The 56321-nt window shown below is 66.4% G+C and carries 52 protein-coding genes and 1 pseudogene (1 of these 53 running past the window's edge); 34 read left to right on the forward strand and 19 right to left on the reverse strand.

The genetic code is table 11. The annotated features are described in order from the left end of the window. Positions 1–217 (forward strand): annotated as a pseudogene (locus MKK51_RS05335) (porin); the annotation flags it as partial. Between the two features lie 149 nt (positions 218–366). Here MKK51_RS05335 and panB read toward each other — a convergent pair. From panB to MKK51_RS05365, 6 genes are all read right to left on the reverse strand, one after another. Further along, positions 367–1191: a 3-methyl-2-oxobutanoate hydroxymethyltransferase gene (gene panB, locus MKK51_RS05340; protein ID WP_243975474.1), complete on the reverse strand. Its 825-nt coding sequence runs from the start codon at positions 1189–1191 to the stop codon at positions 367–369. A gap of 355 nt (positions 1192–1546) precedes the next feature. Then, a complete protein-coding gene (locus MKK51_RS05345) occupies positions 1547–2266 on the reverse strand; it encodes a cytochrome c biogenesis CcdA family protein (RefSeq protein WP_243975476.1) in 720 nt (239 codons plus the stop codon). Between the two features lie 33 nt (positions 2267–2299). Beyond that, on the reverse strand, positions 2300–2683 hold the full coding sequence (locus MKK51_RS05350; RefSeq protein WP_243975478.1) for a thioredoxin family protein: 384 nt from the start codon (positions 2681–2683) through the stop codon (positions 2300–2302). A 131-nt stretch (positions 2684–2814) separates the two neighbouring features. Continuing rightward, on the reverse strand, positions 2815–3426 hold the full coding sequence (locus MKK51_RS05355) for a rhodanese-like domain-containing protein (RefSeq protein WP_409565623.1): 612 nt from the start codon (positions 3424–3426) through the stop codon (positions 2815–2817). Between the two features lie 8 nt (positions 3427–3434). Then, complete coding sequence (locus MKK51_RS05360; RefSeq protein ID WP_243975482.1) at positions 3435–4280, reverse strand: quinoprotein dehydrogenase-associated SoxYZ-like carrier; 846 nt, start codon at positions 4278–4280, stop codon at positions 3435–3437. A 35-nt stretch (positions 4281–4315) separates the two neighbouring features. After that, complete coding sequence (locus MKK51_RS05365; protein ID WP_243975484.1) at positions 4316–5263, reverse strand: quinoprotein relay system zinc metallohydrolase 2; 948 nt, start codon at positions 5261–5263, stop codon at positions 4316–4318. A gap of 189 nt (positions 5264–5452) precedes the next feature. Between MKK51_RS05365 and MKK51_RS05370 the strand changes: the two genes are divergently transcribed. The 4 genes from MKK51_RS05370 to MKK51_RS05385 all read left to right on the forward strand — a co-directional run bounded on the left by MKK51_RS05370 (position 5453) and on the right by MKK51_RS05385 (position 7737). Then, the gene (locus MKK51_RS05370; RefSeq protein WP_243975485.1) at positions 5453–6028 is read left to right on the forward strand and encodes a TetR/AcrR family transcriptional regulator; all 576 of its coding nucleotides are present in this window, start codon (positions 5453–5455) and stop codon (positions 6026–6028) included. Positions 6029–6120: 92 nt separating this feature from the next. After that, positions 6121–7107, forward strand: coding sequence for a CobW family GTP-binding protein (locus tag MKK51_RS05375; protein WP_243975486.1), 987 nt, complete (start codon positions 6121–6123; stop codon positions 7105–7107). A 77-nt stretch (positions 7108–7184) separates the two neighbouring features. Further along, on the forward strand, positions 7185–7421 hold the full coding sequence (locus MKK51_RS05380) for a hypothetical protein (RefSeq protein WP_243975487.1): 237 nt from the start codon (positions 7185–7187) through the stop codon (positions 7419–7421). 88 nt (positions 7422–7509) lie between these two features. Then, positions 7510–7737 (forward strand): hypothetical protein, encoded by a 228-nt coding sequence (locus tag MKK51_RS05385; RefSeq protein WP_243975549.1) that lies wholly within the window; start codon positions 7510–7512, stop codon positions 7735–7737. Between the two features lie 216 nt (positions 7738–7953). Here the strand turns inward: MKK51_RS05385 and MKK51_RS05390 are convergent, their stop codons facing one another. Next, positions 7954–9642: a methyl-accepting chemotaxis protein gene (locus tag MKK51_RS05390; protein WP_243975488.1), complete on the reverse strand. Its 1689-nt coding sequence runs from the start codon at positions 9640–9642 to the stop codon at positions 7954–7956. 510 nt (positions 9643–10152) lie between these two features. Here MKK51_RS05390 and MKK51_RS05395 point away from each other — a divergent pair. Genes MKK51_RS05395 through murC form a run of 3 tightly spaced genes read left to right on the forward strand, consistent with a single transcriptional unit; the run spans position 10153 to position 13887 of the window. Continuing rightward, the gene (locus tag MKK51_RS05395) at positions 10153–11319 is read left to right on the forward strand and encodes an FtsW/RodA/SpoVE family cell cycle protein (protein ID WP_027170936.1); all 1167 of its coding nucleotides are present in this window, start codon (positions 10153–10155) and stop codon (positions 11317–11319) included. Further along, a complete protein-coding gene (gene murG, locus MKK51_RS05400) occupies positions 11316–12425 on the forward strand; it encodes an undecaprenyldiphospho-muramoylpentapeptide beta-N-acetylglucosaminyltransferase (RefSeq protein WP_243975489.1) in 1110 nt (369 codons plus the stop codon). The genes MKK51_RS05395 and murG overlap by 4 nt, the downstream gene beginning before the upstream one ends. Positions 12426–12480: 55 nt before the next feature. Next, the gene (murC, locus tag MKK51_RS05405; RefSeq protein ID WP_243975490.1) at positions 12481–13887 is read left to right on the forward strand and encodes a UDP-N-acetylmuramate--L-alanine ligase; all 1407 of its coding nucleotides are present in this window, start codon (positions 12481–12483) and stop codon (positions 13885–13887) included. Positions 13888–13894: 7 nt separating this feature from the next. Here the strand turns inward: murC and MKK51_RS05410 are convergent, their stop codons facing one another. Further along, complete coding sequence (locus tag MKK51_RS05410; protein ID WP_243975491.1) at positions 13895–14284, reverse strand: helix-turn-helix domain-containing protein; 390 nt, start codon at positions 14282–14284, stop codon at positions 13895–13897. An 11-nt stretch (positions 14285–14295) separates the two neighbouring features. Then, positions 14296–14550 (reverse strand): type II toxin-antitoxin system RelE family toxin, encoded by a 255-nt coding sequence (locus MKK51_RS05415; protein WP_279600991.1) that lies wholly within the window; start codon positions 14548–14550, stop codon positions 14296–14298. 62 nt (positions 14551–14612) lie between these two features. Between MKK51_RS05415 and murB the strand changes: the two genes are divergently transcribed. The 9 genes from murB (at position 14613) to MKK51_RS05460 (ending at position 25355) form a co-directional block, all read left to right on the forward strand. After that, positions 14613–15548: a UDP-N-acetylmuramate dehydrogenase gene (gene murB, locus MKK51_RS05420; protein ID WP_243975494.1), complete on the forward strand. Its 936-nt coding sequence runs from the start codon at positions 14613–14615 to the stop codon at positions 15546–15548. A gap of 216 nt (positions 15549–15764) precedes the next feature. Then, on the forward strand, positions 15765–16688 hold the full coding sequence (locus tag MKK51_RS05425) for a D-alanine--D-alanine ligase (protein WP_243975495.1): 924 nt from the start codon (positions 15765–15767) through the stop codon (positions 16686–16688). Beyond that, on the forward strand, positions 16655–17629 hold the full coding sequence (locus MKK51_RS05430; protein ID WP_243975497.1) for a cell division protein FtsQ/DivIB: 975 nt from the start codon (positions 16655–16657) through the stop codon (positions 17627–17629). Before MKK51_RS05425 ends, MKK51_RS05430 begins: the two co-directional genes overlap by 34 nt. A 72-nt stretch (positions 17630–17701) precedes the next feature. Further along, entirely contained in the window at positions 17702–19024 is a 1323-nt protein-coding gene (gene ftsA / locus MKK51_RS05435; RefSeq protein ID WP_243975499.1) for a cell division protein FtsA, read from the forward strand. A 102-nt stretch (positions 19025–19126) separates the two neighbouring features. Beyond that, positions 19127–20890, forward strand: a complete 1764-nt coding sequence (ftsZ, locus tag MKK51_RS05440; RefSeq protein ID WP_243975500.1) for a cell division protein FtsZ — start codon at positions 19127–19129, stop codon at positions 20888–20890. 315 nt (positions 20891–21205) lie between these two features. Then, positions 21206–22153: a UDP-3-O-acyl-N-acetylglucosamine deacetylase gene (gene lpxC, locus MKK51_RS05445; protein WP_243975501.1), complete on the forward strand. Its 948-nt coding sequence runs from the start codon at positions 21206–21208 to the stop codon at positions 22151–22153. A 222-nt stretch (positions 22154–22375) separates the two neighbouring features. Then, positions 22376–23254, forward strand: coding sequence for an outer membrane protein assembly factor BamD (locus MKK51_RS05450; protein ID WP_243975502.1), 879 nt, complete (start codon positions 22376–22378; stop codon positions 23252–23254). Between the two features lie 119 nt (positions 23255–23373). After that, on the forward strand, positions 23374–25047 hold the full coding sequence (recN, locus tag MKK51_RS05455) for a DNA repair protein RecN (RefSeq protein WP_243975503.1): 1674 nt from the start codon (positions 23374–23376) through the stop codon (positions 25045–25047). Positions 25048–25145: 98 nt separating this feature from the next. Continuing rightward, entirely contained in the window at positions 25146–25355 is a 210-nt protein-coding gene (locus tag MKK51_RS05460; RefSeq protein WP_243975504.1) for a hypothetical protein, read from the forward strand. 37 nt (positions 25356–25392) lie between these two features. Here MKK51_RS05460 and MKK51_RS05465 read toward each other — a convergent pair whose 3' ends face one another. After that, entirely contained in the window at positions 25393–25626 is a 234-nt protein-coding gene (locus MKK51_RS05465; RefSeq protein ID WP_409565624.1) for a hypothetical protein, read from the reverse strand. A 307-nt stretch (positions 25627–25933) separates the two neighbouring features. Between MKK51_RS05465 and pstS the strand changes: the two genes are divergently transcribed. The 8 genes from pstS to MKK51_RS05505 all read left to right on the forward strand — a co-directional run bounded on the left by pstS (position 25934) and on the right by MKK51_RS05505 (position 34226). Beyond that, positions 25934–26968, forward strand: coding sequence for a phosphate ABC transporter substrate-binding protein PstS (pstS, locus tag MKK51_RS05470; protein ID WP_243975506.1), 1035 nt, complete (start codon positions 25934–25936; stop codon positions 26966–26968). A gap of 159 nt (positions 26969–27127) precedes the next feature. After that, the gene (gene pstC / locus MKK51_RS05475; protein ID WP_243975507.1) at positions 27128–28102 is read left to right on the forward strand and encodes a phosphate ABC transporter permease subunit PstC; all 975 of its coding nucleotides are present in this window, start codon (positions 27128–27130) and stop codon (positions 28100–28102) included. Positions 28103–28121: 19 nt separating this feature from the next. Beyond that, positions 28122–29018 (forward strand): phosphate ABC transporter permease PstA, encoded by an 897-nt coding sequence (gene pstA / locus MKK51_RS05480; protein ID WP_243975508.1) that lies wholly within the window; start codon positions 28122–28124, stop codon positions 29016–29018. A gap of 46 nt (positions 29019–29064) precedes the next feature. Next, positions 29065–29883 (forward strand): phosphate ABC transporter ATP-binding protein PstB, encoded by an 819-nt coding sequence (gene pstB / locus MKK51_RS05485; RefSeq protein WP_243975509.1) that lies wholly within the window; start codon positions 29065–29067, stop codon positions 29881–29883. An 85-nt stretch (positions 29884–29968) separates the two neighbouring features. After that, entirely contained in the window at positions 29969–30694 is a 726-nt protein-coding gene (phoU, locus tag MKK51_RS05490) for a phosphate signaling complex protein PhoU (protein ID WP_243975511.1), read from the forward strand. Positions 30695–30784: 90 nt separating this feature from the next. Next, a complete protein-coding gene (gene phoB / locus MKK51_RS05495) occupies positions 30785–31486 on the forward strand; it encodes a phosphate regulon transcriptional regulator PhoB (protein WP_243975513.1) in 702 nt (233 codons plus the stop codon). 687 nt (positions 31487–32173) lie between these two features. Further along, positions 32174–32833 (forward strand): alpha/beta hydrolase, encoded by a 660-nt coding sequence (locus MKK51_RS05500; RefSeq protein ID WP_243975515.1) that lies wholly within the window; start codon positions 32174–32176, stop codon positions 32831–32833. A gap of 70 nt (positions 32834–32903) precedes the next feature. Continuing rightward, on the forward strand, positions 32904–34226 hold the full coding sequence (locus MKK51_RS05505; RefSeq protein WP_313898795.1) for a hypothetical protein: 1323 nt from the start codon (positions 32904–32906) through the stop codon (positions 34224–34226). Between the two features lie 78 nt (positions 34227–34304). Here the strand turns inward: MKK51_RS05505 and MKK51_RS27525 are convergent, their stop codons facing one another. Continuing rightward, positions 34305–35069, reverse strand: coding sequence for a TetR/AcrR family transcriptional regulator (locus MKK51_RS27525; protein WP_409565625.1), 765 nt, complete (start codon positions 35067–35069; stop codon positions 34305–34307). Positions 35070–35230: 161 nt separating this feature from the next. Here MKK51_RS27525 and MKK51_RS05515 point away from each other — a divergent pair, with 161 nt between their 5' ends. Next, positions 35231–36082, forward strand: coding sequence for a GIY-YIG nuclease family protein (locus MKK51_RS05515; protein ID WP_243975518.1), 852 nt, complete (start codon positions 35231–35233; stop codon positions 36080–36082). On the opposite strand, the gene MKK51_RS05520 is transcribed toward MKK51_RS05515, so the two are convergent. The 4 genes from MKK51_RS05520 to MKK51_RS05535 are packed head-to-tail and all read right to left on the reverse strand — an operon-like array spanning position 36057 to position 38474. Next, complete coding sequence (locus tag MKK51_RS05520) at positions 36057–36272, reverse strand: hypothetical protein (RefSeq protein WP_243975520.1); 216 nt, start codon at positions 36270–36272, stop codon at positions 36057–36059. The two genes, MKK51_RS05515 and MKK51_RS05520, sit on opposite strands and share 26 nt — an antisense overlap. Then, a complete protein-coding gene (locus tag MKK51_RS05525) occupies positions 36269–37012 on the reverse strand; it encodes a hypothetical protein (protein ID WP_243975522.1) in 744 nt (247 codons plus the stop codon). Before MKK51_RS05525 ends, MKK51_RS05520 begins: the two co-directional genes overlap by 4 nt. Beyond that, positions 37009–37518: a hypothetical protein gene (locus MKK51_RS05530; RefSeq protein ID WP_243975524.1), complete on the reverse strand. Its 510-nt coding sequence runs from the start codon at positions 37516–37518 to the stop codon at positions 37009–37011. Before MKK51_RS05530 ends, MKK51_RS05525 begins: the two co-directional genes overlap by 4 nt. Positions 37519–37541: 23 nt before the next feature. Further along, positions 37542–38474 carry an IS1595 family transposase gene (locus tag MKK51_RS05535; RefSeq protein WP_243975526.1) on the reverse strand — a complete coding sequence of 311 codons (933 nt, stop codon included), beginning with the start codon at positions 38472–38474 and terminating at the stop codon, positions 37542–37544. A 625-nt stretch (positions 38475–39099) separates the two neighbouring features. Between MKK51_RS05535 and MKK51_RS05540 the strand changes: the two genes are divergently transcribed. Continuing rightward, on the forward strand, positions 39100–40419 hold the full coding sequence (locus tag MKK51_RS05540; RefSeq protein ID WP_243975528.1) for an MFS transporter: 1320 nt from the start codon (positions 39100–39102) through the stop codon (positions 40417–40419). 778 nt (positions 40420–41197) lie between these two features. Next, entirely contained in the window at positions 41198–41653 is a 456-nt protein-coding gene (locus MKK51_RS05545) for a hypothetical protein (RefSeq protein WP_243975530.1), read from the forward strand. A 653-nt stretch (positions 41654–42306) separates the two neighbouring features. Here the strand turns inward: MKK51_RS05545 and MKK51_RS05550 are convergent. After that, positions 42307–42870 carry a TetR/AcrR family transcriptional regulator gene (locus MKK51_RS05550; protein ID WP_243975532.1) on the reverse strand — a complete coding sequence of 188 codons (564 nt, stop codon included), beginning with the start codon at positions 42868–42870 and terminating at the stop codon, positions 42307–42309. Between the two features lie 109 nt (positions 42871–42979). Between MKK51_RS05550 and MKK51_RS05555 the strand changes: the two genes are divergently transcribed. After that, the gene (locus tag MKK51_RS05555; protein ID WP_243975534.1) at positions 42980–43690 is read left to right on the forward strand and encodes a glutathione S-transferase family protein; all 711 of its coding nucleotides are present in this window, start codon (positions 42980–42982) and stop codon (positions 43688–43690) included. A gap of 264 nt (positions 43691–43954) precedes the next feature. Here MKK51_RS05555 and MKK51_RS05560 read toward each other — a convergent pair whose 3' ends face one another. Next, positions 43955–45643, reverse strand: coding sequence for a methyl-accepting chemotaxis protein (locus MKK51_RS05560; protein WP_243975536.1), 1689 nt, complete (start codon positions 45641–45643; stop codon positions 43955–43957). Between the two features lie 348 nt (positions 45644–45991). Then, positions 45992–46252: a hypothetical protein gene (locus tag MKK51_RS05565; RefSeq protein ID WP_243975537.1), complete on the reverse strand. Its 261-nt coding sequence runs from the start codon at positions 46250–46252 to the stop codon at positions 45992–45994. A 205-nt stretch (positions 46253–46457) separates the two neighbouring features. On the opposite strand from MKK51_RS05565, the gene MKK51_RS05570 reads away from it, so the two are divergent. Then, positions 46458–46628: a hypothetical protein gene (locus MKK51_RS05570; protein ID WP_243975538.1), complete on the forward strand. Its 171-nt coding sequence runs from the start codon at positions 46458–46460 to the stop codon at positions 46626–46628. Between the two features lie 137 nt (positions 46629–46765). Here MKK51_RS05570 and MKK51_RS05575 read toward each other — a convergent pair whose 3' ends face one another. Continuing rightward, positions 46766–52540: a DUF3320 domain-containing protein gene (locus MKK51_RS05575; RefSeq protein ID WP_243975539.1), complete on the reverse strand. Its 5775-nt coding sequence runs from the start codon at positions 52538–52540 to the stop codon at positions 46766–46768. Between the two features lie 306 nt (positions 52541–52846). Here MKK51_RS05575 and MKK51_RS05580 point away from each other — a divergent pair, with 306 nt between their 5' ends. The 4 genes from MKK51_RS05580 to MKK51_RS05595 form a co-directional block, all read left to right on the forward strand. Next, a complete protein-coding gene (locus tag MKK51_RS05580; protein ID WP_243975540.1) occupies positions 52847–53170 on the forward strand; it encodes an iron transporter in 324 nt (107 codons plus the stop codon). After that, positions 53167–54687, forward strand: coding sequence for a PepSY-associated TM helix domain-containing protein (locus MKK51_RS05585; protein WP_243975541.1), 1521 nt, complete (start codon positions 53167–53169; stop codon positions 54685–54687). The genes MKK51_RS05580 and MKK51_RS05585 overlap by 4 nt, the downstream gene beginning before the upstream one ends. Continuing rightward, complete coding sequence (locus tag MKK51_RS05590; protein ID WP_243975542.1) at positions 54684–55022, forward strand: DUF3325 domain-containing protein; 339 nt, start codon at positions 54684–54686, stop codon at positions 55020–55022. The genes MKK51_RS05585 and MKK51_RS05590 overlap by 4 nt, the downstream gene beginning before the upstream one ends. A 75-nt stretch (positions 55023–55097) precedes the next feature. Next, a protein-coding gene (locus MKK51_RS05595) for an ArgE/DapE family deacylase (RefSeq protein ID WP_243975543.1) crosses the window boundary here: on the forward strand, positions 55098–56321 show its 5' portion. Its footprint extends 69 nt past the window's final position; 1224 of the gene's 1293 nt are visible here — the first part of the coding sequence; it begins with the start codon at positions 55098–55100; its stop codon lies beyond the right edge, outside the window.

The raw sequence follows: 56321 nt of genomic DNA on the forward strand, positions 1-56321 counted from the left end.
GACCGGCGCACCGTATTCCCGCGACAAGTTCGTCTTCGAGGCCAACGCACATCTGGCCGTCGGCAAGGGCATCTTCTTCGAGCCGGTCGTCCAGTACCTCGTCAACGGCAATTCCTACTGGAACCCCTACACGGCCAACCGCAGCAAGGACGGCTTCTACGTCGGCGCGACCCTGATCGTGCCGCTGGGAGCGATCGTCGGCCTCTCTCCGGGCTGAGCTTTCACGCGAGACCTTGCGGTTACCCTGGCCGGCGGACGACTTGGTCGGCTCGACTCGACCGCCGACGCCTTCGTGACGGCGGGATGCGGCGGCGGTCGCCCGCCGGACCTCACCGACCCCGACCTCTGGGTCCGTGAGACGTGGCGTCAGAGGGGATCGTAGGTGTGCTCCTCCGCCGGGAAGCGGCCGGCGCGGACCTCTTCGGCGTAGGCCTCCACGGCGCCCTCGATCTGCCCGCGCAGGGAGCCGAAGCGCTTGACGAATTTCGGCACCCGGTCGCTCAGGCCCAGCATGTCCTCGAGGACGAGGATCTGGCCGTCGCAGGCGGTGGAGGCGCCGATGCCGATGGTCACCGTGGTGATGGAGGGGTTCGTGGCGATGGCGCGGGCCACCGGCTCGACGATGCCTTCCAGCACGATGGCGAAGGCGCCCGCGTCGCTGATCGCCTGGGCGTCCTGCATCAGCTTGCGCTCGCCGTCCTCGCCGCGTCCCTGCACGCGGAACCCGCCCATCGTGTTCACGGATTGGGGGGTGAGGCCGATATGGCCCATGACCGGGATGCCCCGCTCCACCAGGAAGCCGACCGTCTCGGCGAACCGTGCGCCGCCCTCCATCTTGATCGCGCCGGCGCCGGTCTCCTTCAGCACGCGGGCGGCGCTCATGAAGGCCTGCTGCGGGCTCGCCTCGTAGGAGCCGAACGGCATGTCGACGACGATGAGGGCCTTCGAGGTACCCCGGATCACGGCCTGCGCCTGGACGATCATCATCTCCAGGGTCACCGGCAGGGTCGTTTCCATCCCGTGCATGACCATGCCGAGGGAATCGCCCACCAGGATGAAATCGCAATGGGGATCGAGGATGCTGGCGGTGTGGGCGTGGTAGGCCGTCAGCGCGATGATCTTGGCGCCTTCGGCCTTGCGCTTGGCGAGGTCTACAGCTCGGATGCGGCGTGACTGAACGACTTGCGACATCGATCTCAACCCGGTTCGGCCGGCGGCGCGAAGGCCGCAGGCATGCCGGGGATGTCTATACGCTCAGGGTTCCGAAATCACGCGCCGTAATGACGGTCGCGGTCGCCTGTATGCAGGTCGCGTGTGGACGATGAGCCGGAGAGGCTGACGGATATCATGCTGACGATCCGGCGATGGCGTCGCCTGTCGTCGCAACCCTTGCCGGGCGTTTCCTCCCTAGACGTCGGGCCGTCTCCGGCGCCTTTATTCTGCCACAACCCGAGCCGTGTCAACGGGGACGTCGGTCCATAAGCCCCTGATGGTGCTGATTTCGTCGGCTGTCTTCGTCCTCCGGCTTCACGTCGCGTGGTATACCTTAGAAACGGGTGGTCAGGGCCGTCAGCCAGTCCGGCGAGGCGGCCACGAGCGCCGTCTCGAGGCGCTTGTCGACCCCCGCCAGGATCGCCAATCCGGTGAGGACGAGGACGAGGCCCAGGGCGGCCTTGAGGCCCTTGCCCGCCTGCATCATCCGCGTCCGCCACGCCATCAGCACCTGCCGCGACAGCAGGCCGAGGACGAGCAGGGGCAGGGCGGCGCCGAGGCCGAAGACCAGCATGGTGAGCGCGACCGCGGCGAGATCCCTGCCCTGCGCGGCGAGGAGGGAGGCCGCGCCGAGGGTCGGCCCCACGCAGGGGCTCCATACCGCGCCCAGCAGAAGGCCGACGGTGAACTGGCCGGCAAGGCCGGTGGTCGCGATGCCCCCGAAGCGCCGCTCCACCCGGTCGCTCAGCGGCCCGGCGGCGGCGGCGAGGCGGGTCTGGAGGGCGGGCAGGACGAGGACCGCGCCGACGATGACGAGGAGGAGCGCCGCCACCGGGCGGAAGACGTCCCCGTCGAGGCCGAGGCCGAACCCGATCGTCGCCACGAACAGGCCGAGCGCCACGAAGGACAGGGCGAGACCGCCCGCCAGGGCCGCCGGCCCGAAACGGTGCTCGGAGGCCGCCGCACCGAGGACGATGGGAAGCAGCGGCAGCACGCAGGGAGAGAGAATGGTGAGCAGGCCGGCCAGGAAGGCGAGGCCGAGGGAAACGTTCATGACGTCATCGGCCGCCCGAGTCCCGCCACCCTTCTACAGCGCCTTCTCCACCAGCGCCTCGATCCATTCGCCCTGCGTCTCGCCCACCGAGCGGCCGACCTCGTCGCGTCCCTTGAAGGCGATGAGCGTGCTCTGCATCCGGGCGTCGAACCGGCGCATCAGGGCCTTCTGCGTATCGAAGTCGATCTCGTAGATCGCCAGATCCTTGAAGCGCGGCTGTTCGGACAGGGCCTTCAGGATCGGCCGCTGGGTCTTGCAGATCGGGCACCAGGGTGCGGTCACCTCCACGATGATCGGCCGGCCGGCGCCTTGAGCGGCGGCGAAGGCCGCCTCGTCGAACGGCTCGGCCGCCGATGCACCACAGGGGGCGGCGGCGAGGAGGGCCGTCGTGAGGAGGAGGGCGCGACGGCTGATCATCGGGGCTGTCTCGATCGGGGATCGTGTCCGGGGCGGAACCGGCGGCGATCCCGCACGCCGGTTCCTCTCGTGCGTCTTTATCGCTGTGGCTCGCCGGCAGGCGTCTATCTCTGTGCCTCGCCGGCAGGCATCTAGCGCTGAGCTTCGCCGGCAGGCTTGGCGGCCCAGGCGGCGTCGACCTTGAGAATCGTCGTCTCGTGGCTGTCCTGCCAGCCCTCGACCCCGTCGGCGAACCAGTAGACGCGGGAATAGCCGTTCTGGATCAGGCGCTTTCCGGCATTCCAGCTGCCCCAGCATTCGGGGTGGCAGAAGGTCACCACCGGCTTCGTCTTGTCGCCGCCGGTGAGGTCGGCGACGCGGGAGAGGAACTGCGCCTCCCGCGCCGGGTCCATGGGCGCCGCGCCCGCGCCGGGCATCCAGACGCTGCCGGGGATCGAGCGGTGGGCCGGCAGCCAGGGCCGGTCCTCCGGAAAGCCCGCCGGCTTCCGGTCGGCCAGGGCCACGTCGATCATCACCGGCTTCTCGGCGGCCACGAGGCGGTCGAGGGCGCCGATATCCACCACGGTGGCGCCCGTCAGGGTCTTGGGGGGGTAGCCCTTCGGCGGCCCGGTCCAGAACCCTTCGGGTTCCGGCACGTTCACCGGCGAATCGGCGGGGCTCGCCGCCCGGGCCGGGGCGGGCGCGCCCGACAGGGCGGCGAGGGCGATGGAGGCGGCTCCGATCAGTCGGATCATGCTCGGCATCGTCATCCTCAATTGCTCGGGCCGGGCGGGTTGAAGCTGTGCTCCCAGCGGCCCTGCTGGTTGTCCGAGGCGACCACCTTGATCGGCCCCTTGGCGTCGGGGGCGAGGCCGAAATTGATCACCGGGTTCGAGGCGATGGAGATGTCGCCGTTCATCGAGAAGACGAGCTTGCCGTTGGCGGTGACGTCGAGCTTGTTGATGTAGCGGGCCGGCGTGTAGTCGCGGGTGATCTGGTTCATCTGCATCCCGCTAAAATTCGGGTGCCGGATCATCAGCGTCGCCTCCGACGGCTTGCCCTGGCCACCTTCCGCGAACTTCATCCGCATGTCGCCGGCGCCCTTCAGGGCCTCCTCGTCGCTCATCCCCATGGGGGCGGAGCAGCCGCCCGACGCTTTGACGAACTTCACGGCCTCGTAGAGCTTGCCGTCCTTGGTCTCGGCCACGGCGTGGACGTTGGTGTAGTTGTTGATCCGCACCCGGAGCTTGACCTCGCTCGGGTCGGCGGCGGGGCCGAAGGTGATGTGCGCGGCATAGGGCGACGGGTTGTCGTCGATGACGAGATGGATGGCGGCGATGCGGTCCTTCTCCGGCATCATCAGGGTGATCGGCACCAGGGCGGCGTCGAGGGCGCGCGGCGGCGCGTCGACCTTGATCAGCGTGTCGGTGGCCTCGATCGCGCGGTCGCCGAAGATCGATTTGGCGATGTCCTTCCAGCGTTCCACCCGCTCCGCATCGCTGTCGCTGGAGCCGGCGGCCAGGGCGGAGCCGCCCGTCAGCAGGACGGCGGACAGGCACAGGGCGGCGGAAAACGACCGCCGGGTCCGGGAGGCTCGTGTCGGCTCGTGGGTAATCATGGCGTCTCTCCTCGTCGTGATGATGTGGCGCTGGCTCATTCCCACTCAAGCTCCTTGTAGGCCTGAGTGACATTGCGGCCGTTATAGGTGTCGAACAGGACCCATTTCTCGCGCTCCGACCGGCCGATACTGTCCACGGCCTTGTCGATGGGCTGGTCGGCGGCGATGGCCTTGCGGGTCTCGTCGCGCAGCGCGGTGAGGTAGCGCGTGAGATCCGCGAAGGCGGGGGCGGCGTCGACCAGGGTCGGGCCATGGCCGGGGACGGCCTTGGACGCTCCCAGTCCCGCCAGCGTCTCGACCTCCTTGAGCCAGCCGAGCAGGCTGCCGTCGAGGGAGGGGACCCGGGTGACGAACAGGAGATCGGCCGGGAACAGGATGCCCGTCCGGGTATCGACCATGGAGAGGTCGCAATTGGTGTGGGCGACGCCGTGCGCTCTGAAGCGCAGAACCCGCCCGCCGAGGTCGATCTCCGCGGTGTCGGCCACCTCCATCGTCGGGTAGACCACCGACCCGGCCTTGTCGGCGCCGAGGATCTCCACGAGGCGCGTCCTGTAGAAGTCGCCCCGCGAATCGAGGGCCGAGCGCAGGACGTGGTGGCCGATGAAGACCGGCTTGTCCTGCGCGAAGGCTTGCGCGCCGAAGCAATGGTCGGGATGGACATGGGTCAGCACCACGTGGCTGACGGGCTTCGACGTGCGTTTCCCGATCTCGGCGCGGAGCCATTCCCCGTCCGTGAGGCTGCCGCCGGATTCCGTTACGAGCACGGATTTCTCGCCGACGATGAAGCCTATATTGGCGATGGCGTCGCCGTTCTCTGGCGTCGCCTCGGCGTCGAGGCCGCGCCGCATGAAGATGCCCGGACCGACCTCGTCCAGGGTGAAGGACTCGGCCGCCCGGCCGAGGCTCGGCAGGCAGCACAGGCACAGCCCGCCGAACAGGGCGGCGCGGCGCGTGGCCATGGTCCGCTCGGAATACGGAATCATGGCATATCCTGCGACGATCGCCCGACGAAGCGACCCTTCATGAATTATCCTCCCGTTTTTGTGGCTACCATCTAGTAGGTAGATTTTTGCTGCCGTCAACGGTAGAAGTGCCCGGGACCGGAGCGGGCGCATCACGCCTTCGTGGCCGCCTCACCCGTTCCGCGAAGCCAGAACCATGATCGACCGGCCATGAGAGACACGAGAGCGGAACTGCTGGCCCAGGCCGAGATCCTGGTGCGTGGCCGGGGCTATTCCGGCTTCAGCTACGGCGACCTCGCCGAGGCGGTGAGCATCCGCAAGGCGAGCATCCACCATCATTTCCGCACGAAGACCGACCTCGCCCTCGCGCTGGTGGCGGCCTACGACGCCCGCTACGATGTGGCGCTCGCCGGCATCATGGCGGCGCAGCCGGACGCGGCGTCGCGGATCGAGGCCTATGGCCGGCTCTATCTCACCGGGGTCGAGGACGGCCTCGGCTGCCTCTGCGCCGTGCTCGCCATCGAGATGGACACCCTGCCGGACGTCCTGCGCGCCGACCTCGCCCGGTTCTTCGACAAGCACATCGCCTGGCTGGAGCGGGTGCTGACCGAGGGATGCGCCGACGGGAGCCTGCGTCCCGGTCTCGACCCCGCCGCCACGGCCCGGATGGTGGTGGCGACCCTGGAGGGTGCGCTCCTGCTGGAACGGCTGCTTGCCGGATCGGCCGGCTTCCGCTCCACCCTCGCCGCCCTCAGCGACGGTCTCCGGCCCCCTCGGATCGCGTGACGGAACGCCCTTTCATCGGGGAGGGGTGATACAATATAACAGCCACCACACAGCCGACGCGGGGGCGACCCCGCGAACCCGAAGAGCCTCGCATGTCCGACAGCCCGTCCCCCGCCTCCTCGAAGATCCCCGTGACCGTGCTCACCGGCTATCTCGGAGCCGGCAAGACCACGCTCCTCAACCGCATCCTCACCGAGAACCACGGCAAGCGCTACGCGGTCATCGTCAACGAGTTCGGCGAGATCGGCATCGACAACGACCTCGTCATCGGCGCCGACGAGGAAGTGTTCGAGATGAACAACGGCTGCGTCTGCTGCACCGTGCGGGGCGACCTCATCCGCATCATGGACGGCCTCGTGAAAAGGCGCGGCAAGTTCGACGCGATCATCGTGGAGACCACCGGGCTGGCCGACCCGGCCCCCGTGGCCCAGACCTTCTTCATCGACGAGGATGTGGGCGGGGCCGCCCGCCTCGATGCGGTGGTGACGGTGGCCGACGCCAAATGGCTGACCGAGCGCCTGAAGGACGCGCCGGAGGCCAAGAACCAGATCGCCTTCGCCGACGTGATCCTCCTCAACAAGGCCGACCTCGTGGAGCCGGCCGATCTCGACCGCGTCGAGGGTCTGATCCGCGCGATCAACCCCTACGCCAAGGTCCACCGCACCAGTCGCTGCGACGTCCCCCTCGATCAGGTGCTCGACCGCAACGCCTTCGACCTGTCGCGCATCCTCGACATCGAGCCCGACTTCCTCGAGGAGGGCCACCATCACCACCACGACGACGAGATGCAGTCGGTTTCGGCGAAGATCGACGGCCCGGTGGACCCCGAAAAGTTCATGCCGTGGATCTCGACCCTGACCCAGGTCCAGGGACCGGACATCCTGCGCTGCAAGGGCATCGTCGCCTTCCCCGACGAGCCGCAGCGCTTCGTCTTCCAGGGCGTCCACCAGATCCTCGACGGCGATCTCCAGGGGCCGTGGAAGGAGGACGAGGCCCGCGTCTCCCGCGTCGTCTTCATCGGCCGCAAGCTCGACCCGCAGGCGATCCGCGAAGGGTTCTACGACTGCAAGGCGGCCTGACGGGCTTCATCCGGAATCGAACCGATCGGGGATGGGCGCATTGTCCGTCCGTCCCCCGATTTCGTCCGGATATCACGATGACCCTGCGCGTCGCCTTCGCTTCCCTCCTCGCCCTGACGGTGGCGGTTCCCTTGGGAAGCGTCGCGCTCTCCACGCCGGCGGCGGCGAAGTATGCGATGGATCGCGAGAAGCGCTTCGGCCGCATGTGCAAGCCGCCGCTGAAATTCGCGGCCGGCGCCTGCGTCCAGCGCTGCCCCGCGGGGTATCGCGATACCGGTCGGGGCTATTGCCGTTTCCGGAACATGAACCGGTGACATCCGCCCGCCCGGGGGCAGGGCGACCTTGACGGGATCGTCGGGGTCGCGGCGGGATGCGGGGATGTCCCGTCCATCGGAAGCCGCCATGATCCCCCGTCTCGCTCGTCGCGCCGCCCTGCTCCTTGCCGCCTCCCTGACCTTCGGCGGGGAGGCGATGGCCGGTCCGGCGCAGGATTACGAGTTCCGGCCGCCGAGCGTGCGCAAGGCCTGCCGCCCGCCGCTGAAATTCGCGGCCGGCGCCTGCGTCCGCCGCTGCCCCGCCGGCTACCGCGACAACGGCTCCACCTGCGGGTTCAAGTCGATGCGACGCTAGGAGCGCCCGACCACGTCGGGTCGGGGCACACCTCCAGATCTTTGTTGTGTCGCACTCTTTTTCGCCGAACCGGCATCCACTTCGGCGGAGAGCGCTCCAGGAGCGCCTCACTAAACTCCCGATCACGATCGGCTCCCGCCCGGAGCACGGCGGTGTCCGCGGGAGCCGCCCCCGGCTCTGCGACCGGGGCCGGCTCGGGCCGCCGACGGAAAGCGGTCAGGCGGCCTTCACTCCGGCCAGGAACGCCGTCACCTCGTGGCCGAGGTTTTCGGAGTACCGCGACAGCTCTTTCGCTGCGCCGAGCACCTGGGTCGCGGCGGCCCCGGTCGAATTCGCCCCCGTCCGCACGGTCGCGATGCTGCTCGTCACCTCCTGGGTCCCCTGTGCGGCCGCCTGCACGTTGCGGGCGATCTCGCGGGTGGCGGCACCCTGCTGCTCCATGGCGGCGGCGATGCCGTCGGAATAGGTCGACATGTCGGCGATGGACCGGCCGATGCGGGTGATGTCGGACACGACCTCGTCGGTCGCACCCTGGATCTCGCCGATCTTGATCCGGATGTCCTCGGTGGCCCGGGCCGTCTGCCCGGCGAGTTCCTTGACCTCCGTGGCCACCACCGCGAAGCCGCGTCCCGCCTCGCCGGCACGCGCCGCCTCGATGGTGGCGTTGAGCGCCAGCAGGTTGGTCTGGCTCGCGATGGTCGAGATCATCGACACGACATCGGTGATGCTGTCGGCGACCTCCGTCAACCGCTTCACGTTGGCCTCGGTCCGGCAGGTGTCCGCCACGGCCTGCTGGGCCATGCCGGAGGATTGGGTCGCCTGGGTCACGATCTCCTGGATCGACGCGGACATCTCTTCGCTGGCGGCGGCGACGGTATGGACGTTGCCGGAGGTCTCCTCCGCCGCGCTCGCCACCGTGGAGGCCTGGCGGATCGACTGGTCGGCGGTCGTGGACAGGGACTGGGCGGTGGCCTCCATCTCGGTGGCGGCGCCCGCCAGCCCCTGGGTCAGGGCCGAGACGTTGGCCTCGAACCGGGCGGTCAGGTCGCTGAGGGCGTCGGCCCGGCGCATCTTGGCCTGGTTCTCCGCCTCCTGCGCCTGTGTCAGTCGACGTGCGTCGATGGCGTTGCGCTTGAACACCTCCAGGGCGCGCGCGAGCAGGCCGATCTCGTCTTTGCGCTCCGTGCCCTCGACGGACACGTCGAGATCACCCGCGGCGAGGCGGCTCATGGATGCCGTCATCCCGTTCACCGGGCGGGAGATCCCCAGGATGACGATGGCGGCGGCGAGCGCCATCGCCGACACAAGACCGATCACGGCAGCCGAGATCATCAGGAGGGACGTCGACGCGGCGATCTGCTCCGCGCGGTCTGCGCTCTGATGCAGTTCCTGGCCGATCACCTGGATTCGCCGCAGGACCTGCTCGCGCAGTTTCGCACTGAGCGGCGAAGCCTCCTGCGCGAGGGCTAGTCCGGTCTCGAGGTCGTTCTTCATTCCCGCAGCCGTCGAGCGGGTCAGGACGGCGAAGAAGGCGTCCATGTCGTTCCGCATGGCCTCGTTCATGGCGATGCGCTGGGGCGAATCGGCCAGTTTCGAAAGCCTGGCCAGCGCGTCCCGCGCTGACGTCATGGCCGCCTCCTCCCTCGCCTTGTAGGCTTCCATGTCCTTGGCATCCTTCTTCAGCAGGATGTTCCGGTTCTCGAGCGTCGCTTCGACGACGCCGAGTTCCAGGGTGAGGGAATGGCGCTGTCGCGCGGTATGGACCGTCACGATCTCCTGCGTCTGCGCGGCGATCAGGGCCATGGAATAGCGCGCGTAGGCCAAGAGTCCGGCAGAAATCGCCGCCGTCAAAACCAGCGGGATGATGATCTTGACCAGCAGACTGAGATTATTGAACGACTTCATCGAACCGATGCTTCCGCATGGAGTGATCTGAATAGATGAGGCCATTCTGCTGCAGTAGGGCATAAGATATTATTAACAACGGCTATTTTGCATCAAAATTTATGGTTATCCTCTTTGATTGGTGGCTTTGAGTATTGATGCGATTGCTCAGCGTTGATCGCGATTACTGAATTACGGTGGATTGCCGCCGGGGACGTGTTTCGGAGGTGAATCCGAGTGCAGGCCCGCGCAGCCGTCGATGTTTTTTTTGACTCGCCACGATATTCGCTTCCCGTGACCTGCCGCATCGGTCCGAAGACGACGGTCCCCGACGCGTGATCTGATCGTCGAAGCGGACGATCTTGCGAACGCTGTTCCGGCACTGCCGGCCGTGCCGGCGAACGAACGGGGCGAGCGCAAGGATTGGTTTACCATTCCGGCACAGGATCGCATCCGAGCCGGTCCGATGCTGCCGGCGGCTGTCGGCTGCTCGTTCCGGGCGCCGGAAGGCTCACGGAGAGCGCCGATCCCATGATGTCCCGCGCGGAACGCACGCCCCTGACCGATTGGTGGTGGACCGTCGATCGCGGCCTTCTCGCCGGCCTCACCGCCCTGATGGTGGCCGGCCTCGTCTTCCTCATGGGCGGCGGACCGCCCGTGGCGGAGAAGATCGGCCTGCCGACCTTCCACTTCCTCAACCGACAGGCGATGTACCTCGCCCCGACGATCCTCATCATCGTCGCGGTGTCGTTCCTGTCCCTGCGCCACATCCGGCGGGTGGCTCTGGCCACCTGGATCGTCGGCGTCACCCTCTGCATCCTCGCCGGCAAGTTCGGGCCGGAGATCAAGGGCGCGCATCGCTGGATCCAGTTCGGCCCCTTCGGCCTCCAGCCGTCGGAATTCGTCAAGCCCGCCTTCGTGGTCGTGGCCGCCTGGGCCTTCTCGGAGGGCGCGCAGCGTCGCGACATGCCCGGCGGGCTGCTGGCGATCCTGCTCCTGCCCGTCACCATCGTGCCGCTGATCCTGCAGCCGGATTTCGGCCAGACCATGCTGATCACCATCGTCTGGTGCGCGCTGTTCTTCGTGGCCGGCCTGCACTGGTTCTGGGTCGCGGGCCTCGGCGTCGCCGGCCTCCTGGGCGTCGGCGTCGCCTACCAGTTCCTGCACCACGTGCGCGAGCGCATCACCCGCTTCCTCGACAAGGATTCCGGCGACAGCTTCCAGGAATACTGGGCGCGGGAATCGTTCAATTCCGGCGGCTGGTTCGGCACCGGCCCGGGGGAGGGCGTCGCCAAGCGCCACCTGCCCGACGCCCATACCGACTTCATCTTCTCGGTGACCGGCGAGGAATTCGGCGTCCTCGTCTGCCTCGGCCTCGTCTGCCTCTTCGCCTATATCGTCATGCGCGGACTGAAACTGGCGCGGCGCACCGATGACACCTTCACCCGTCTGGCGATTACCGGCCTCACCACCCTGTTCGGCCTCCAGGCCTGCATCAACATGGCGGTGAACGTGCGGCTGATGCCGGCCAAAGGCATGACCCTGCCCTTCGTCTCCTATGGCGGCTCCTCGCTGATCTCCCTGGCGCTGGGCATGGGCTTCCTCGTGGCGCTCACCCGCAAACGGCCGCGCATGTCGACCCTGAGCCAGAAGCCTCCGGGCACCGCGCCGGCCACCGTCGCCGGAGTGATGCGGTGACCGTGCGGACAGCGACCATCCTGCTCTGTGCCGGCGGCACGGGCGGGCACCTCTTCCCGGCCGAGAGCCTCGCCCATGCCCTGCGCAAGCGCGGCGTGCGCGTGGTGCTGGCCACCGACGCCCGGGTCGATTCCATCGCCGGCGAGTTCCCGGCCTCGGAGATCGTCACCATCGCCTCGGCGACGCCGTCGGGCCGCTCCATCGTCAAGCGGGCGGGCGCGCTCCTCACCCTCGGGCGCGGCTTCGGCGTGGCGGCCAGGGAGATCAGGCGCATCGACCCGGCGGCCATCGTCGGCTTTGGCGGTTACCCCACCGTGCCCCCGGTGCTCGCCGGTCAGATCCTGCGCGTGCCGACGGTCCTGCACGAGCAGAACGCGGTGATGGGGCGCGCCAACGCCTTCCTCGCGCGCGGCGCCCGTGCCATCGCCACCGGCTTCAGGCACGTGCGCGGCATCCCCGCGAAGGCGACCGCACCGCGCACCCATACCGGCAATCCCCTGCGGCCCGCCGTGCTGGCCGCGGCCGAGAGCCCCTATCCCTCGCTCGGCGAGGCGGACGGCCTGCATCTCCTCGTCTTCGGCGGCAGCCAGGGGGCGGCGGTGATGGGGCAGGTGGTGCCGAAAGCCATCGCTCAGCTGCCCGCCGACCTCCGCGCCCGGCTGACGCTGGTGCAGCAGGTGCGGGCGGAAGACCTCACCGAGGTGCAGAACCTCTACCTGTCGCTGGGCCTCGCCGGGCTCGAGACGGCGCCGTTCTTCAAGGACTTGCCCGCCCGCATGGCGCGCAGCCACCTCGTGATCGGGCGCTCGGGCGCCTCCACCGTGTCGGAGCTCGCCGCCATGGGCCGGCCGTCGATCCTGGTGCCGTTGCCCGGCGCCCTCGATCAGGACCAGGCCGCCAACGCCGCGACCCTCGCGAGCATCGGCGCCGCGCTCGCCATCCAGCAGAGCGCCTTCACCCCCGACCGCCTCACGGCCGAGCTCCTCGACCTGTTCACCCATCCGGCAAAATTGACCGCGGCGGCCGCAGCCGCCAAAAGCGCGGGCATCCACGATGCCGCCGAGCGGTTGGCCGATGTCGTCCTCGCGACGGCAGCCCGCACCTGATTCCGAGCCGGGGCGCCCTCACGCGCTCCGCGACACGACGAGACTGGTTCCCACCATGAAGCTGCCCGACAAGCTCGGCCCCATCCATTTCATCGGCATCGGCGGCATCGGCATGTCCGGCATCGCCGAGGTGATGTCGAACCTCGGCTATACCGTCCAGGGGTCGGACGCCAACGACAACGCCAACGTCCGGCGCCTGGCCGAGAAGGGCATGAAGACCTTCATCGGTCACGCCGCGCAGAACGTTGAGGAGGCCGCCCTCGTGGTGGTCTCCACCGCGATCCGTCGCGACAACCCGGAGCTCATCGCCGCCCGCGAGCGCCGCCTGCCGGTGGTGCGCCGGGCCGAGATGCTGGCCGAGCTGATGCGCTTCAAATCCTGCGTCGCCATCGCCGGCACGCATGGCAAGACCACCACCACCTCCCTGGTGGCGACCCTGCTCGACGCCGGCAACATGGACCCCACCGTCATCAACGGCGGCATCATCAACGCCTACGGCACCAATGCCCGCATGGGCGAGGGCGAGTGGATGGTGGTGGAGGCCGACGAATCCGACGGCACCTTCCTGAAGCTGCCGGCGGATGTCGCCATTGTCACCAATATCGACCCCGAACACCTCGACCATTTCGGCTCGTTCGAGGCGGTGAAGGACGCGTTCCGGCGCTTCATCGACAACATCCCGTTCTACGGCTTCGCCGTGATGTGCATCGACCATCCCGTGGTGCAGGACCTCGTGGGCCATATCGAGGACCGCCGCATCATCACCTACGGCGAGAACCCGCAGGCCGATGTCCGCCTCATCGACGTGGACCTGCGCGGCGGTCAGAGCCGCTTCCGCGTCATGATCCGCGACCGCCGCCCCGGTTTCCGCATGGAGATGGAGGACCTCGTCCTTCCCATGCCCGGCAAGCACAACGCGCTCAACGCCACCGCGGCGCTCGCCGTCGCCCACGAACTCGGCGTCGAGCCCGAGGCGATCCGCAAGGCGCTCGCCGGGTTCGGCGGCGTCAAGCGCCGCTTCACCAAGACCGGCGAATGGAACGGCGCCCTGATCTTCGACGATTACGGACACCATCCGGTGGAGATCAAGGCGGTGCTGAAGGCCGCCCGCGCTTCCACCGAGGGCAACGTCGTGGCCATCATCCAGCCTCACCGCTACACCCGGCTCGCCTCGCTGTTCGACGATTTCTGCACCTGCTTCAACGATGCCGACACGGTCATCGTCGCCCCCGTCTACGCCGCCGGGGAGCCCCCGATCGAGGGCATGGACCGCGACGGTCTCGTCTCGGGCCTGAAGTCGCGCGGCCACCGCGACGCCATCGCGCTCCAGCGCTCCGAAGATCTCGCCGGTCTCGTGGCGACGCGGGCCAAGCCCGGCGACTACGTCGTGTGCCTGGGCGCCGGCAACATCACGCAATGGGCCTATGCCCTGCCGGGCGAATTGGCGGCGTTGCAGGGGTGAGCCCCGCTCAGATCACCGGTGCTGCCGGAACGAGGTCTTCCACGTCGACGCCGAGGGCGTCGGCCAGCGCCCGAAGGACGACGATGTCGCTCATCTCGGTGCCGTCCTCGGTGGCCGTCAGATCCGCGCATGAAATGCCGCTGCGCGCCGCCAGCTCGGCCGTCGACAGGCCGCGTCGTCCGCGCCAGAAGGCGAGCGGAGAGGGTGCCTGGCGCAACGCATCGAGATCGGCTTCACTGAGCATCTCGTCCTCGCCGGAGGCGAGCCGGGCCTGCGACGTGGCAAATGTCTGCAGGTCCGACGCATCCTCGGCCAAGGCGGCCAGCCGCTCGAACTCGGCCTCGGGCATGATGACGATGGATTCGCCGGACGGCGTCTGCGTGCGCACGATGGTCATGATGCTGGATCCTACCCGTAGATCGAGCCGCGGGGACCGACGGCATGCACAATGACCCGATCCGCCTCGATCGTGAAGATCACCCGCCAATCGCCGATTCGCAGGCGAAAACCCTCGGCCCCTTTGAGGGCCTTGACGTTGTTGGACAGAGCCGCGGGGTCGTCGGCAAGCGTTCTCAGTTTCTCGCGTATCAGCGCTTCGGTGTTGACCGGCATACGGGCGAGCGCCCGAGCCGCGGGACGGGTGTAGACAATCGTACGGCCCATACCACCACCTGTCGCGGACGCCGACAACTTTCCGTTGAATGCGCCGGAAGGCAAGAGATTCGATGACCGCGTTCCCCGACATCACGCCCGCCATCCGCGCCGCCGCCCCCTCCCTGCGCGGGCGGCTCCTGGCCAATCCGTCGCTCGCCGACCTCACCTGGTTCCGCGTCGGCGGGCCGGCGCAGGTGCTGTTCACGCCGGCCGACGAGGAGGATCTGGCCCATCTCCTCGCAGGCCTCGACCCCGAGCTTCCGGTGACCGTGATCGGCCTCGGCTCGAACCTCATCGTCCGCGACGGCGGCATTCCCGGACTCACCATCCGCCTCGGCGGCAAGGCCTTCGGTTCGGTGGAGATCGACGGCGAGACCCTGCGCGCCGGGACCGCCGTGCCCGACATGCGCCTCGCCAAGGCGGCGGCCGAGGCGTCGCTGGACGGACTGGCCTTCTTCCGGGGCATTCCCGGCTCCATCGGCGGCGCGCTGCGCATGAATGCCGGGGCCCATGGCGGCGAGACCACCGACGTGCTGGTGGAGGCGCGGGGCATCGACCGCACGGGGGCGCCGCGGCGCTTCACCCATGCCGAGATGGGCTTCACCTACCGCCACAGCGAGGCGCCGGAGGACGTGATCTTCACGAGCGCCCTGTTCCGGGGCCGTCCCGGCGACCGGGCCGGGATCGAAGCCGAGATGGACCGCGTCACCGCCGCCCGCGAGGCGGCCCAGCCGATTCGCGAGCGCACCGGCGGCTCGACCTTCAAGAACCCGCCGGGCGGCAAGGCGTGGCAGCTCGTCGACGCCGCCGGCTGCCGTGGTCTGACGATGGGCGGCGCGCAGGTCTCGGAGATGCACTGCAACTTCCTGATCAACCGCGACGGCGCCACCGCCGCCGATATCGAGGGGCTCGGCGAGGAGGTCCGCCGCCGAGTGCGCGAGACGTCGGGCGTGGAGCTGCATTGGGAGATCAAGCGGATCGGCGTCCCGGCCTCGACGGACGGCTAGAGCGCTCTCCGCCGAAGTGGATGCCGGTTCGGCGAAAGAGAGCGCGACACAACAAGGATCTGGAGGTGTGCCCCGACCCGACGTGGTCGGGCGCAGCTCTAGAGGCGGCCCCGAATCGATTACGACGCTCGGAACGGCGGCCGACGCCACCGGGCGGAGTCTAGCACGAGCGTGCTCCGGCCACGGCCGGCGGCACGACATCGGAAGGAACCGGAAATGTCCAAGCACGTCGCCGTCCTCATGGGCGGATGGTCCTCCGAGCGTCAGGTCTCCCTGAATTCGGGCCGCGCCTGCGCGGACGCCCTCGAAGGGGAGGGGTTCCGGGTCACGCAGGTGGATGTCGGGCCCGACATCGCCACGGTGCTCACGGAGCTGCGTCCCGACGTGGCCCTCAACGCCCTGCACGGCCCGGCCGGCGAGGACGGCACGATCCAGGGGCTGCTCGAGATCCTGCGCATCCCCTACACCCATTCGGGCGTCCTGGCCTCGGCCCTGGCGATGCATAAGGAACGTGCCAAAACGATCATGAAGGCCGCCGGGGTGAGCGTTCCGGAGGGGCGGGTCGTTAACCGTCATGATGCCGCGAAGGCACACCCGTTAACTCCGCCCTACGTGATCAAACCGATCGCCGAAGGCTCTTCCATGGGCGTCATCATCGTCCGGGACGGGCGCTCCCATCCGCCCCAGATTCTCTCCTCGGACGAGTGGGTCTACGGCGAGCAAGTCCTTGCGGAGACTTACGTTGCGGGCCGCGAGCTCACCTGCGCGGTGATGGGGGACAAGGCGCTCGGGGTCATCGAGATCAAGCCCGCCTCGGGGGAGTGGTACGACTTCGATGCGAAGTACGCCGAGGGGGGGTCGATCCACGTCCTCCCGGCAGAAATTAAACCAAAAATTTACCAGCGTGTCCAAGAGTTGTCGTTAACGGCGCATCAAGCACTTGGATGCCGGGGCATCAGCCGTGCGGACCTTCGTTACGACGACACACCGGGTGGAACCGGTGCCCTCGTCGTCCTGGAGGTCAACACGCAGCCCGGGATGACCAAGACGAGCCTTGTGCCGGAGATCGCAGCCTACGCTGGCTTGAGTTTCGGTGAGCTCGTCCGATGGATGGTGGAGGACGCTACTCTGGGTCGTTGAACGCCGCCGGTCAGGCCGGCGTCGACGGACCCCCCGCGCCCGGATCGGGCTTGCTCGTCGCCGGCCTGGCGGCGCGCCTGCCGCGACTGGTGCGCCCCTTCATGCGCGCGCGCCGTTCGCGGCCCGGGCAGCCGATCGAGCGGCGCATCCCCCGGCATGCGGGCACGCTGACCCTCGCCGTCACCTTCGCCGCCCTGTCGGTGACCGGCTTCGTCGCCAGCGGCCGCTACGACCGCTTCGTGCTGGAAAACGGCCACGTCTCCGACGTCCTGGCGCGGCTGGCCGGTTTCGGCGTGGAGCGCGTCACCATTTCGGGCATCGCCCGTCTCTACGAGCGGGAAGTGCTGCAGGCGGCCGGCATCGACGGCCACTCCTCCGTGGTCTTCCTCGACGTCGCCGAAGCGCGCCAGCGCCTCCTCGACGTGCCGCTGATCGCCAGCGTCTCGGTGCGCAAGGTCTATCCGAACGAGATCGTCATCAACCAGGTCGAGCGCGAGCCCGCCGCCCTGTGGCAGCGCAACGGCGAGATCTCGGTCATCGCCGCCGACGGCACCGTCATCGACGAGATGCGCGACGACCGCTATGCCGCGCTCCCCCTCGTGGTGGGCGAGGAGGCCAACGAGCGCCTCAAGGATTACCTCGCCCTCATCGAGGCGGCGGGCGAGCTCGGCGAGCGGGTCAAGGCCGGCACCTACGTGTCCGGCCGGCGCTGGACCCTGAAGCTCGACGGCGTCGACATCCGCCTTCCCGAGACCGGGGCCGCCGAGGCCCTGGCCCGCCTCGTCAAGCTCGAGCGCGACAGCCGCATCCTCGAGAAGGACATCATCGCCGTGGACCTGCGGCTGCCCGACCGGGTGGTGGTGCGGCTCACGGAGGAGGCGGCCGCCACGCGGGCCGAATCCCAGAAGAAGAAGCCGAAGGGCAAGGGGACCGAGACATGAGCCGTACGATCCGTCCGGCGCCTCTCGCGTCCCGCCACCCCGCCCTTCCCGCCTCCTTTGCCCGGTAACCCGATGCACGCGCAACACGGCCTCACGCCGCGTATGAAACCGCTCTCCGCGCGCCGGAGCACCATCCTCTCGGTGCTCGACATCGGCACGAGCAAGGTGGTCTGCCTCATCGCCGAGCTCCAGCCGGCCGAGGCCCTCACCACCCTGCGCGGACGGACCCATTTCGCCCGCATCATCGGCATCGGGCATCAGCGCTCGCACGGCCTCAAGGGCGGTGCCATCGTCGATCTCGAAGCCGCCGAGGGCGCGATCCGCCAGGCGGTCCACGCCGCCGAGCGGATGGCCAAGGTCGAGGTCCAGTCGGTCATCGTCAACATCTCCGGCGGCCGCCTCGGCTCGCAGCATTTCGAGGCGCAGGTCGGCGTCCGCTCCGGCACCGTCATGGGTGCCGACGTGGAACGCGCCCTGGAGACGGCGAGCGCCCATGGCGTCAGCCCCGGCCGCACCGTGCTCCACGCCCTTCCCACCGGCTACGCCATCGACGGCCAGGGCGCGGTCATCGATCCCACCGGTATGATCGGCCAGTCCCTCGGCGTCGATCTCCACGTGGTCACGGCGGAGGCCGCCGCCGCCCGCAACCTGATGCTCGCGGTGGAACATTGCCATCTCGGCGTCGAGGCGGTGATCGCCACCCCCTATGCCGCCGGGCTCTCCGCCCTCGTGGACGACGAGGCCGAGATGGGCGTCTGCGTCGTCGACATGGGCGGCGGCACCACCAGCTTCGGCGTGTTCGAGGGCGGGCACCTCGTCCACGTGGACGCCCTGGCGGTGGGCGGCCACCACGTCACCATGGACATCGCCCGCGGCCTCTCCACCCGGGTGGTGGCCGCCGAGCGTCTCAAGACCCTCTACGGCTCGGCGATCTCCACCGCCTCCGACGAGCGCGACATGATCGCGGTCCACGGGGTCGGCGAGGACGAGGGCGACGCGCCGACTCACGTGCCGCGCTCGCAGCTCGTGCGGATCATCAAGCCGCGGGTGGAGGAGATCGTCGAACTCGTTCGCGACCGTCTCCGCAACGCGGGTTTCGCCGCCCAGGCCGGCCGCCGGGTGGTGCTGACGGGGGGCGCGAGCCAGCTCGTCGGACTGCCCGAGGTCGCCCGCCGGGTGATGCAGGGCCAGGTGCGGATCGGCCGGCCGCTGGGCATCCGCGGCCTGCCGGAGGCCGCCAAGGGACCCGCCTTCTCCGCCGCGGTGGGCCTGCTGGTCTACCCGCAGGTGGCGCATGCGGAGCATTTTGAGCCGCGGGGGCACGGCGCCATCCTGGGCACCGGGACCGACGGCTACATCCCCCGCGTGTACCGCTGGTTGCGGGAGAGTTTCTAGGGACGAGGCCCGCCCCCGGAAGGGGGTGGGGCGACGACACAATCGGCGCCTCTGCGGAGGCGCTCATCGGCAACGCGAAAACGGCACGAAGGGCTCGACACCATGGCCATCTCTCTCCAGGCGCCTGACATCCGCGAACTCAAGCCCCGCATCACCGTCTTCGGTGTCGGCGGCGCCGGCGGCAACGCCGTCAACAACATGATCGAATCCGGCCTGCTCGGCTGCGAGTTCGTCGTCGCGAACACCGACGCCCAGGCGCTCACCTCCTCCAAGGCCGAGCGCGTGATCCAGATGGGCCTCGGCGTGACGCAGGGGCTCGGCGCCGGTTCGCACCCCGAGGTCGGCTCGGCCGCCGCCGACGAGGTCATCGACGAGATCCGCGACCAGCTCTCGGGCGCGCACATGTGCTTCATCACCGCCGGCATGGGCGGCGGCACCGGCACGGGTGCGGCGCCCGTCATCGCCCGCGCCGCCCGCGACATGGGCATCCTCACCGTCGGCGTCGTGACCAAGCCGTTCCAGTTCGAGGGCGTGCGCCGCATGCGCACCGCCGAGGCCGGCATCCAGGAGCTGCAGGCCGCCGTCGACACCCTCATCGTGATCCCGAACCAGAACCTGTTCAGGGTCGCCAACGAGAAGACCACCTTCGCCGACGCCTTCGCCATGGCCGACCAGGTGCTCTATTCGGGCGTCGCCTGCATCACCGACCTGATGGTCAAGGAAGGCCTCATCAACCTCGACTTCGCCGACGTCCGCGCGATCATGCGCGGCATGGGCAAGGCGATGATGGGCACCGGCGAGGCGTCGGGCGAGAAGCGCGCCAACCGCGCCGCCGAAGCCGCCATCGCCAACCCGCTCCTCGACGACGTGTCGATGAAGGGCGCGCGCGGCCTCCTGATCTCGATCACCGGCGGCAACGACCTCACCCTGTACGAGCTCGACGAGGCTGCCACCCGCATCCGTGAGGAAGTGGATTCGGACGCCAACATCATCCTCGGCGCCACCTTCGACGAGAGCCTCGACGGCATCATCCGCGTCTCCGTGGTGGCCACCGGCATCGAGCCGGCGCTGATCACCGCGCATTCGCAGAACAACCCCGAGATCGTCCAGACCGAGCAGCGGATCGCGGAAGTGGCCGAGCGCCTGCGTGCGGAAGCGAGGGCCAGGGCGGCACAGCCCGCCCCCACCTTTCGTGCCCCCGAGCAGCCGCTGACCGCTCCCGCCCCCATGTCCCAGGCCCCCATGCCCCAGGCGCAGATCCAGCCGCAGGCCCCGCGCCCGGCGGTGTCCGAGCCGGTGGCCCTGGCTCCCGAGCCTCTGCGCATGGAAGCCCCGGCCGCCCCGAAGGGTCACGACGAGGTCGTCCTGACCCAGACGCTGCCGCGCACCGCGATGGCCTACGAGCCCGCTCCCGCCCCGGTCCAGGCTCCGGCCCCCGTGCAGCAGGTCGCCGGCCCGTTCGTGCCGCCGCGTCCGGCCGTGGCGGTGGCCCGCGCCCCGCGCATGCCGCAGATCCAGGACCTGCCGATGCCGGGCCAGGCCCAGCTCCGCGCCCAGCGCGGTGAGGAGCCGGCCGAGCCGGCCGGGGATTCCAAGCGGATGACCCTGCTGCGCCGCCTCGCCACCGTCGGCTTCGGCGGACGCCGCGAGGAGGCCGAGGCCGCCCCGCTGCCCCCCATGCGCGCGCCCGCCCCGCAGGCGGCGCCCCAGCCGGAATACGCCAAGCGCGCACCCGTGGCGGCTCCCCCGGCCTATCGTCCGGCCCAGGGCAACCTCGATGCACAGGGACGTGTGGCCCCCCAGCCCCGTCTGATGGATGACGACCAGCTCGAAATCCCGGCCTTCCTGCGTCGCCAGGCGAACTGAAACGCCACGCTAAGCGGCTGTAGCGGCTTTTATGCAACAAACCCGGGGTCTCGGGACCCCGGGTTTGACGTGCGTTTAAGTCATTGTTCGACAACGCTTATTTGGAACGTGTCCGAGAAGCGTGTCTGTAACAGAGCGTAAGAAAGCGTGATTTGGCTAACGCTTCGGCCGCCGCGTATACGATTTTTGGAACGAAAAAGGCGCGGCGGTTTCGCCGTCAGCGCTCGCAGGGGCTTCAAGCAGCGGACGGGTCAAGAGGCGGCGCAATCCCGTAATCCAGGGAGAGCGAGCCTGATCACGGCCGAGGGCTAGGGAATGCGGACGAACCAACAGATCACGCTCAAGGGCCCGGCCACGCTTCGTGGCATCGGCGTCCATTCCGGGAAGCCGGTGGAGATCACGCTCCACCCCGCTGCCGCCAATCACGGAATCTGCTTCCTCCGGACCGGAATGCCCACGGGCCACGACCGGCTCATCAAGGCCCATCACGCCTGCGTCTCCGCCACCGAGTTGTGCACCGTCATCGGTGACGTGGAGAGCGGCGCGGTCGCCACCATCGAGCACCTGATGTCCGCCCTCTACGGGCTCGGCATCGACAACGTCCTCGTCGAGATCGACGGGCCGGAAATGCCGATCCTCGACGGCAGCGCCCGTCTCTACGTCGAAGCCATCGACGCCGTCGGCATCACCACCTGCGGGGCGCCCCGCCGCTGGATCAAGGTGCTCCGCACCGTCCGCATCGAGGTCGGACGCGCCTTCGCCGAACTCCGTCCCATCGACCGCGGCTTCCGCCTCGACGTGGAGATCGACTTCGACAACCCGGTGATCGGCCGCAGCCGCAAGGCGATGGACCTGAACCCCGCCGCCTACCGCCGTGAGATCGCCGGCGCCCGCACCTTCGGCATGATGAAGGACGTGGAGCGCTACTGGAAAGCCGGCTTCGCCCTCGGCGCCTCCCTCGAGAACACCGTGGCCGTCGGCGACAACGCCGTCGTCAACCCCGAGGGTCTGCGCTACGCCGACGAGTTCGTACGCCACAAGTATCTCGATGCCGTCGGCGACCTGGCCCTCGCCGGCCTGCCGATCCAGGGCGCCTACCGCTCCTATTGCGGCGGTCACCGGATGAATGTCGGCGTCCTCGACGCGCTGTTCGCCGACCGCGCCAACTACACGATCATCGAAGCGCCCGGCGCCCGCCGCGAGACCGCCCGGCCGGAATTCGGCGTCGGTCTCAGCCTCGCCGCCTTCGCCAGCGACCTGTAACTCTTAAGCAACATCCTCGCTTCGATTGCGTCCGCCGCTCGGCCGCCGCTTTCACGCCCAAATCGGACGCCACTGGTGACTCGTCCGTGACAAGAGGCGAGGTCGCGTGTGCCCCATCGAGGCACATGGGCCGTGGCACCGTGCCGTCAGCCACTCGACCGACATTTGTGATGGCTTGACGATGCGGCCCCCTCGACGGGTCCATCTGTTGGGGGAACCGGAATGCGTCTCAACGATCGTAACCGCGGGGCGACGGCAGCCGTGCTCCTGACGCTGTGCGGCCTCGGCCTCGGTGGCTGCGACGCCCTCGACTCGATCAATCCCTTCGCCGAGAAGTACAAGCCCGAGGTCATTCCGGACGTCCCGGCCGACAAGCTCTACAGCGAGGGCTTGGCCAAGATGGAAGACAAGGATTTTGAGGGCGCGTCGAAGAAGTTCGGCGAACTCGACAAGGCCTATGCCTATTCCGACTGGTCGCGCAAAGCGCTGCTGATGACCGCCTACTCGAATTACGAGGGCGCCAAGTACGACGACGCCATCAACGCCTCGAAGCGCTACCTGCAGCGCCACCCGGCGAGCAAGGACGCGGCCTACGCCCAGTACCTGATGGCGATGTCGCATTATAAGCAGATCCCCGACGTGACCCGCGACCAGGACCGCTCCGAGAAGGCGCTGGCCGGTCTGCAGGAACTCGTCCAGAAATACCCGACCTCGGAATACGCCGCGGACGCCAAGGCCAAGATCCAGATCACCCGCGACCAACTCGCCGGCAAGGAGATGGAAGTCGGCCGTTTCTACCTGGAGCGCCGCAACTTCCCCGCCGCGATCAACCGGTTCCGCGACGTGGTGAGCAAGTACCAGACGACCCGCCACGCGGAAGAGGCGCTGGAGCGCCTGGTGGAGGCCTACATGGCGCTCGGCATCACCGCCGAGGCGCAGACCGCCGCCGCCGTGCTCGGCCACAACTTCCCCGACAGCCCCTGGTACAAGGACGCCTTCGCGCTCCTTCAGAACGGCGGCCTGGAGCCCCGCGAGGAGAAGACCTCCTGGCTGAGCAAGGTCTATCGCGGCGTCATCGGCCGCACCGCCGACGCGCGCTAGAACCCATCGCCTCAGCCCGCGACGACGCACGTGTCGATCGCGGGCCATTTTTCGGGTGAAGCGGCCGCCGCTTCGCCGTAAGACGTGGCCACCGTATCCAACGAGGCCCACCCCGCGGCATGCTGAGCCAGCTCGCGATCCGCGACATCGTTCTCATCGATAAGCTCGCCCTGAACTTCCGCGAAGGCCTCAGCGTCCTGACCGGGGAGACGGGCGCGGGCAAATCGATCCTGCTCGACGCCTTCGCCCTGGCCCTGGGCGGGCGCGGCGATGGCGGCCTCGTGCGCCACGGCGAAGGGCAGGGCGGGGTCACCGCCGTGTTCGACGTGCCCCTCGACCATCCCGCCCGCCGCCTCGCCGCCGAGGCCGATCTCGATACCGAGGGCGACCTGATCCTGCGCCGGGTGCAGATGGCCGACGGCCGCACCCGCGCCTTCGTCAACGACCAGGCCGTGGGCGTCCAGGTCCTGCGGGCCATCGGCGCCACCCTGGTGGAGATCCACGGCCAGCACGACGACCGGGCGCTCGCCGATCCCGGTACCCACCGCGCCATCCTCGATGCCTTCGGCGGATTGCAGGGCCCCCTCGCGGCGGTGGGGGAGGCGGCCAAGCGCGTGCGCGCCGCCCGTTCCGACCTGGCCGAGCACCGCGCCAGGGTGGAGGCCGCACGCAAGGAGGTCGACTTCCTGCGCCATGCGGCATCGGAACTGGAGACGCTCGATCCCCAGGCCGGCGAGGAGACCTCGCTGGCCGAGCGCCGCATGGTCATGCAGCAGAGCGAGAAGGTGGCCCGCGAGCTCTCCGAGGCGATCGAGGCGGCGGGCGGACCGAATTCCGCCGTGTCCCACCTCTCCTCGGCCCTGCGCAAGCTGGAGCGGCGGGCGAGCCAGATCCCGGCCCTGGTGGAGCCCTGCATCGCGGCCCTCGACGCCGCGCTCTCCGCCCTCGACGAGGCCCATTCCGTCCTCGACACGGCCCTGCGCGAATCCGAGTTCGACCCGCGTGAACTGGAGCAGGTGGAGGAGCGGCTGTTCGCCCTCCGCGCCGCCTCCCGCAAGTATCAGGTGCCGGTGGACGATCTCGCCGCGCTGCGTCAGCGCTACGAGGCGGATGTGGCCGCCATCGATGCCGGCGAGGAAGCCCTCGGGGGCCTCGAGGCGACGCTGGCCCAGGCGGAGGCGGCCTATGCCAAGGCCGCCACCAAGCTCGGCGAGGGCCGCCGCAAGGCCGCCAAGGCTCTCGACCTCGCGGTGAAGGCCGAGCTGCCCCCCCTCAAGCTGGAACGCGCCCGCTTCATCACCGAGATCGCCACCGATCCCGAATCGCGCGATCCGGCCGGCTACGAACGCGTCGAGTTCTGGGCGCAGACCAACCCCGGGACGCGGCCCGGCCCGATGATGAAGGTGGCGTCGGGCGGCGAGCTCTCGCGTTTCATGCTCGCCCTCAAGGTGGTCCTGGCCGACAAGGGCTCGGCCCCGACCCTGATCTTCGACGAGATCGATACCGGGGTCGGCGGCGCCGTGGCCGATGCCATCGGCGCCCGCCTCGCCCGTCTCGCGGCGGGCGTCCAGGTCGTGGCCGTGACCCATGCGCCCCAGGTCGCCGCGCGGGCCGAGACGCATTTCCTCATCGCCAAGGATCCGGTGAAGGGCCGCGACCGGGTCGCCACCCGCGTCTCCGCCCTCGAAGCGCCCGCCCGCCGGGAGGAGATCGCCCGCATGCTGGCCGGCGCCACGGTCACCGACGAGGCCCGCGCGGCGGCCGCGCGCCTGCTTCAATCCACGGATGTCTGACGGGCGATCTTAACCTTCGGTTAACCATCTTGCGCGATGGTATGGGTACGACGCAGGGATTCTTACGGAAACGCGTCGGCACAACGGGAGATCGCGTGATGGATCTGGGAGACGGTGAGACCGATCCCCGGCCTGTGAGCGAAGCGGACGGGCTGCCGATTCTGACGAGTCCGACCCGCCACCATCTCGGCGGCGCGCTTCGGGCGATCTACGAGGACACGTTCGACACCCAGCCGATTCCCGACGGCCAGATCGACCTGCTCCTGCGCCTCCGGCACAAGGAACGCGACCGCCGCCGCGTGGGCTGACGCGTCCCGGTTCCGTCGCTCCCTTGGCCCGTCGCCCCTACCAGCGGCGCGCCCCCGGCATGCGCTGGTACTCGGCGCCGCGGATCAGGGTCATGACCGCGTCGAGCTCCGCCAGGAGGGCGCGCTCCTCCGCGCCGGCCTTCTCCACCTCGTCCGGATCGGTCCCGAACTGCCGGCGCTGCTGGGCACGGGAGAGGCCGAGCTCCAGATCCTCCCTGCGCGCATGCAGGGCGAGGAAATCGGCATCGCCATCACCCCCGGTGGGTGTCACGCGCGAATCGTTCTCCAAGATGCTGACCTTCCAGGACGGCTGGCGGGACGGGCTGCTCCGTCGTCGCCATCGCCGAATCGTATAACGCACGAGGCCGTGAAACCGTGCCGCCTCGTCCGGGCACCGGTCAAGACCCCGCTTTCTCCCCGTCCCGCAGCGGCAAGCCGATCAACGGACGGCCCGTGTCATCGATCTGTCATGGCTCCGTCATAGAGCCAGCATCATCGGGCGGGTAACGGTGCGCTGCGGCAGGACCGCTCTTGCAGCGCGGCACGTACAGCGCCCGGACAGATTACGGAGAGCCACCGTGAAACCCTTCCATTTCGCCCTCGCCATCGGGCTCGCCACCGCGCAGTTCGGCGCCGTCGCCCAGGCCGCCGACATCACCGGTGCCGGTGCGACCTTCCCCTTCCCGGTCTATTCGAAATGGGCCGAGGCCTATCGCAAGGAGACCGGCACGGGCCTCAACTACCAGTCCATCGGCTCGGGCGGCGGCATCAAGCAGATCCAGGCCAAGACCGTCGATTTCGGAGCCACCGACGCGCCCCTCAAGGGTCCGGCCCTGGAGAAGGACGGCCTCGTCCAGTTCCCCACCGTCATGGGCGGCGTCGTCACCGTGGTGAACATCGCCGGCGTCGAGCCGGGCAAGCTCAAGCTCACCGGTGAACTCATCGCCGACATCTACGCCAACAAGATCACCAAGTGGAGCGATGCCAAGATCGCCGCGCTCAACCAGGGGCTGAAGCTCCCCGACTCGCCGATCACGCCGGTCTACCGTTCGGACGCGTCGGGCACGACCAGCATCTTCACCACCTATCTCAGCGCGGTCTCCGAGAGCTGGAAGAAGGAATTCGGTGCGGCCACCACGGTCAGCTGGCCCGCCGGCCAGGGCGGCAAGGGCAACGAGGGCGTCACCGCCACCGTCAAGCAGGTGCCGAACTCCATCGGCTACGTGGAATCGGCCTACGCCAAGCAGAACAAGCTCAGCTACGCGCTGATCCAGAACAAGGCCGGCAAGTTCCCGGCCCCCGACGACAAGGCGTTCCAGGCCGCCGCCGCCTCCGCCGACTGGAAGGCCGCCCCGGGCTTCGGCATCTCCCTCGTGAACCAGGCCGGCGACGATGCCTGGCCGATCACCGCGGCCACCTTCATCCTCGTCTACAAGGACCCGGCCGATCCGGCGAAGTCCGCCGACGTGCTCAAGTTCTTCGATTGGGCCTACAAGAACGGCGACAAGCTCGCCACCGACCTCGACTACGTGCCCCTGCCCGACAACGTCGTCTCCCTCGTCCACACCGAGTGGAAGGAGATCAAGGGCAAGGACGGCAAGCCCGTCTTCTGAAAGAGGCCCGTCTTCCGAGGCGGTCCCCGAACCGATCTCCTGAAACCGCGCAGGCCCGGCAAAAACGCCGGGCCTGCGCCACGAGAGGGCGCGGTGTTGCACCTCGCCACTCGCGACCTCGCACGATACGAGCCCTCAAGGTGAAGAAGCAGACGTCGGATGGCCGCCTTGACTGATCAGATCTCGCTGGCCCGGACGGGCTCCCGCGCCCGCAAGAAGCCGGGCGGCCTCGGCGACCAGCTGTTCCGCGCGGCGTCCTACGCGTCGGCGCTGCTGGTGCTCCTCTTCCTGGCGGGGATCCTCGCCTCCATCGCCTATGGCGGCTGGCCGGCCTTCGCCGAGTTCGGCCTCGGCTTCGTCACCTCCAGCGCCTGGAACATCGGCCAGGAGCAGTACGGCGCCCTCGTGGCCATCGTCGGCACCCTGGTCTCGGCCCTTCTCGCCCTCGTCATCGGCGTGCCGATCTCCATCGGCATCGCCGTCTACCTGACCCAGCTCTGTCCCGGCTGGGCGAGGAAGCCCGTCTCGATGACGATCGAGCTGCTCGCCTCGGTGCCGAGCATCATCTACGGCATGTGGGGCCTGTTCATCTTCGCCCCGCTCTTCGCCCATTACGTGCAGATGCCGGTGTCGAGCCTCGTCGAGGGCCTGCCCATCGTCGGCACGCTGTTCTACGCCCGCGTTCCCTCGGGCGTCGGCATCCTCACGGCGGGCATCATCCTCGCCATCATGATCGTGCCCTTCGTCGCCTCGATCACCCGCGACATGCTCGACCAGATCCCCACCGTGCTGCGCGAGAGCGCCTACGGCATCGGCTGCACCACCTGGGAGGTGGTGCGCCACGTCCTGGTGCCGCAGGCGTCGGTCTCGATCATCGGCGCGGTGATGCTCGGCCTCGGCCGCGCCCTGGGCGAAACCATGGCGGTGACCTTCGTCATCGGCAACGCCAACCGTCTGTCCGGCTCGATCTTCGATCCCGGCTCCACCATCGCCTCGCGCATCGCCAACGAGTTCAACGAGGCCGACGGCCTGCAGCTCAACGCGCTGATGGCTCTGGGCTGCATCCTCTTCGTCATCACCTTCGTCGTCCTGATCGTCGCACGCCTGCTCGTCCGGCGCGTGAAGGTCGCCTGAGCCCCCTGGAGCCCGCACCATGGACGCCGTGAACACCCTCCGGACCAACGACGCGCCGCCGCTGAAGGCCAGCCGCGTCCGATCGGGCCGCCGCGTGGCCGACAAGCTGCTCATCGTCGGAAGCACCCTGGCGACGCTGATCGGCATCGTCGTCCTCGGCTCGATCCTGCTCATGCTCATCGTCGAAGGCGTGAAGGGCTTCTCGCCCCTGCTCTTCACCGAACCGACCCCCGGCCCCGGATCGGAAGGCGGCGGCATCGCCAACGCCATCCTCGGCAGCCTGGTCCTGACGCTGATCGGCATCGTCATCGCGACCCCGGTGGGCGTCATGGCCGGCACCTATCTCGCCGAGTACGGCCGCCACTCGAAGCTCGCCGACGTGATCCGCTTCCTCAACGACATCCTGCTCTCGGCGCCCTCGATCCTGATCGGCCTGTTCGTCTACACCCTGATGGTGCGGCCGATGGGGACCTATTCGGGCTGGGCCGGCGGGGTGGCGCTGGCCATCATCGCCACCCCGGTGATCGTGCGCACCACGGAGGACATGCTCCGCCTCGTGCCCTCGACCCTGCGCGAGGCCGGCGCGGCTTTGGGCGCACCGCCCTCCATCGTCATCCGGAGCATCACCTGGCGCGGCGCCAGCGCCGGCATCGTCACCGGCATCATCCTGGCGCTCGCCCGCATCGCCGGCGAGACCGCGCCGCTGCTCTTCACCGCGCTCAACAACAACAGCTGGTTCTCGGCGAACCTCATGGGCGGCATCCCGAACCTTCCGGTGATGATCTACCAGTTCGCCCTCTCGCCCTATTCGAACTGGCAGCAGCTCGCCTGGGCCGGCGCCCTCCTCATCACCGCCACGATCCTCGCCCTCTCGATCGTGGCCCGCTTCGTCATCAAGAGCGAGCGGGCGCGCTGACCCCGCGCCCCCGTCCCTTCCCGCCCTCGACAAGGACACGCACCCGATGAACGCCGCTCCCGCGATCACGCAAGCCCAGCTGACCGGCCGCCACAAGGCCGACGAGCAGGCCCCCGTGCGCATCGCCGTGAAGGACCTGAACTTCTATTACGGCTCGTTCCACGGCCTGAAGTCGGTCAACCTCAACTTCCACGACCGGCAGGTCACCGCGCTGATCGGCCCGTCCGGCTGCGGGAAGTCGACCCTCCTGCGCACCTTCAACCGGATCTACAGCCTCTATCCCGAGCAGCGCGCCGAGGGGCAGATCCTCCTCGACGGCCAGAACGTCCTCGACGCCAAGGTCGACCTCAACGAGCTGCGCTCGCGCATCGGCATGGTGTTCCAGAAGCCGACGCCGTTCCCGATGTCGATCTACGACAACGTCGCCTTCGGCCTGCGCCTCTACGAGAAGCTGCCCAAGGCCGATCTCGACGTCCGCGTCGAGGAATCCCTGCGCAAGGCCGCCCTCTGGGACGAGGTGAAGGACAAGCTCAAGCAGTCCGGCATGGGACTGTCGGGCGGTCAGCAGCAGCGCCTCTGCATCGCCCGCACCGTGGCCCAGCGTCCCGAGGTGATCCTGTTCGACGAGCCGACCTCGGCCCTCGACCCGATCTCCACCGGCCGCATCGAGGAACTGATCGAGCAGTTGCGCGCCGAGTTCACCATCGTCATCGTCACGCACAACATGCAGCAGGCGGCCCGCATCTCGCAGTTCACGGCGTTCATGTATCTCGGCGAACTGGTGGAGTTCGGCCCGACCACGCGGATCTTCATGAACCCCGAGAAGCGCCAGACCCAGGACTACATCACCGGCCGCTTCGGCTGAGCCCGCCGGCGCCGCTTTTCGCGGCACCGGTCCCGATCTACGCGATGCAGGCCGCCCGAGGCGGCCTCGGTCGAGGAGTGCGAGCATGCCCAACCACATCGTCAGTTCCTACGACACGGAACTGGAAAACCTGCGCCGCTCGATTTCCGAGATGGGCGGGATCGCCGAGAAGATGATGACCGATTCCGGCAACGCCCTGGTGCGCCGGGACGTGCCCCTGGCGCAGGCGGTGATCGGCGCCGACAAGCGCCTCGACGCCCTCCAGCACGAGATCGAGGAGCGGGCGATCCTGCTCATCGCCAAGCGCCAGCCCCTCGCCATCGACCTGCGCGAGACGGTCTCGGCGATTCGCGTCTCCAACGACCTGGAGCGGATCGGCGACCTGTCGAAGAACGTCGCCAAGCGCGTGGTGGCCATCGCCGAGCAGATCCAGCCGCAGAAGATCGTCATCGCCGTCCAGCACATGGGCGATCTGGTGCAGGAGCAGCTGAAGGACGTCCTCGACGCCTATGCCAGCCAGGACGTGAAGGCCGCCCTCGACGTCTGGGAGCGCGACGATTCCATCGACGCCCTCTACAACTCGCTCTTCCGCGAGTTGCTGACCTACATGATGGAAGATCCGCGCAATATCTCGTTCTGCACGCATCTCCTGTTCTGCGCCAAGAACATCGAGCGGATCGGCGACCACACCACCAACATCGCCGAGACGATCCATTACCTCGTCACCGGGACGAACGAACTCGCCGAAGGCGACAGGCCGAAGAACGACGCGTCGAACTACGCCACGGTGTCGTTGCCCGCCAGCGCCTGACCGTCCCTCCGGTCGGGCCGTTCCGGCTCGATCTTCGCGCGGCCGTCCTGTGCGTGACGGGACGGTCGCCATCACCCCGAAAACACCCGCATGAGTACGCGTATCCTGATCGTCGAGGATGAGGAGGCCCTCACCCTTCTCCTTCGCTACAACCTCGAAGCGGAGGGCTTCGTCGTCGATACCGCTTCGCGCGGCGACGAGGCCGACCTGCGCCTCCAGGAGCAGGTTCCCGACCTCGTCCTCCTCGACTGGATGATGCCCGGCCTGTCCGGCATCGAGCTGTGCCGCCGCATCCGCGCCCGGCGCGAGACCGAGCGGCTGCCGGTCATCATGCTGACGGCGCGCGGCGAGGAGGGCGACCGCATCCGCGGCCTCGGCACCGGCGCCGACGACTACATCGTCAAGCCGTTCTCGGTGCCGGAGCTGCTCGCCCGGGTCCGCGCGCTCCTGCGCCGGGCCAAGCCGAGCCACGTGGCGGACCTGCTCGTCGCCGGCGACATCGAACTCGACCGCGTCAGCCACCGCATCCGTCGGGAGGGCCGCGAGATCCATCTCGGCCCCACCGAGTTCAAGCTCCTCGAATTCCTGATGCGGAGCCCCGGCCGGGTGTTCTCGCGGGAGCAGCTCCTCGACGGGGTCTGGGGCCACGACGTCTATATCGACGAGCGCACCGTGGACGTGCATGTGGGCCGCCTGCGCAAGGCCATCAACCGCCCGCGCCAGAGCGACCCGATCCGCACCGTGCGCGGCTCGGGCTATTCCTTCGACGAGATGTTTTCGACGGACGAGTGAGGCGCCGCCCGGAACGAGCGCCCCGATCCCGACGAGGGCGGGCCGCCGTAGCTTCGCGCCGCCACCGCGCACCGATGCGATTCCCGCCCCGATGCGATCGGGCGTCCGATCCCGGACGTCTATGGGCCGCCCTGGATAGGGGGAACGGCCGTTGAGAAGAGAAGTGAATCCGCCTGCCCTCGTGGGGGCGACCCGGCGCTTGGTCCCCATCCTTCAAGACCCGAGAAGGGCGGCTTCCTGCCCGTCTGCGTCCGGACGGCAGATGCACGGAAACCGACACAGTCTCGCGGGCCGCTCACGCCCCTTCCCGGAAGCCGGGAGCCTCCGCTTGCGGGCGGCCGGGTGAGACAGCGACCGACGGCCGATACGGGCGGATGTCCGCTGGTCCACGTCTTTGGCGGCACTGGAAACGGACATCGACGCGGGACCGGCCACGACTCTTCGCAGTCCCGTCAAAGCTGGTGGTGGCAAAACCCTCAGGACGCGAGCGGGGAGATCGCGAGGCGCGGAGTGGCTGAGCCCGGTGCCTCGGAGATTTAACGCAACGACACCGTAGCGTTGCGTTTAAAAATTGGTAATATCCTGCTGCCGCAGGGATCCGATCCTCTCGTGCCCGCTAACGACAGTCAGCCGAATGAGACATCCGATCTGCCCTAGACGGTTTCAGAAAGTGATAGGGAGGACGCCATGCCCGACGCAGGGATCCAAGAAGGCCGATTTTTCACCAGCGACCTATCAGCATCGAACAACACCAAAGTTCAGATTTACGGGCAGTACACCACAGCGGCCGGCCTGGGTCAGGATGCGGTCGCACCCGGCCTGGATCAGAGCAAAACGCTTCTCATCCTTCTGCACGGCCTTACATACGACCACGATTATTGGGACATGCCCGAAATCGGGTCGCAGTATTCCTTTGTGGAGGCTGCAAAGAACGACGGCTATGACACCCTGGCGATCGATCGGCTGGGCGAGGGGCAAAGTTCGAAGCCATCCGCAGACTTAGTGAATGTCGACAATCAGGCCTATATTACCGACCAGATCATTCAACAGATTCGGGCGGGAGGCCTGGGCACAAATTACGACAAAATCATCTTGGTGGGACACTCGTACGGATCCGTCCTATCGATCAAGACTGCAGGAACCTATAACGACGTCGACGGAGTCGTTTTGACGGGACTTGCTCACGGAACGAGCAGTCCCGATAGCACAGGACTGTTCGTCCCCGCGTCGACCGATCCCAATCTACCGCCTGAACAGCAGCAGCCCGGATACCTGACAAGCGCGGACAGAAAAAAGAGGGTTTTTCTACAATACCGCGGACGCCGATCCGCTTGTCATCGCTCATGACGAAGCAACCAAGCAAACCGTCACGACCGCCGAAATCGCAGGAATCAATCCGACGGTCTACAATGCCGAATTGACGAACAACATCAAGGCACCGATTCTCACAGTCTTGGGCTCTGCCGACAAACTGTTCGTTCAGCCGGATTATGTCGCCGAAGCAACCGACGAGCATAAATGGTATACCGGCTCTTCTTCGCAGCAAACCTTAGTGGTCCCTGGGGCCGGGCATGATCTTCAGCTGGAGTATGCCTCTCAATATTACTCTAAGGAAATATTCGACTGGATTGATCGAACGGCTGGAAACCCGCATGGCGGCAGCGTCATCTCCGCCGGTGGCGGGGACGACGTTCAGGCTGGCGATGACAAAGCCAATACCCTCATCGATGGACCGGGTAACGACATCCTGATCGGCAACGGTGGCGATGACACCTTCACGACTGGATCCGGCACGAACATCATCGACGGCGGAAACGGGATCGACAAAGCGATATTTGGCTTCAATTTCAATGACGCAACATTTGATTTTCATTCGAACGCCGTGACGATCTCTTCGGGAGATAGCATCAACACGTTGAAAGGTGTGGAGCAGTTCCAATTTGCGGACCGGACCATCGACAACAACGACAATTCGCCGCTCGTGGACGACTTGTTCTACCTCGCTCACAACAAGGACGTGTTCGCGGCCGGACAGGATGCGGATACCCACTATGCAGAATTCGGCTTCAAGGAAGGCCGGGATCCAAACGCCTTCTTCTCGACAAAGGGCTATCTCGCAACCAATCCCGACGTCGCCAAGAGCGGCGGCAATCCTTTGGTGGACTACGATCAGAATGGCTGGAAGCAGGGCCACGATCCAAGTGCGAACTTCGACAACGAATTGTACCTCGCGCGCAATCCGGACGTGAAAGCCGCCGGTATCGATCCCCTCGCGCACTTCCTATCCGATGGACAGGCGGAGGGGAGGCAGGCTTACGCTGCCATCGGCAAGGCCACCGACATTGGGGCGGCTCACGGCTTCGACGCGGAGTATTACCTGCTATCGAACCCTGACGTCGCGCAAGCTGCGCTCGCGGCCGGCGGGGACACCTTCGCGTTCGCCCAGCAGCACTTCAACCAGCTGGGCTGGCACGAAGGCCGCAACCCGAATGCGGTCTTCGACACCAAAGGCTATCTGGCCGCGTACGAGGATGTTGCCGCCAATGGCATCAACCCCCTCACGCATTACGACACCTTCGGTTGGAAAGAAGGCCGTGATCCCTCCGCAGACTTCGACACCAAGGCATACGAAGCCACCTACGCAGATGTGAAAGCCCAAGGGCTGGATCCTCTCGTGCACTACCTGCAGTTCGGCGCTGTCGAGAACCGGAGCACCTTTGGTGACGGCCATTTTAGCTGACGCGGACACGGAACGGCCTGCGTGCGAGGCGCTGGCTCTCGTAAGCTGATCCCGAGACGTGGAATACCCGCAGGAGGCTCAGGCGCCCGTCGCGCCTGAGCCTTTCTGTTTCACCCGACAACCATGCAGGAAGAAGGCTATCGTTTTCGAGAATTCATCCCGCGTCGCTGCGTCTATGTGCGGCTTGATGTGACCCACCATTGCCCTCTGCCGGAAGTAACCAATGCAAGAGTGAAAAAACATCTCGGCTGCAAAATCTGCATCCTCAATCTCGATCTCTCCGCGTTCATGGAACCGCTCCAGTGCGTCGCGGACGAAATGTCGAACGCGGACGAGGTACATCTGACGGACCCGAGCCGACAATTCCGGGAGGGTCTTACTGGCGGAAACGAGAACGCGGTGGATTTCTATCGTTTGAAAACGGAGGTTGAATTCGAGAAATTGCAAGCCGACAACCGTCAGCCATTGCTGGGCATGGGCATCTGCCACATGCCGCGTGCTGGCATCAATCTCTGCCATTCCCTGGTCGAACCAACGGAATATGAAGGTGGTAAAAAGATCTGATTTTGTTGGAAACCGACTGTAAAACGTCCGTTTCGAAACGCCGGCTTCCCCTGCGATGCGCTCGATGCTCGTGTTGTCGAAACCATATTCGATAAACAGCCGCCCACCCGTTTCAATCAGTCTCTCGGTGAGGAGCCCTTCTTCGTGCCGCGTGGGTCGACCACCTCGGGATTTGGGGCGAGGGTCCTCCACCTTTTGTGAGGGTTCAGCGCATCCGGATACCGTCCTCATGATCGTGATGTCACTTCTTCCTTGTCTGAGGAGCCCAGGGCCGATCATAGAGCGTCATTCGCTGAATCGCATCGGCAACGCTCTTGGGGCGTCTGAAAGGCCTGCGGCGTCCGTCGGCGCCCGTCTGGTCACGCGGACAAATTTTTGGCGATTATATACCTCACACACCACGCGATGAATATGGTAGGCATGGTCCTTTAGGAGGCACTATGCCGATCATCTTCAATTCACTTTTAGAAGCCGCCGGGCTGGATCCTTACAACGTAAGATTACTGCGCCACACAACCAAAAGTAAATCAATGACGCCATACAAATTGTGGCAAAAAGATCCGTTATTATTCGAAGAGTATCAATCACTGCAAGTTGCAATGCCTTATCGTGTGGGAAACAAGCTTGCAAGTTTTGTCATAGATCCATCGGGAGACACTTTATTTGTGGGTTTGTATGTAGTCAATGGAATAGGGGTATCGCCAGACGGCACTAGATGCCTTTGTACAAATGAGGAATATAGCGGTGTAAATATGTATGATATAAGCCGCACTGATTTAATGACAGAGTATGTTGGCAGGCTTACAATAGATTGGGGTCCAGGAACGCGCAGATGGTTTCACTTGGCAAATAATCACCAAAAGCCAGTTCGAGAGCTTAGAATCGCCTTCAAAGAAATAGCGTTTCCAGGCTATTTTATTTTTCGATGCAAATTAAGCGACTTGACCACGCTACCTAACAACTGGATTGATCGATTGAGGCAAGCAAAAGGTGTCTACGTTCTTACTTCGGAAACTGCTCGCAAGCATTACGTTGGTTCGGCTGCGGGCGCAGGAGGATTTTATCAGCGCTGGCTCCAGCATGCAGCAGTAGGTGGCGCAGCAGTAGGACTACAGGCGCACCAAGCTGCCGACTATCAAGTAGCAATTCTACAGGTGGCTGCCGGATTTGAGTCGGACGACGATATCGTACGAACTGAGCACCACTGGATGGACAAGCTACAAACGCGCGGGATGGGTTTGAATGGCCAGCCGAAGCAGGATGCTTCTAACCCTCCTCAACCTCTTCCTTAGGTATCCTCGGCTTCTGCTTCGCAATCACTCGTAGCGCCGCATCGAAGTTTTCCTCAGACTCGTCGCATTCGAGTTCGCGGGCCAGCTGCTCGAAGCGGCGCTTCTGCTCCTCGGGCGTCAGCTTCTCAGCGCCTAGCTTGGAGGGCGGCTTAGATTCGGCTTTGTCGCCCCTAGTTCGATCCTTCTTCATGCTGCAAGCCTGTCTATGTTTTGCTCAGCATATGTAAAGGCAATCGACGTCGCTCCAACCTCAAGCAAAGATAGGTCTGAAGATTTCCATTCGAGTCGATCGTCGTATATTATTCTCTGGGTGATGTCTGATCTTTTAGCATTTCTTAGATCGATATGTGACACTATGGCAGAATTGATCGAGCTTGAGTCTGGCATGACCGCATCTATTACTATCAGCCTGTCCTCTCCAGTTTTTATTGCATAATCATAACGATGTTTTTTATTGCTTCCGCCAAGCAGGACGGCCTCCTTTATAAGCCTGTCCCGAAAATTGGCTGTCAGAAATTCTTCAAGTTCTTTCCTGAAATCAGACGTACTCTCAGGCCTAAAGCTTCTAGCGCACGCCTCTGCAGCGGATTTGGAGCAATCAGCTACAACTGAAATGATAGATGTCAGAGAGCGGAGACTTGCCCCTTTGGCGTATATCCAACCAGAGCTATTCACATATAGTGATGCGTCTTTTGCCGCCGTTTTCAGCACTCTAGTCGCATCGAGTTTACCGCTGCCTAGGCCCAAAGACACGTCAATGGCCCCCCCGCCATCCGACACGACAAAGCTATCCCGCCCTCCTTCGACGAACACTTGAACGCAAGCGTTTGATGGATAAAGCAAAAATGTAGGCACGACTGTGAATGGCGCCACCTCATAAGGCTGGCACCACTTACTTACCTCGTTTGAAACAACATCCAGAATACTCATATCAAGTACTCTCTTTGAGGCAGTGTTGGTAGTTCATCGGCCGAGCAGTTTATGTTTGTTTGACCGCAAAACCAGCGGAACGAATTTTCAAAGCCTTGAACATTGGCCGGAAGTTTTATAGCAAATTCCAGATCAACAGGCAAGGAAGTCGGAGTACCAAGATGTCTATTGTGTGCCCACAAATGACCATGGGGGCCAAATATCCATCCCAGCTCTATATCGGACGGCGTTATCTTGTTTCTAACTTCGTGATTATTGTGACGGTCGTGCTCCCACGCATCAAGTCGCGAGATGCACCGCCCATAATTGAGCGTTACCGTTACTCGCTGAAGCGGAGATGCAGGCCAGTTATCAATTATCAAATCAAGGCCTGTGCTTTCGCCGCTGATTGTCAAGGTTCGCAACCAGCGGCGCTGGCCTTCGCGGTCAGTCGTGACCCACTTAGGCGTTCCGGCCATTGCCTTTGGTGTTGCCAAGAGCAGGTCGACGCGTGCCTGAACGTCCATTCCTTGATCCGACATGATGCGGACTACTTTGCGTCAGGCTGTCGATACGTGAGACGCTTGCCTGCAATACCCGCCAGAGCTCGTTCCGCCCGCTCCGCATCTCCACAGCCCAGCTTCACTCGGTTGTTGTACCGGAAATCGAACTCGGCAAGGTAGCGGTGCAGGTGCTGCTTGCCGCAGTGCTGGTAGACACCCTTCATGCCGCGCTTGATGACGGAGAAGTAGCCCTCAACGGTGTTCGTGTGGACGATGCCGCGAACGTACTCCTTGGCGGAATGCGTGGTCATCTGGTGATCGGCGAAGGTGGCGCCGACCTTCGTGTAGATGCTGGACTCGTCGGTGAAGAGGCTAGCTTCCTTGAGAATGTTCGCTTCGATGATCGGGCGAAGCGTCTCGGGCTTGATGTCGTCCACGACGACAGAGCGGACCTGTCCGCTATCCCGGTCCACCAGGGACACGACCTTCATCTTGTGATGATAGGCGCGGGCCTTCGGCACGCCGGGCTCGCGACCGATGAAGGTCTCGTCAGCCTCTACGATGCCGCCAGCGCCGGGCATGCCATCAATGCCGCCCATGGGAGCCAGGGAGCCGTCACGCATCGCCTCGCGGATGCGGTGGGTTAGGAACCACGCGCTCTTGTAGGTGATGCCGAGAAGGCGATGGATCTGGTGGCTGCTCACGCCCTTCTTGGAGGCGCACATCAGGTAGGTGGCCTGGAGCATCTTGGCGAGCGGGATATGGGCGCTCTCGAAGACCGTGCCGACCTTCACAGTGAACTGCTTACGGCACGCCTTCTCAGCGCACTTGCGGAGGCCAAGGCGGGTTTTGCGGAGATCGTAGTGCTTACCCATGGAACCGCAGTGAGGGCACACCGGACCCTGCGGCCAGAGAGCTGCTTCAAGATGGGCGAAGGCTGCTTCTTCGCAGTGAAAGTAGGGCTTGGAAAGGACGGACATGGGCGTAGGGCTCCGATGCCCAAACCCTACATTTTGGGCCGTGGTGCGTCAAGTATATAATCGCCAAATTTTTAAGCACCCTCGCGTTCGCGTTCGTAACATCCCACTCAGAAGTAAGTCTTTGCCCGCGAAAGCGTCGTCATGCGCAGGCCCTGGGGTCGGATACGCGTCATGTCGAGGCGCAGGAGCGCGTCCTTCACAGCGACGGTCAGAGTCTGAGGGTCGTTCTCCGCACCCAACCGGTGTCCGTGTCCGGGCGGCACCGCACTGACGCCTCACCATTCCGGGCCGAGGTTGCCGGGTAGCCGACGAATCTCCGCTTTCGGGAAGCGCCGAGACCGAACGACACCGCCTGGGACACGACCCCGGCTCGCGTGAAGAAAATGCTCGAGGCGCGCGTTCAGGGCTGGGGACGGGTATGGCTGGGTCGAAGGTCGTTCGCCCAGTTTGACACTGCGACTGCCTGAAGTCGGAGTTTTGGGAAGTCAGTGACAGAAACGCGAGGATCGGTCGTCGCATCCCGTTTGTCGGGGGGCACGCATTGCGTCGATTGGCGCAGGGATTAAAACGAGCATCAACACACGCGGTCCTCAAAACAGCCGCTGCTACATCCTGGAGGGACGCCGTGGCTACGTTCTCGGAAAAGGATCGATCCAAGTCCAAGGTTGCGACGGTGCTTCGCGTCACCAGCGGTAACTTCCTGGAGATGTTCGACTTTTTCCTTTTCGGTTTCTACGCCTCCTACATCTCCAAGGCCTTCTTCCCGGTCGCTAACGAATACGCCTCCCTGATGCTGACGTTCGTGACGTTCGGCGCCGGCTTCCTGATGCGACCGCTCGGGGCGGTGATCCTCGGTGCCTATGTTGACCGCATCGGACGGCGCAAGGGCTTGATCGTCACGCTGACGATCATGGCCCTTGGAACGATCCTGATCGCCTTCGTGCCGAGCTACGCGACGATAGGACTGTTCGCCCCGTTCCTCGTCCTCATCGGCCGCCTCTTGCAGGGGTTCTCGGCCGGAGTCGAACTCGGCGGCGTCTCGGTCTACCTCGCCGAGATGTCCACGCCCGGCAACAAGGGCTTCTACGTATCGTGGCAGTCCGGCAGCCAGCAGGTCGCGGTAATGTTCGCTGCGATCATCGGCTATGTCTTGAACCACGCCCTCGGTCCTGCCGAGATGAACGACTGGGGGTGGCGCGTCCCGTTCTTCATCGGCTGCGCCATCGTGCCGTTTCTCTTCTACATCCGCCGCTCCCTGGAGGAGACGGAGGAGTTCCTCCAGCGCAAGGTACGGCCCAGCACGCAGCAGATCTTCAGCTCGCTCGTCCAGAACTGGAGGATCGTCGGCCTTGGCATGCTGCTCGTGGCCATGACGACCGTGTCGTTCTATACGATCACCGTCTACACCCCGACGTTCGGCAAGACCGTCCTGAAGCTCTCCGACACCGACAGCTTGCTCGTGACTTTCTGTACGGCCCTGTCGAACCTGGTCTGGCTGCCCGTCATGGGGGCGCTGTCGGACCGGGTCGGTCGCAAGCCGCTTCTGCTGATCTTCTCGGCCCTGACCGTGCTGACGGCCTACCCCGCGCTGGCATGGCTGGTCGCCAACGCGTCCTTCATCAACATGCTGATCGTCTTGCTCTGGCTCTCGTTCCTGTACGGCAGCTACAACGGCGCGATGGTCGTCGCGCTCACCGAGATCATCCCTACGACGGTACGAACGGCAGGGTTCTCGCTCGCCTATTCGCTCGCAACGGCCTTCTTCGGCGGGTTCACGCCATTGATCTCCACATGGTTGATCGAAGTGACCGGCAACCAGGCGGCGCCCGGGTACTGGATGGCGTTTGGCGGCCTCTGCGGTCTTGTCGCGACGATCGTCATCTACAGGGGTGTCGCCGTTCGGGACAGACAGTCGAGCCTCGAAACGACCGCCGCCCTGCGCTGAACCATCCGACCGTCATCGAATCGCCTGCCGGCCATCGTGGTGGAAGCCCGTCGCTTGGTACCCGTCCCTCGACGTTCGAGAAGAGTGGGGAGCCGCTGTTCACTTTGTACAGGTAGGATCGGGCTACCATTCAGTCGCAAGGGGCTAGAGACGTGGCCTTGTTAAAACCTGACTAGCGTCCCCAGAGCGTTAGAGAGCGTGGCAGATGGGTCTGTTATGCCGCAATCCTAATGCTGTGTGCAGCTTTTATCCTTTGGAATGCAGAAGACCTTGCCAATCCAAACTGGAAAAGAACAACACGGGCACTCAAGTACATGGATAACTGGCGTCCTTTTTGGCGAGGAGCTTTCAGCGCCATGGTCGGGTCTTGGTTCGCCGCAGGTGGGCTTATTGATCTATGGGCATCAATCTGGCCCTTCACGCCAGCAACTCGTCATGGTCCCCAAGAAACCGAGGGTAGCTAAGGGTGGGGTGCTGACCTAAGCCTCCTCATCAACGTCACCGCTCACGAAGCCTTCGGTCCAGTGATCCTTATCGAGAGGATAGGCTGAAACTTCGAACCCATGAGGATGATCGCGGAAGCCCGGCTGCCCCTTCAGCCTCAGCACAGCGGCGTCGGCACTCTCTCGGGATCGGTAGACACCGATGAGCTTCGCATCCTCTTTGTCAGGATCATCCGCTCGAACGTGCCAGAGAACATGCACTGTATTCATGACCTACGATGCCCGAGAGCTTATGGTCCGCAATGGGTCGTTTGCTGACTTCGTCTCATTCCGCCATGCTGAAGCCGATGATCGATAGAGAAGCGAGAGATCGTGCTGCCGATTTAGTCGAGCAGTTCTGGAGCGGTCTCATCACGAACCGCGACCTCGAACGGGGGTGGCCTGAGAGCCGAGACGTTGCGCTGCGCGCCATCAATGATCTCATCTGGACGCTCTACGACGACTTCGAGACATGCCCTGTGAGGCAGGCAATCAGAACAGACCAGAAGCTCAGCATACTAATCCCGAACTGTGTCGCATTCTTACGATCCGACGAGATATACACGTGGCCTCACTCAGCAATTATCAAGGGTGTAGAGCGCATCCCCCTTTGGGCGGTCATTTTATCTCTCGGCACACTCAGCCTTTGGAACCGCAGAGCAGAGGCGAGGGAAGAGCGATATTGGGCCGATATGCGCGCCCATGGTGATGTAGAGGCGTGGCCTTTCAGGCGGAATGACCAGTGGCGCTGAGGTCCGCAATGGGTGGGAAGCGGACATTGCCGCCTCGCCCTCAAGCGGACGTTCCGCCTCCAACCCTTAGAAGACGGAGACTGTCCATAATGTCCATGTTTTGATTGCGAACTTGCGATAGAACGGCTTGTTGAGCAAACAGGGATTGTTTACGCAGCCCGAGGGTAAGTCATTGATCTTCGTCATAATTGGAGTGCCACTAACACTTGCCATAATATTACCTACTAAGCGATCACTGCTTTTATCTGCAATTTTGATCGCTCTCGTAGACGTGTTTGTGATATTCGGACTATTCGGAACTTATCCGGTAGATTTTCTTATTGTTTATCCCCTAATCGCTATTTTGATAGGCAGCATTGGGGCATTTATTGGAATTGGTGCAAAACTATTAATATTAAGCTCTCGTTGTCGTAAAAGCATTCTATCAAATTTGCAGTTCTAGTAGTGGCGGCTTTTTCTGTAGCTTGCATGCCAGTGTAGCTTATAATTCAATCGCGCTAGCTCGATCATTAATCGAAATGCTCCATAATGCAGTAGGTCGGCTGTACACCCGACCCGGACGTCGGCCATCCTCCACCATGCTGCTCCGAAGCGGACGTTCCCAGGGTCTGCCAAGAGTCGACAGCGGATGCGCGTCAAACCTGGGCAAACGGCTACGCGGGGAGAAGGCCGGTCTTACGATAGGTGTCGATCAGGGTGTCGAACAGCGAGAGATCGGCGCGGCCCCTTGCCATGAGCTGAGCCCCCGCAACGGCCGCGTAGATGGCGCGAGCCCGCCCTTCGCCGTCTGCCGCCTCGACGACGCCCGCTTCGGTCAAAGCCCGGCTCAGCCAGGCGACGTTGACGTCGGCAAAGGCCCGCACCTCGTGCTTCACGGTGTCCGGCAGATCGTCGTACTCGGCCGTCATGAAGCTGGACAGGCACATGCGGTTGCCGGTCTGCAGGGACTTGCGAAAGATCTCGGGGTACCTGCCCAGACTGACGAGCGGGTCCGGCGTCTCGGCGGAGATGGCGTCGAGCGCGGCTGCGATGTCTTCCCAGTAGCGCTTCGCCACCGCCGCGCCGAGTTCGGCCTTGCCGGGGAAGTGATAGTAGACGCTCGCCGCCTTGATCCCGACCTCGGCCGCGAGGTCGCGGAAGTTCAATCCGCCGTAGCCATGCGCCATCGCGGTCCGCTTCGCGGCGGCGAGGATCGCCTCCTTGTACCCTGAACTCATCACGCCATCCCAACGCCTACAGAATTACCTGCCTGTTGGCAGATAGGCGTTGACCGGCCGGAGGGGAAGTCCTAGTTGGTTCCCTGCCTACTGGCAGACAGAGGGACTGATGACCAACGAAACCCCATCCCGCCTCCAGCTTTTCACCTCGCCGTCGGCGTTCCCCAACCCGCAGCGCCTGCGCATTTTCCTCCACGAGAAGGGCATCGCGGATCGGTTCGCCGAGCGCATCTACGACATGTCGCCGGTCGGCGAGCAGCGGCAGTGGCCGCACCTGAAGATGAATCCGTGGGGCGAGACTCCCACCCTCAAACTCGCCGACGGAAGCATCTTCTCGGAGACGGCCGCCATCGTCCGCTACCTCGACCAGGAGTTCCCCGGTCGTCGCATCATGGGTGAAGGCCCCCTGGAACAGGGCCTCGACACCATGTGGGACAACCGCATCTGGGTGCACATCCTCTATCGGATCGTCACCGCGTTCCACGTTCTCCATCAGGGGCTCGGGCCGAAGCTCGAACTCACCAGCAACCTCGCCTGGGGCGAGCATTGCCGCAAGGAGGCGCTGGCCCATGCGAGCCTGGTGGACCGGCATCTGTCGGACGGCCGCGAATGGCTCCTCGGCGGCGAGGCGCCCACCTTCTCGGACATCACGATGGCGACCGCGATCGCCTTCTCGAAGTTCCCAGTGAACGCCATGCCGCTGGACGAGCGCTTCGAGCACATCGATGCGTTCTGGAAGCGGTGGCAGCAGCGGCCGGCCTTCCTGGCCGCCTATGCGGACCGGCAGAGCGGCGTACCCGAGTTGGACGACCGGACCTGATCGGACCGCCTCCATCCCGTGCCGGCGTGTCGGCCGAGGGGATCCTCGGCAGGCGCCCCGCCCAATCCGGACCCTCGAACGACCGCCGTGTCTCCGATGGCGGTCGTTGGTCGAGGCGGTTTCGGATGGCGGCCGAGAGGCAGTCTTATACCAAGTCTCACTGCCCCTGACCCATAGGTCAGGGGCAGTGAGGTCCGGCGGACGACCGCCGCCGCGCAGTCGCGCGGGCAGACCTCGATGAGTCAGACTCATCGAGGTCTGGTATTAGGCGGCTCGCACGGTTGCGAGGAAGCGCTGCACCTCGGCCGACAGGTGTTCGGATTGCTGCGACAGCTCCGCGGCGGAGGCGAGAACCTGGGCTGCCGCCGCACCGGTCTCCTCCGAGGCCTGCGCCACCCCCGCGATGTTGGTCGTCACCTCGACCGTGCCGGAGGACGCCTGGGCGACGTTGCGTACGATCTCCTGGGTCGCCGCCCCCTGCTCCTCCACCGCGGCCGCGATGCTCGCGGTCACCGTGTCGATCTCGCGGATGCGGGCCGTAATCGTGCCGATGGCGATCACGGCCCGATCCGTCACGCCCTGGATCTCGCCGATCTGACCGGCAATCTCGTCGGTAGCCTTGGCGGTCTGGCTCGCCAGCTCCTTGACCTCGACGGCCACCACCGCAAAGCCGCGTCCCGCTTCTCCCGCGCGTGCCGCCTCGATCGTGGCGTTGAGCGCCAGCAGGTTGGTCTGGCTGGCGATGTTCGAGATCAGCCCGACCATGTCGCCGATCTTCTCGGACGTCGTCTTCATCATCTGGACGAGATGGGCGGTCTGATCGGCCTCACCGACCGCGCTCTGCGCCAGCCCCGCCGAGCCCTGCACCTGACGGCCGATCTCCAGCACGGAGCTTCCCAACTCCTCGGCGGCGGCGGCCACCGTCCCGACGTTCGAGGCGGCCTCCTCGGCGGCCGCGGCCACGGTGGTGGACTGGCTCGCGGTCTGGGTCGCGGTGGCGGTCATCTGCTGCGCCGTGGCCTGCAGCTCGGTGGCCGCGGATGAGACCTGACCGACGATGCCGCCGACCGCGGCCTCGAACGAATCCGCCATCTGACGCATCCCCGCCTTGCGCTGCTCCTCGGCCGAGGCGCGCGCCTGCACCGTCTCCTCCTCCAGCTGGCGGGTCCGGATCAGGTTGTCCCGCGAGGCCTCGACGGCGGCAGCGATCGCCCCGATCTCGTTGGTACGCTCGGAGTAAGGAACCTGCCCGTTGAGGTCGCCGGCCGCGAGATCGCGCATGCGCCGGATCAGGCGGTCGATCGGACGCGTGACGCAGACGAGGACATAGACGATGGCGCCGGTGCTGCCGGCCAGCGCGGTGAAGCAGAGCAGTGCCGTCAGCCACATGGAACGCGCGTAGGTCTGGTCGGCGGCGGCCGTGGCCCGCTCGCCGCCGGAGGCGTTCAAGGCCGTGTCGCTGTCGAGAGCGTTCAGGGCTGCGTCGAAGGGCTTGCGGGATGCCTGGAAGAGGTTGTTGATCGTGCTCTGGTCTTTCGCCTGTGCGGCCGCCATGAGCTTCGTGCGAAACCCGAGGTATTCGCCCCATTGCTGCCGGTGCGCGGTCCACAGCGCCCTCTCCTCCGCGCTGGAGATCAGGGGCTCGTACCGGGCAGCGACCTTTTCGACCTCAGCGAGCCGCTGATCCGAGACCTTGGCCAACTCGTCCACGGGTTCGGTGGCGGTGACGAAACGAGCATCGACGAGCCGCAGGCGTGTCGTCCTGTACTTGAGCTCACCAAGTTCCCGAATGCTCGGCATCCAGTTGTTGGAGATATCCAGCGCGTTGTCGTTCACGGAACGAAGCTGTACGAGACCCAACGTCCCCTGCGTCAGAATGGCGATGGCGAGGAAGCTCACGAGGCCGATCAGTGTATGCTTGATTTTGATATTCACGACTGCGGTCTCTTTCATGACTATATGTTTTTAAATATCAAATATTTAATTTATTGTAAACATACTATCCTGATAAAAATTCGTATATGAAAACTAAAACAATCAAACGAACTAAATCGATACATATGGATGCTTGAATCAGCTCAAAAGGCTATGAATTGATGGAGCAAGGGCAAAGCAAATCATAGGGTAGGGCTAGGATAGTCAGGTTCGTCGGGTGAGGCCGCCTTTCGCGCCAAGCAGGCCAGAGGCGGACCGGCAAGAGACCACCCCTCCCGGGCGCTCAGGCCGGGTCCCAACCATCGGATTTTAACGGTGGAAAGGCGCGGGGACGGGAGAGGGCGTCGGCCTCCCGTCGATGCCGGCTCAGCGGTCGAAGCGTCGCATCGAACGGCTGTCCCACTCGGCCTTGCGCCGGACCCGGTCGTCGGCCCGGTCCCGGTCGCGCTGGAGCGTCTCCCTGCGCCGAAGCGTGTCCGCCCGGTCGCGGTGCGCCCGCGCCAGGTCGCTCACCGCGTTCATCGCACGGACCCGGTCCGCATCCTGAGCCCATGCCTGGGGTGACCATGCCTCGGTCGACCCTGCGGCGAGGAGAAGGGTGACGACGGTCACGGCGGAACGGGACATCGGGCAGCTGCCGTCGGGTTTGAGTCGGATAAAGAAGCCCATCCGCCGACTCTGCATCATAGTGCGCTTGGCGCAGGTCTCGGCAGAATAGTGTGCGTCGCATGCATTGAGCGCATGTTTGGTATTTGGCGTTTGGTATACCAACAAGGTGGGGAGGCTGTCATACATGCTGCAACGCAAACGCACCGCCCTGAGGAACACCGATATGACCGCTCTCATTCTCACCGCCGTCGCCGTCGCCGCTGCCGCCAACATCTCCCTGGTGGCCTTCGTCGCCGATCGCCTGACCCCGACCTCCAGCACCTCCACCGTCACGGCCGGCGAGCTCGTTCTCGTGAACGACAACGCTCCCGCCGCCGTGAAGCTCGCGGCCTGAATTTCAGGCCGCACGGCACCAGAGTCACCGCCATCGGCCCCGCCTGACAAGGCGGGGCTTTTTCGCGTCGCGTACCGCCATCATCGCGGTCGCATGGCGGTCGAAAGGCCCCTCGCGTGGCGGTCGATCCGCCCGTCTCATCCGACGGACACCGGGACCGGCGCCTCGCCTTCCCGGGCGAGCGAAGCGGCCTCGGCGAAGCGGGCGCGAACGGTCTCGCTCATCCGGCCGAGGCCCAGATGCGCGGCCATCCGCGCCTCGATGCCGGGGGCCGGATCGAGGTCGCGGGCGAGCCCGGCGAGCTCCTGGAGCGGGATGTCGCCGGGTGCCCGTGCCTCCCCTCCCGCCGGGCGGAACCTCACCGGCCCGGCAGGGGCGGCCTCCGGCCAGAGGACGATGCGGTCGCCCTCGCTGGTATGGTGGCAGCGGGGATCGACGGCACCCAGCGCGCGCTGGCGCAGGCGGGCCGTGATCCGGGAAAATCCGTGCGCGCGCAGGAGGCGTTCGGCGAGAATGTCAGCGAAAACAGGGCCTTCGCGCGTGACCACGTCGGCTGCCATCGCCGCCAGCCTGGCCTCGTACCCCGCATCGTGGAACCGCGCGGCATCGGGCGAGAAGCCCGACAGATCGGCCGGTTCGTAGAGTCCGGGGGGCTCCGCGGGAGGAATGTCGGGCGTGGCCGGCGCGATCACCGCCGGCTCCGGCTTCGCCCTGTCGGCGTCGAGATCGGCCCGGAGCGCCCTGTCGAGGCGGTCGAGGGCGCCTTGCGGATCGTTCCACCAATCCGTGCTCCAGACCCGGTGGATGCGCCATCCCAGATCGGTGAGCACCCATTCGCGCAGGCGGTCCCGGTCGCGCGCCGTCGCCGCCCGATGGTAGGTCGCCCCATCGCATTCGACTCCCGCGAGGTAGCGTCCCGGAGCGTCGGGATGGACGATGCCGAGGTCGATCCGGAAGGCGGAAACGCCGACCTGAGGTATGAGTCTCCAGCCCCGTGCGGCCAAAGCCGCCATCACCGCGCCCTCGAAGGGCGATTCGATGTCTCCCCCCGTGGGCGCGGCCGCCGTTTCGAGGACGCGGGCGCCGTGTTCGGCGAAATCGAGGAAGTGCTTGAAGTCGCGCACGCCGCGCGCGCTGCCGCGTCCGAGATCGACCTGATCGGCCCGCATGGACGCGAACACCACGAGTTCACGCCGGGCGCGGGTGATCGCCACGTTGAGGCGGCGGTGACCGCCCTCACGGTTGAGCGAGCTGATCTGTCCGGTGATCCGGCCCGCCGCGTCGGGACCCGCCGCCACCGAGAACAGGATCGCGTCGCGCTCGTCGCCCTGCACGGTCTCGAGGTTCTTCACGAAGACCGGTTCCTTCCAGGTCCGCCCGTCGAAGAACCGCTCCAGTTCCGGCCTTCCCCGCCGCTCGGCATCGAGCAGGTTCTCGATCAGCCGCTGCTGCTCGCCGTTGAAGGTGACGATGCCGAGCGAGCGCTCCTCCGCCGCGAAGGCCGGTGCCGCAAGGCGGGCGACCACCTCCGCCACCAGGGCGCGCGCTTCGGGCCGGTTCACCCGCGCGCCGCCGCGCTCGTAGAGGCCATCGGACACGTAGTGCAGCCGCACCGCCCGGTCCTCGGTGACGGGGGAGGGGAAGGTGATGAGCCCCCCGCGATAATAGTGCCGGTTCGAGAAGGCGATGAGGCTCTCGTGGCGGCTCCTGTAGTGCCAGGCGAGGCGCCTCTGCGGCAGGTTCGCGGCCAGGCACTCGTCGAGGATGCTTTCCTGGTCGGCGACGTCGAGACCGTCCGGGATCTCGTCGACGCCGCGATCGCCCACATTGGTGGGCGGCAATTGCTCGGGATCGCCGACGATGACCACCTGCCGGCCCCGCGCGATGGCGCCGATGGCGTCCCAGGGGGCGATCTGCGAGGCTTCGTCGAAGATGACGATGTCGAAGGGCTTTGCCTCGGCCGGCCAGTACTGGGCGATGGAGAGCGGGCTCATCATCAGGCAGGGCGTCAGCCGGGTCAGCGCGTTCGGCATCCGCGCGAAGAGCTGGCGCAGAGGCATGTGCCTCGCGCGCTTGGTGATTTCGCGGGCCAGCGTGCCCCATTCGGGGTCGGTGCCGAAGGCGCCGGCGAGCGGCACGCCACCGCCGATACGGGCCCGCACCGCCGCGCCGGCGAGGCCGGAGAGCCGGGAATCGGCCTCGCCGAAGCCACGGACCGCCTCCTCGTGGCGCTGGCCCATGAAATCGCGCAGGCGGATGTCGTCGGTGACGGCGTGGTCGATCCACCAGCGCGCATAGGCGCCCTCGAACGTCGTCAGGATGGCGTCGTCCCGCACCGCTCCGGCCTCGATCGCGGCGACCAGAGGGCCGAGCCCCGCCTTCGTCGCCTCGCCCGCCGCCACCTGCCAGCTCGCCCAGGCCTGCGCCTTCGGCAGCGACCTCTTCCAGCGGTCCGCCACCGCGAGGGTGCCGGCCACCCAATCGCCGTCCGTCTCCACCGGGCGGTCGGGCTTGGCCCTGCCGACCAGACGCCCGAGCGTCTCGATCGCCCTCACGGCGGCGATCCTGTGCGTCGTGAAATCCTCCTTCGCCAGGGCGAGATTACCGCCCGGTTCGAGCCGGCCATCCTCGCCATCGAGGAACTCGGCGAGCCTCGCCCGGACGATGGCCGGGCCTCCGACGAGGGGAGCCATCGCGGTGATGACGGGCGCCAGCCGCGTCGCCCAGGCCATCGGGGCGGTGAACAGCTCGGCGGGGGCGGCCGGATCCGACCAGGGATGCCTGAGCTCCGCGGCGGCGCTCGCGAGAATCTCCGCCAGAGCGGGCTGTGCCGCCTGCAGGGCCTTGATCTCGGCGAGGGTGACGAGGTCCGGCCCGACCTCCTCCGGCGCCGTCCTTTGCGCGAAGGGGGCGAGCAGGCCGCGAACCCGGCCGAGGCGCCGCCCCCGGAGGAAGATGTTCGAGGCTTTCGCCTCGCGCCATTCGGCCAGGAGGCGGCCGAGGTCGCTGCCGAACACCGAGGGGGCGTAGGGGACGCGGAGGCGGGCGTTCAGCCGGGCGAGCTCGTCCTGCCGGGCGCGTCGCGCCTCGACGGCCTGGCGCAAGGCCGCGCCTCCGGGGCCGAGGAAGCGCAGGCCCATCCGCGCCTCCGGCCGGAACAGGGCGGCGGCGAGGGAGGACAGCGCGCGCAGGCCGTCATAGGTCCGGCCGAGGGGCTCGAGCCCCATCGCCCCGGCGAGACGCCGGCCGGATGCCGCGAAGTCCGGCAGGGTGCGGGCGAGTTCGGGAACAGCCTGTTCCATTTCGGCCCGCCACAGGGGCGACCATGCGATCACGCCGATCCCCCGTAGGGGATGGTCCGCGATGTCGCCGACGATGGGGCGAAGGGCGGCAAGCTCATCGCACAGGGCGCGCAGGCTCTCCCGGTGGCCGGGTGCGGAGGCCGCGTCCTTCGGCCAGACGAGACTGAGCCCGTCCCGGCCGGCCTGCCGGTCGGCGATGACCCGCCCCATGGCCGAATGGGCGCTGAGGCCGTTCGCCCGCGTGGCGTGCAGGCTTTCCACCACGCCGTTCAGGGCCGCCCGGCGGCGCTGGAGATCGGCGGCCGCGTCCTCCCAGGGGACGCTCTCGCCGCCCCTTGCGGTCCAGGCCTCGCGCAACTGCGCGATGACGTGCGTTTTCTGAGCCTTGGCGGCATGGACTTCGAGGCAGCAGGCGCCCAGCCCCACGGCGTCGAGGCGCCGGCGCACCACCTCCAGGGCGGCGCTCTTCTGCGAAACGAACAGCACCGTGCGCCCCAGGGCCAGGCACTGCGCGATCATGTTGGCGATGGTCTGGCTCTTGCCGGTGCCGGGCGGCCCGAACAGCACGAAATCCTTGCCTGACGCCGCCGCGAGGATCGCCGAGACCTGGGAGGAATCGGCGAGGAGCGGCGTGAAGATCCCGGAGGGCGGATGCTCCGCGTCGAGGCGTTCCGGCACGGGAAAGCCCGTCCCGTCGCCATACGCCTGTTTCGGGGTGTCGAGGAGGTGGCGCACCACCGGGCTGCGTTTCAGCAGATCCGTGCGCTCGCTCAGATCCTTCCACATCAGGAACTTGGTGAAGGAGAAGGCCGAGAGCACGACCTCGGTCGTGACCTCGAACCCCTTGAGGTCGCGGATATGGGTGCGCACGATCCGCCAGATGCCCTCGACGTCGATGCCGGATTCGCCACCCGGCAAGCCCTCCGCGACATCCGGCATGTCGAGGTCGAAATCCTGGCGCAGCATCTCCAGCAGCGTCGGGTTGAGGCGCGCCTCCTCGTCGTGGCGGACGAGGCGGAAGCCGGCGCGGACGCTGGCGCGGGTCAGGGCCGCCGGCACCAGCAGCAGCGGCGCACGGGCGGGCGGCATGCCGTTGCCCCGTGTCCAGGTGAGAAAGCCGAAGGCGAGGAACAGGACGTTCGCACCGCCCTCCTCGAAACTGCCGCGCGCGAGCCGGAACAGGTCGGTGAGGCGGGCCTCCAGTTCCTCCGCCCCGACATCGGCGGCGATCTCGCCGCGGTCTCGGTCCGCCGCGCCGACCGGCGCCTCGGGGGCGGGCCGGGCGACGAGCCGGAAGGCGCGGCCCGCCGCGAGGGCGTCCTCGAAGGCGCCCGGCTCCGGACAATCGAGGGTGAGCGATCCCTTGCCCGGTTTGAAGTTGAGGAGCTTGTTCCGCAGGGTCAGGTCGAGGAGCCGCAGCTTCCAGGCTTCGAGCCGGTCGCGGGGCTCCCTCCGGGGCGGGTCGATGCGGGCAGGGGGGAGATCCTCGACGAAGGACGGCGGCGCGCCGAGCGCCTGGGCGAGGGGAGCCGCGATCTCCGGAGCCACCGCCTCTGTGCCGGGCTCGCCCGTATCGAGGGGCGCGATGCCGGACAGCCGGGCGCGCCGCAGATCGAGGACCATCTCCAGGGGCGCCTCGGCATCCGCCTCGATCCGGCGCGCGCCGGCCGCCACCGCATCCGTGAAAGGCCCTGGCGGATCGGCTGTGAGAACCGTGGTCTCGACCAGGATCAGTTCCTGCAGGTCACGGCGCTTCCGCAGGGCCTGGGCATCGTCGCCGACCCTTTCCGGCAGGGTCTCGTCCACGAGCCATAGCCCGAGGAGCGCGTGATCGCGGGTAAGGATCAGGAGCGGATTGAGCCCGGCCTGCTCGCAGCAGGCGGCCCAGAGCAGGGTGAGGTCGAGACAGGTGGCGAGCCGCCGCTCCACGATCGCGCCGGGCTCGCGGACCTTCTGTCCCGACCGCTCGAAGCTCGGGGGCGGCAGGATGGCGCTGATCCGTAGGGCCGCCATCGCCGCGTGGATCGCCTCCGCCATCTCCCAGGCCCTGGCCCTCTTTCCGCTGCGATAGCCGTCGAAGGCGGTGCTCCGCCTCGCCCGTTCCAGGATCGCGGCGGCGGAACGCAGGATGCCGTCCACCGCCGGGTCGTCCGGTCTGACGAAGGCCGCGAGCAGTTCGGGCGCCGCATCCGCGCCTCCCCAATGGGAGGGGGGCAGGAGCCGCAGGTCGAACTCCTCCCGGGCGATCTCGCCTGCCGGATCGGTCTCCTCGGTCGGAGCCGTCAACGTCAGCTTGACGGTACAGAGCCGGCTCTCCCGCAATCCGGCGAGGAACGCTCCGTCGATCCGGAGATCCGGCGCATCGATGCGCTGGAGGCCGCCGGCCGCGATCCGCTGGATCGGCAGGGTCAGGGGGCGGAACAGCGGTGGTATCGCCGAGATGCGGAGCGCCACATCGGACAGGTCGGCCTCGCCGCCATGGGACAGGGTGATGTCCCGGATGAGCGGGATCCCGTTCAGCCAGGATGCGACGCTGGCATGATCGGCGATCGTGCAGGCGAGACCGCAACGCGTGCGAGCGCCCTCCGACACCTCGAGCGTATCGTCCATCGCGCCCGGTTCCCCGCCAGTCGGCAAGGGTTCTACAAGCGTGGCACTCGCAGCCGCAAGAGTCGCGCGGTGACCGCTCCGATGCTCGCCGGGCTCGCGGTTTGCCTGACCTCCGTTGTTCGCCGTGCTTGGAATCGTTCCACAACATAGCGATTGCCCGGGCAAGACGAGGCTCTGTATAGCAATGGGTGATCGGCAACGCGATGAAGCTGCCGGTCGTCGCAGCGTGGTGGCCATTCGTTTCGCTGGCGTTGCGCCGCCGAGCCCGCCTGCCGTTCGCTCCTCGCAATCCGGTGCTGCCTGCCGATGACGGATACGACCAAGCCGAATGCATGGCCATCGCAGGCACGCTACCGCCTGATGGTGGCGGGCCGGACCCTCCTCGCGATCTTCGGAGGCTATGCCCTCGCGGCGATCACCACGGCCTTCCTCTCCCTGACCTTGCCCCTAGACCGTTCGGAGGCCGTTGCCGCCGCCACCCTGGCGAGCTTCGCGATCATGGCGGCGGCGGTGATCTGGGTGTTCTCCGCCCGCACTCTCGCCCGCGCGGCGATCGGACTGGCGCTTCCGGCTTTGTGGCTGGGCGCCGGTCTCTGGCTCGCCCTCGGCAGCGCGGTGCAACCGGCATGAAGCAGGGGTTTCGCCAATCGATGGCGTGGCTGCACACCTGGGCGGGGCTCGTCACCGGCTGGGTGATGTTCGCCGTCTTCGTCACCGGCACCGCCACCTACTACAAGTCCGATATCTCCTTCTGGATGCGGCCCGAATTGCGCGCACAGGCGGAATACGACGTGGTCCGCGCGGCCGAACTCGGCGTCGCCCATCTCAAGGTCCATGCGCCGAAGGCCATGGCTTGGTTCGTCGGCCTGCCGCAGCCCGACAAGCCGTATATCGGTGCGTACTGGATGGTCACGCCGGACGGCGAGTTCGGCAAGGCCCTCCTCGATCCCGACACCGGCGCGCCGACACAGGCTCGGGCCACACAGGGCGGCGACTTCTTCTACCGCTTCCACTACGAATTGCAGATGCCCCCGGCCCTCGGCCGCTGGATCGTCGGCATCTGCGCGATGGTCCTGCTCGTTGCCCTCATCAGCGGCATCGTCACTCATCGGCGGATCTTCGCTGATTTCTTCACCTTCCGGCGTTCGAAATCCGCCCAGCGCGGCTGGCTCGACGCGCACAACGTCACCGGTGTTCTGGCACTGCCGTTCCACCTGATGATCACCTATACGGGCATCGTCTCGCTCGCGCTCATGTACATGCCCTGGGGCATGGTGAGCGTCTACAAGGGCGACGAGCTGCGTTTCTACGTCGAGTCCGGCCAGATGCCGGCCTGGCGGGCCGCCGAGGGCAAGCTGGCCGAGCCGGCGCCGCTCGGGCCCCTCATCCGCCGCGCCCAGGCCGAGGTGAGCGAACCGCTCGAGATGGTCTCGATCAACAATCCCGGTGACGCCAATGCCACCGTGGTGGCGGTGTTCGAGGAGCCCCATGGGCTCGCCCATCGCCATCCGCAGATCGCCTTCCACGCGGTGACCGGGGAGGTGGTCGAACGGACCGGGCCGCTGAAGCCGGCGGCGCATGCCTATACGAGCTTCGTCGGCCTGCACGAGGCACATTTTGCCGGGCCGGCCCTGCGTATCCTGTTCTTCCTGTCCGGCCTGATGGGCTGTGCCGCCATCGCCACCGGCCTCGTCCTGTGGACCGTGGCACGCGCACCGAAGGGCGTCGTCCGTGCCGCCCCCGGCTGGCGCCTCGTTCATGCGCTCAACATCGGCACGATCCTCGGCCTGCCTATCGGCATGGCGGCGCTCTTCCTCGCCAACCGCCTCATCCCCGTGGATTGGGCGGCTCGGGAATCCTGGGAAGGAGGCGTGTTCTTCGGAATCTGGCTCCTCGCCGCCCTGATCCCCCTCGCTCGCCCGCATCGCCGGGCGTGGGGCGAAATGAGCTATGCCGCCGCTCTCCTCTTCCTCGCCGTCCCCCTGGTCGATTGGGTGTGGGTCGGGTGGCGCACCGACTTCCTGGGCTTCGACGCCGCCATGGTGGCGCTCGCCCTGGCCTTCCTCTTCGGCGCGCGCAAGCTCGGGCGTCACGAGGTACAGCTGAGGGAGGCTGCCCGCCCCACCGGAGATCTCGCCCGAGCATGACGCCCCTTGCCGTGTCCCTGACCTCCCTCCTGAGCTTCTCCGGCCTCGCCTGCCTTTGCCTGAGCATGGACCGGCATGGCCGGACCCTGTTCCAAGGGCGCCCCTCCCGGCGCCGGGACAGGGCGTTCCGCATGGCGGGCTGGCTCCTCATCGCCCTGGCCTTCGCGGCCGCCGTCCTCACGGCGGACTGGAATTTCGGTCCGGTGCAATGGCTCGGCTCGCTCACCGGGGCCGCGCTCCTCGTCGTGGCACTGATGTCCTATCGCCCGGCCTGGATCCGCCCGGCGGCCATCGCGGCGCTTCCCCTCGCCATGGCCACCGCCTTCTTCGTCTGAGCCGCCGGCGGGTTCCCGCCCGGCCGGATGGGCCTATGTGAAGCTCTGCTCGACAGGCTTTCACGAGGATGATCGATGGCCCTCGACCCTGCTCTCGCCGACCGCATCGCCGCCTCCGTGGAACGGGGCTTTGCCGATCAGGTGGCCCATATCCAGGCGCTTGTCCGATTCGGCTCGGTGCGGGGCGCCGAGCACGCGATTCAGGACCACGTCTTCCGCTGCCTGAGGGACCGCGGCTACGCCATGGAGCGGGTCCGCATGGATCATGCGGCCATTGCCGCGCATCCCGGCGGGGGACGGATCGCGCCCGACCATTCCGACGCGCCCATCGTCGTCGCCTTCCACCGTCCCCGCCAGGAGACCGGCCGCTCGTTGATCCTGCAGGCGCATGTGGACGTCGTGCCCCCCGGCCCCCTCGATCTCTGGGCCCATCCGCCCTTCGACCCCGTGATCCGGGGAGACTGGTTGTACGGCCGGGGGGCTGCCGACATGAAGGCCGGCCACGCCGCCAACCTCTTCGCCCTCGATGCGCTGGCCCGGATCGGGCTTCAGCCGGCAGCCACGGTGACGGTCCAGTCTGTGGTCGAGGAGGAATCCACCGGCAACGGCGCTCTCATGGCCCATCTGCACGGCTACCGGGCCGATGCCGTGCTGATCCCCGAGCCCGAGGACGAGAAACTCGTGCGCGCCAATACCGGCGTGCTCTGGTTCACCGTCGAGGTGCGGGGCACGCCCGTCCATGTCCGCGAGATGGGGGCGGGGGCCAACGCCATCGACGCGGCCTACCGGGTGATCGGGGCCCTGCGCGAACTCGAGGACTTATGGAACGCCCGCAAGGCGGGGCGCCGCCATTTCGAAGGCGAGGCGCATCCGATCAACCTCAATGTCGGCCGGATCGAGGGGGGCGATTGGGCGTCATCGGTGCCCGCCTGGTGCCGGATCGCGTGCCGGATCGCCATCTATCCCGGCGTCGCCGCGGCGGATGCGGCGCGCGAGATCGAGGCGGCGGTGGCGGATTTCGCGCGGACCGACCCGTTCCTGGCAAAGACGCCGCCGCTGGTGGCCTTCAATGGCTTCTTCTCGGAAGGCTACGAGTTGGACGAGGGCTCGGAGGCCGAGGCTGTGCTCGCTACCGCGCACAAGCGGGCCACGGGGACCCACCTTCGGAGCTTCATGTCGCCGAGCTATCTCGATACCCGCGTCCATGCCCTCTACGATCGGGTTCCGGCCCTCTGCTACGGGCCGATCAGCGAGAACATCCACGGTTTCGACGAGCGCGTCAGCCTCGCTTCGGTCAAG

This window comes from Methylobacterium sp. E-045 (assembly GCF_022829685.1).
GTDB lineage: Bacteria > Pseudomonadota > Alphaproteobacteria > Rhizobiales > Beijerinckiaceae > Methylobacterium.

Excerpts from the sequence above, each read along its gene's own strand:
- panB (WP_243975474.1), bottom strand. The coding sequence starts at position 1,191 with ATGTCGCAAGTCGTTCAGTCACGCCGCATCCGAGCTGTAGACCTCGCC.
- MKK51_RS05345 (WP_243975476.1), bottom strand. The coding sequence starts at position 2,266 with ATGAACGTTTCCCTCGGCCTCGCCTTCCTGGCCGGCCTGCTCACCATT.
- MKK51_RS05350 (WP_243975478.1), bottom strand. The coding sequence starts at position 2,683 with ATGATCAGCCGTCGCGCCCTCCTCCTCACGACGGCCCTCCTCGCCGCC.
- MKK51_RS05355 (WP_409565623.1), bottom strand. The coding sequence starts at position 3,426 with ATGCCGAGCATGATCCGACTGATCGGAGCCGCCTCCATCGCCCTCGCC.
- MKK51_RS05360 (WP_243975482.1), bottom strand. The coding sequence starts at position 4,280 with ATGATTACCCACGAGCCGACACGAGCCTCCCGGACCCGGCGGTCGTTT.
- MKK51_RS05365 (WP_243975484.1), bottom strand. The coding sequence starts at position 5,263 with ATGATTCCGTATTCCGAGCGGACCATGGCCACGCGCCGCGCCGCCCTG.
- MKK51_RS05370 (WP_243975485.1), top strand. The coding sequence starts at position 5,453 with ATGAGAGACACGAGAGCGGAACTGCTGGCCCAGGCCGAGATCCTGGTG.
- MKK51_RS05375 (WP_243975486.1), top strand. The coding sequence starts at position 6,121 with ATGTCCGACAGCCCGTCCCCCGCCTCCTCGAAGATCCCCGTGACCGTG.
- MKK51_RS05380 (WP_243975487.1), top strand. The coding sequence starts at position 7,185 with ATGACCCTGCGCGTCGCCTTCGCTTCCCTCCTCGCCCTGACGGTGGCG.
- MKK51_RS05385 (WP_243975549.1), top strand. The coding sequence starts at position 7,510 with ATGATCCCCCGTCTCGCTCGTCGCGCCGCCCTGCTCCTTGCCGCCTCC.
- MKK51_RS05390 (WP_243975488.1), bottom strand. The coding sequence starts at position 9,642 with ATGAAGTCGTTCAATAATCTCAGTCTGCTGGTCAAGATCATCATCCCG.
- MKK51_RS05395 (WP_027170936.1), top strand. The coding sequence starts at position 10,153 with ATGATGTCCCGCGCGGAACGCACGCCCCTGACCGATTGGTGGTGGACC.
- murC (WP_243975490.1), top strand. The coding sequence starts at position 12,481 with ATGAAGCTGCCCGACAAGCTCGGCCCCATCCATTTCATCGGCATCGGC.
- MKK51_RS05410 (WP_243975491.1), bottom strand. The coding sequence starts at position 14,284 with ATGACCATCGTGCGCACGCAGACGCCGTCCGGCGAATCCATCGTCATC.
- MKK51_RS05415 (WP_279600991.1), bottom strand. The coding sequence starts at position 14,550 with ATGGGCCGTACGATTGTCTACACCCGTCCCGCGGCTCGGGCGCTCGCC.
- murB (WP_243975494.1), top strand. The coding sequence starts at position 14,613 with ATGACCGCGTTCCCCGACATCACGCCCGCCATCCGCGCCGCCGCCCCC.
- MKK51_RS05425 (WP_243975495.1), top strand. The coding sequence starts at position 15,765 with ATGTCCAAGCACGTCGCCGTCCTCATGGGCGGATGGTCCTCCGAGCGT.
- MKK51_RS05430 (WP_243975497.1), top strand. The coding sequence starts at position 16,655 with ATGGATGGTGGAGGACGCTACTCTGGGTCGTTGAACGCCGCCGGTCAG.
- ftsA (WP_243975499.1), top strand. The coding sequence starts at position 17,702 with ATGCACGCGCAACACGGCCTCACGCCGCGTATGAAACCGCTCTCCGCG.
- ftsZ (WP_243975500.1), top strand. The coding sequence starts at position 19,127 with ATGGCCATCTCTCTCCAGGCGCCTGACATCCGCGAACTCAAGCCCCGC.
- lpxC (WP_243975501.1), top strand. The coding sequence starts at position 21,206 with ATGCGGACGAACCAACAGATCACGCTCAAGGGCCCGGCCACGCTTCGT.
- MKK51_RS05450 (WP_243975502.1), top strand. The coding sequence starts at position 22,376 with ATGCGTCTCAACGATCGTAACCGCGGGGCGACGGCAGCCGTGCTCCTG.
- recN (WP_243975503.1), top strand. The coding sequence starts at position 23,374 with ATGCTGAGCCAGCTCGCGATCCGCGACATCGTTCTCATCGATAAGCTC.
- MKK51_RS05460 (WP_243975504.1), top strand. The coding sequence starts at position 25,146 with ATGGATCTGGGAGACGGTGAGACCGATCCCCGGCCTGTGAGCGAAGCG.
- pstC (WP_243975507.1), top strand. The coding sequence starts at position 27,128 with ATGGCCGCCTTGACTGATCAGATCTCGCTGGCCCGGACGGGCTCCCGC.
- pstA (WP_243975508.1), top strand. The coding sequence starts at position 28,122 with ATGGACGCCGTGAACACCCTCCGGACCAACGACGCGCCGCCGCTGAAG.
- pstB (WP_243975509.1), top strand. The coding sequence starts at position 29,065 with ATGAACGCCGCTCCCGCGATCACGCAAGCCCAGCTGACCGGCCGCCAC.
- phoU (WP_243975511.1), top strand. The coding sequence starts at position 29,969 with ATGCCCAACCACATCGTCAGTTCCTACGACACGGAACTGGAAAACCTG.
- phoB (WP_243975513.1), top strand. The coding sequence starts at position 30,785 with ATGAGTACGCGTATCCTGATCGTCGAGGATGAGGAGGCCCTCACCCTT.
- MKK51_RS05500 (WP_243975515.1), top strand. The coding sequence starts at position 32,174 with ATGCCCGACGCAGGGATCCAAGAAGGCCGATTTTTCACCAGCGACCTA.
- MKK51_RS27525 (WP_409565625.1), bottom strand. The coding sequence starts at position 35,069 with ATGATCGGCCCTGGGCTCCTCAGACAAGGAAGAAGTGACATCACGATC.
- MKK51_RS05515 (WP_243975518.1), top strand. The coding sequence starts at position 35,231 with ATGCCGATCATCTTCAATTCACTTTTAGAAGCCGCCGGGCTGGATCCT.
- MKK51_RS05520 (WP_243975520.1), bottom strand. The coding sequence starts at position 36,272 with ATGAAGAAGGATCGAACTAGGGGCGACAAAGCCGAATCTAAGCCGCCC.
- MKK51_RS05525 (WP_243975522.1), bottom strand. The coding sequence starts at position 37,012 with ATGAGTATTCTGGATGTTGTTTCAAACGAGGTAAGTAAGTGGTGCCAG.
- MKK51_RS05530 (WP_243975524.1), bottom strand. The coding sequence starts at position 37,518 with ATGGACGTTCAGGCACGCGTCGACCTGCTCTTGGCAACACCAAAGGCA.
- MKK51_RS05535 (WP_243975526.1), bottom strand. The coding sequence starts at position 38,474 with ATGTCCGTCCTTTCCAAGCCCTACTTTCACTGCGAAGAAGCAGCCTTC.
- MKK51_RS05545 (WP_243975530.1), top strand. The coding sequence starts at position 41,198 with ATGCTGAAGCCGATGATCGATAGAGAAGCGAGAGATCGTGCTGCCGAT.
- MKK51_RS05550 (WP_243975532.1), bottom strand. The coding sequence starts at position 42,870 with ATGAGTTCAGGGTACAAGGAGGCGATCCTCGCCGCCGCGAAGCGGACC.
- MKK51_RS05555 (WP_243975534.1), top strand. The coding sequence starts at position 42,980 with ATGACCAACGAAACCCCATCCCGCCTCCAGCTTTTCACCTCGCCGTCG.
- MKK51_RS05560 (WP_243975536.1), bottom strand. The coding sequence starts at position 45,643 with ATGAAAGAGACCGCAGTCGTGAATATCAAAATCAAGCATACACTGATC.
- MKK51_RS05565 (WP_243975537.1), bottom strand. The coding sequence starts at position 46,252 with ATGTCCCGTTCCGCCGTGACCGTCGTCACCCTTCTCCTCGCCGCAGGG.
- MKK51_RS05570 (WP_243975538.1), top strand. The coding sequence starts at position 46,458 with ATGACCGCTCTCATTCTCACCGCCGTCGCCGTCGCCGCTGCCGCCAAC.
- MKK51_RS05575 (WP_243975539.1), bottom strand. The coding sequence starts at position 52,540 with ATGGACGATACGCTCGAGGTGTCGGAGGGCGCTCGCACGCGTTGCGGT.
- MKK51_RS05580 (WP_243975540.1), top strand. The coding sequence starts at position 52,847 with ATGACGGATACGACCAAGCCGAATGCATGGCCATCGCAGGCACGCTAC.
- MKK51_RS05585 (WP_243975541.1), top strand. The coding sequence starts at position 53,167 with ATGAAGCAGGGGTTTCGCCAATCGATGGCGTGGCTGCACACCTGGGCG.
- MKK51_RS05590 (WP_243975542.1), top strand. The coding sequence starts at position 54,684 with ATGACGCCCCTTGCCGTGTCCCTGACCTCCCTCCTGAGCTTCTCCGGC.